At 65.5% G+C, this 55219-nt stretch carries 61 protein-coding genes, 1 other RNA gene and 1 pseudogene (2 of these 63 cut by a window edge); 32 read left to right on the forward strand and 31 right to left on the reverse strand.

Features of this window, described 5'->3' with window-relative positions; all coding sequences use genetic code 11:
• From AB1411_09840 to AB1411_09855, 4 genes are all read right to left on the reverse strand, one after another.
• Window positions 1-1638, reverse strand: partial view of an efflux RND transporter permease subunit gene (locus AB1411_09840; protein MEW6543897.1) — the 5' portion only. 1551 nt of this gene lie to the left of the window's left edge; the window shows 1638 of its 3189 coding nt (coding positions 1-1638); it begins with the start codon at window positions 1636-1638; its stop codon lies beyond the left edge, outside the window.
• A 3-nt stretch (window positions 1639-1641) separates the two neighbouring features.
• A complete protein-coding gene (locus AB1411_09845; protein MEW6543898.1) occupies window positions 1642-3075 on the reverse strand; it encodes a TolC family protein in 1434 nt (477 codons plus the stop codon).
• 3 nt (window positions 3076-3078) lie between these two features.
• Window positions 3079-3477: a helix-turn-helix transcriptional regulator gene (locus tag AB1411_09850; GenBank protein ID MEW6543899.1), complete on the reverse strand. Its 399-nt coding sequence runs from the start codon at window positions 3475-3477 to the stop codon at window positions 3079-3081.
• A 146-nt stretch (window positions 3478-3623) separates the two neighbouring features.
• On the reverse strand, window positions 3624-3965 hold the full coding sequence (locus tag AB1411_09855; protein MEW6543900.1) for a hypothetical protein: 342 nt from the start codon (window positions 3963-3965) through the stop codon (window positions 3624-3626).
• A gap of 96 nt (window positions 3966-4061) precedes the next feature.
• Between AB1411_09855 and AB1411_09860 the strand changes: the two genes are divergently transcribed.
• From AB1411_09860 to AB1411_09895, 8 genes are all read left to right on the forward strand, one after another.
• Window positions 4062-4871 (forward strand): inositol monophosphatase family protein, encoded by an 810-nt coding sequence (locus AB1411_09860; GenBank protein MEW6543901.1) that lies wholly within the window; start codon window positions 4062-4064, stop codon window positions 4869-4871.
• Window positions 4872-4951: 80 nt separating this feature from the next.
• Window positions 4952-5242 carry a hypothetical protein gene (locus tag AB1411_09865; protein ID MEW6543902.1) on the forward strand — a complete coding sequence of 97 codons (291 nt, stop codon included), beginning with the start codon at window positions 4952-4954 and terminating at the stop codon, window positions 5240-5242.
• A gap of 109 nt (window positions 5243-5351) precedes the next feature.
• A complete protein-coding gene (locus tag AB1411_09870) occupies window positions 5352-5684 on the forward strand; it encodes an arsenosugar biosynthesis-associated peroxidase-like protein (GenBank protein ID MEW6543903.1) in 333 nt (110 codons plus the stop codon).
• 670 nt (window positions 5685-6354) lie between these two features.
• The gene (locus AB1411_09875; GenBank protein MEW6543904.1) at window positions 6355-6930 is read left to right on the forward strand and encodes a hypothetical protein; all 576 of its coding nucleotides are present in this window, start codon (window positions 6355-6357) and stop codon (window positions 6928-6930) included.
• A gap of 63 nt (window positions 6931-6993) precedes the next feature.
• A complete protein-coding gene (locus AB1411_09880; protein ID MEW6543905.1) occupies window positions 6994-8025 on the forward strand; it encodes a hypothetical protein in 1032 nt (343 codons plus the stop codon).
• 65 nt (window positions 8026-8090) lie between these two features.
• Entirely contained in the window at window positions 8091-8381 is a 291-nt protein-coding gene (locus tag AB1411_09885) for a DUF4258 domain-containing protein (GenBank protein MEW6543906.1), read from the forward strand.
• Window positions 8381-8620 carry a type II toxin-antitoxin system MqsA family antitoxin gene (locus AB1411_09890; protein ID MEW6543907.1) on the forward strand — a complete coding sequence of 80 codons (240 nt, stop codon included), beginning with the start codon at window positions 8381-8383 and terminating at the stop codon, window positions 8618-8620. Before AB1411_09885 ends, AB1411_09890 begins: the two co-directional genes overlap by 1 nt.
• 73 nt (window positions 8621-8693) lie before the next feature.
• Window positions 8694-8933 (forward strand): hypothetical protein, encoded by a 240-nt coding sequence (locus tag AB1411_09895; GenBank protein ID MEW6543908.1) that lies wholly within the window; start codon window positions 8694-8696, stop codon window positions 8931-8933.
• An 89-nt stretch (window positions 8934-9022) separates the two neighbouring features.
• Here AB1411_09895 and AB1411_09900 read toward each other — a convergent pair whose 3' ends face one another.
• From AB1411_09900 to AB1411_09935, 8 genes are all read right to left on the reverse strand, one after another.
• The gene (locus tag AB1411_09900; protein MEW6543909.1) at window positions 9023-9439 is read right to left on the reverse strand and encodes a type II toxin-antitoxin system VapC family toxin; all 417 of its coding nucleotides are present in this window, start codon (window positions 9437-9439) and stop codon (window positions 9023-9025) included.
• Window positions 9436-9726, reverse strand: a complete 291-nt coding sequence (locus tag AB1411_09905) for a type II toxin-antitoxin system prevent-host-death family antitoxin (GenBank protein MEW6543910.1) — start codon at window positions 9724-9726, stop codon at window positions 9436-9438. Before AB1411_09905 ends, AB1411_09900 begins: the two co-directional genes overlap by 4 nt.
• 46 nt (window positions 9727-9772) lie before the next feature.
• On the reverse strand, window positions 9773-10759 hold the full coding sequence (locus AB1411_09910; protein MEW6543911.1) for an NAD-dependent epimerase/dehydratase family protein: 987 nt from the start codon (window positions 10757-10759) through the stop codon (window positions 9773-9775).
• A 68-nt stretch (window positions 10760-10827) separates the two neighbouring features.
• A complete protein-coding gene (locus AB1411_09915) occupies window positions 10828-10989 on the reverse strand; it encodes a four helix bundle protein (protein ID MEW6543912.1) in 162 nt (53 codons plus the stop codon).
• Window positions 10971-11201, reverse strand: coding sequence for a four helix bundle protein (locus AB1411_09920; protein MEW6543913.1), 231 nt, complete (start codon window positions 11199-11201; stop codon window positions 10971-10973). Before AB1411_09920 ends, AB1411_09915 begins: the two co-directional genes overlap by 19 nt.
• Window positions 11202-11249: 48 nt before the next feature.
• The gene (locus AB1411_09925) at window positions 11250-11597 is read right to left on the reverse strand and encodes a 4a-hydroxytetrahydrobiopterin dehydratase (protein ID MEW6543914.1); all 348 of its coding nucleotides are present in this window, start codon (window positions 11595-11597) and stop codon (window positions 11250-11252) included.
• Between the two features lie 103 nt (window positions 11598-11700).
• Window positions 11701-13527, reverse strand: coding sequence for a DUF5939 domain-containing protein (locus AB1411_09930; GenBank protein MEW6543915.1), 1827 nt, complete (start codon window positions 13525-13527; stop codon window positions 11701-11703).
• 103 nt (window positions 13528-13630) lie between these two features.
• A complete protein-coding gene (locus AB1411_09935) occupies window positions 13631-14629 on the reverse strand; it encodes a ParB N-terminal domain-containing protein (GenBank protein ID MEW6543916.1) in 999 nt (332 codons plus the stop codon).
• A gap of 126 nt (window positions 14630-14755) precedes the next feature.
• Here AB1411_09935 and AB1411_09940 point away from each other — a divergent pair, with 126 nt between their 5' ends.
• The gene (locus AB1411_09940; GenBank protein MEW6543917.1) at window positions 14756-14986 is read left to right on the forward strand and encodes a hypothetical protein; all 231 of its coding nucleotides are present in this window, start codon (window positions 14756-14758) and stop codon (window positions 14984-14986) included.
• Window positions 14983-15429, forward strand: a complete 447-nt coding sequence (locus tag AB1411_09945) for a PIN domain-containing protein (protein MEW6543918.1) — start codon at window positions 14983-14985, stop codon at window positions 15427-15429. Before AB1411_09940 ends, AB1411_09945 begins: the two co-directional genes overlap by 4 nt.
• A 19-nt stretch (window positions 15430-15448) precedes the next feature.
• On the opposite strand, the gene AB1411_09950 is transcribed toward AB1411_09945, so the two are convergent.
• Window positions 15449-15889 carry a MauE/DoxX family redox-associated membrane protein gene (locus AB1411_09950; GenBank protein ID MEW6543919.1) on the reverse strand — a complete coding sequence of 147 codons (441 nt, stop codon included), beginning with the start codon at window positions 15887-15889 and terminating at the stop codon, window positions 15449-15451.
• Window positions 15890-16072: 183 nt separating this feature from the next.
• Between AB1411_09950 and AB1411_09955 the strand changes: the two genes are divergently transcribed.
• Window positions 16073-17986: a PAS domain-containing protein gene (locus AB1411_09955; GenBank protein ID MEW6543920.1), complete on the forward strand. Its 1914-nt coding sequence runs from the start codon at window positions 16073-16075 to the stop codon at window positions 17984-17986.
• 153 nt (window positions 17987-18139) lie between these two features.
• Here the strand turns inward: AB1411_09955 and ssrA are convergent.
• From ssrA to smpB, 3 genes are all read right to left on the reverse strand, one after another.
• Window positions 18140-18490: a transfer-messenger RNA gene (gene ssrA, locus AB1411_09960) on the reverse strand.
• 63 nt (window positions 18491-18553) lie between these two features.
• The gene (locus AB1411_09965) at window positions 18554-18955 is read right to left on the reverse strand and encodes a hypothetical protein (protein MEW6543921.1); all 402 of its coding nucleotides are present in this window, start codon (window positions 18953-18955) and stop codon (window positions 18554-18556) included.
• A gap of 185 nt (window positions 18956-19140) precedes the next feature.
• Complete coding sequence (gene smpB, locus AB1411_09970) at window positions 19141-19629, reverse strand: SsrA-binding protein SmpB (GenBank protein ID MEW6543922.1); 489 nt, start codon at window positions 19627-19629, stop codon at window positions 19141-19143.
• Between the two features lie 207 nt (window positions 19630-19836).
• Here smpB and AB1411_09975 point away from each other — a divergent pair, with 207 nt between their 5' ends.
• The 4 genes from AB1411_09975 to AB1411_09990 all read left to right on the forward strand — a co-directional run bounded on the left by AB1411_09975 (window position 19837) and on the right by AB1411_09990 (window position 21934).
• Window positions 19837-20142 carry a BrnT family toxin gene (locus AB1411_09975; protein MEW6543923.1) on the forward strand — a complete coding sequence of 102 codons (306 nt, stop codon included), beginning with the start codon at window positions 19837-19839 and terminating at the stop codon, window positions 20140-20142.
• Window positions 20143-20145: 3 nt separating this feature from the next.
• Entirely contained in the window at window positions 20146-20346 is a 201-nt protein-coding gene (locus AB1411_09980) for a hypothetical protein (GenBank protein ID MEW6543924.1), read from the forward strand.
• A gap of 352 nt (window positions 20347-20698) precedes the next feature.
• Entirely contained in the window at window positions 20699-21055 is a 357-nt protein-coding gene (locus AB1411_09985) for a hypothetical protein (protein ID MEW6543925.1), read from the forward strand.
• Between the two features lie 366 nt (window positions 21056-21421).
• Window positions 21422-21934: a DUF721 domain-containing protein gene (locus AB1411_09990; GenBank protein ID MEW6543926.1), complete on the forward strand. Its 513-nt coding sequence runs from the start codon at window positions 21422-21424 to the stop codon at window positions 21932-21934.
• Here the strand turns inward: AB1411_09990 and AB1411_09995 are convergent.
• The 9 genes from AB1411_09995 to hisS all read right to left on the reverse strand — a co-directional run bounded on the left by AB1411_09995 (window position 21834) and on the right by hisS (window position 32911).
• A complete protein-coding gene (locus AB1411_09995; protein MEW6543927.1) occupies window positions 21834-22451 on the reverse strand; it encodes a hypothetical protein in 618 nt (205 codons plus the stop codon). The genes AB1411_09990 and AB1411_09995 overlap by 101 nt on opposite strands.
• A gap of 114 nt (window positions 22452-22565) precedes the next feature.
• A complete protein-coding gene (gene gyrA / locus AB1411_10000) occupies window positions 22566-25040 on the reverse strand; it encodes a DNA gyrase subunit A (GenBank protein MEW6543928.1) in 2475 nt (824 codons plus the stop codon).
• A 107-nt stretch (window positions 25041-25147) separates the two neighbouring features.
• Complete coding sequence (gene gyrB, locus AB1411_10005; protein MEW6543929.1) at window positions 25148-27634, reverse strand: DNA topoisomerase (ATP-hydrolyzing) subunit B; 2487 nt, start codon at window positions 27632-27634, stop codon at window positions 25148-25150.
• A 107-nt stretch (window positions 27635-27741) separates the two neighbouring features.
• Window positions 27742-28869, reverse strand: coding sequence for a DNA polymerase III subunit beta (dnaN, locus tag AB1411_10010; protein MEW6543930.1), 1128 nt, complete (start codon window positions 28867-28869; stop codon window positions 27742-27744).
• Window positions 28870-28897: 28 nt separating this feature from the next.
• Entirely contained in the window at window positions 28898-30223 is a 1326-nt protein-coding gene (gene dnaA, locus AB1411_10015; protein MEW6543931.1) for a chromosomal replication initiator protein DnaA, read from the reverse strand.
• Between the two features lie 355 nt (window positions 30224-30578).
• A complete protein-coding gene (locus AB1411_10020) occupies window positions 30579-30836 on the reverse strand; it encodes a hypothetical protein (GenBank protein ID MEW6543932.1) in 258 nt (85 codons plus the stop codon).
• Window positions 30837-30846: 10 nt separating this feature from the next.
• The gene (locus AB1411_10025) at window positions 30847-31191 is read right to left on the reverse strand and encodes a hypothetical protein (GenBank protein MEW6543933.1); all 345 of its coding nucleotides are present in this window, start codon (window positions 31189-31191) and stop codon (window positions 30847-30849) included.
• 21 nt (window positions 31192-31212) lie between these two features.
• Window positions 31213-31533 (reverse strand): DsrE family protein, encoded by a 321-nt coding sequence (locus tag AB1411_10030; GenBank protein ID MEW6543934.1) that lies wholly within the window; start codon window positions 31531-31533, stop codon window positions 31213-31215.
• 112 nt (window positions 31534-31645) lie between these two features.
• On the reverse strand, window positions 31646-32911 hold the full coding sequence (gene hisS / locus AB1411_10035; GenBank protein ID MEW6543935.1) for a histidine--tRNA ligase: 1266 nt from the start codon (window positions 32909-32911) through the stop codon (window positions 31646-31648).
• 443 nt (window positions 32912-33354) lie between these two features.
• Between hisS and AB1411_10040 the strand changes: the two genes are divergently transcribed.
• Both AB1411_10040 and AB1411_10045 read left to right on the forward strand, forming a co-directional pair.
• Window positions 33355-34413 (forward strand): putative sulfate exporter family transporter, encoded by a 1059-nt coding sequence (locus AB1411_10040; protein MEW6543936.1) that lies wholly within the window; start codon window positions 33355-33357, stop codon window positions 34411-34413.
• A gap of 93 nt (window positions 34414-34506) precedes the next feature.
• Window positions 34507-35991: an FAD-dependent thymidylate synthase gene (locus tag AB1411_10045; protein MEW6543937.1), complete on the forward strand. Its 1485-nt coding sequence runs from the start codon at window positions 34507-34509 to the stop codon at window positions 35989-35991.
• Between the two features lie 52 nt (window positions 35992-36043).
• Here the strand turns inward: AB1411_10045 and AB1411_10050 are convergent, their stop codons facing one another.
• Entirely contained in the window at window positions 36044-36637 is a 594-nt protein-coding gene (locus AB1411_10050) for a hypothetical protein (protein MEW6543938.1), read from the reverse strand.
• 423 nt (window positions 36638-37060) lie between these two features.
• On the opposite strand from AB1411_10050, the gene AB1411_10055 reads away from it, so the two are divergent.
• The 4 genes from AB1411_10055 (at window position 37061) to AB1411_10070 (ending at window position 40720) form a co-directional block, all read left to right on the forward strand.
• Window positions 37061-37270: a DUF2283 domain-containing protein gene (locus AB1411_10055; GenBank protein MEW6543939.1), complete on the forward strand. Its 210-nt coding sequence runs from the start codon at window positions 37061-37063 to the stop codon at window positions 37268-37270.
• A gap of 55 nt (window positions 37271-37325) precedes the next feature.
• A complete protein-coding gene (locus AB1411_10060) occupies window positions 37326-37868 on the forward strand; it encodes a DUF2231 domain-containing protein (GenBank protein ID MEW6543940.1) in 543 nt (180 codons plus the stop codon).
• Window positions 37869-37927: 59 nt separating this feature from the next.
• Complete coding sequence (locus AB1411_10065) at window positions 37928-38968, forward strand: tetratricopeptide repeat protein (protein ID MEW6543941.1); 1041 nt, start codon at window positions 37928-37930, stop codon at window positions 38966-38968.
• Between the two features lie 297 nt (window positions 38969-39265).
• Window positions 39266-40720 (forward strand): ankyrin repeat domain-containing protein, encoded by a 1455-nt coding sequence (locus tag AB1411_10070; GenBank protein MEW6543942.1) that lies wholly within the window; start codon window positions 39266-39268, stop codon window positions 40718-40720.
• Between the two features lie 77 nt (window positions 40721-40797).
• Here AB1411_10070 and AB1411_10075 read toward each other — a convergent pair whose 3' ends face one another.
• Window positions 40798-41067, reverse strand: a complete 270-nt coding sequence (locus AB1411_10075) for a hypothetical protein (GenBank protein MEW6543943.1) — start codon at window positions 41065-41067, stop codon at window positions 40798-40800.
• A gap of 189 nt (window positions 41068-41256) precedes the next feature.
• Between AB1411_10075 and hpnJ the strand changes: the two genes are divergently transcribed.
• The 8 genes and pseudogenes from hpnJ to AB1411_10115 all read left to right on the forward strand — a co-directional run bounded on the left by hpnJ (window position 41257) and on the right by AB1411_10115 (window position 49019).
• Window positions 41257-42693 (forward strand): hopanoid biosynthesis associated radical SAM protein HpnJ, encoded by a 1437-nt coding sequence (gene hpnJ, locus AB1411_10080; protein ID MEW6543944.1) that lies wholly within the window; start codon window positions 41257-41259, stop codon window positions 42691-42693.
• A gap of 183 nt (window positions 42694-42876) precedes the next feature.
• Complete coding sequence (locus AB1411_10085) at window positions 42877-43725, forward strand: hypothetical protein (GenBank protein MEW6543945.1); 849 nt, start codon at window positions 42877-42879, stop codon at window positions 43723-43725.
• Window positions 43726-43747: 22 nt separating this feature from the next.
• The gene (hpnI, locus tag AB1411_10090) at window positions 43748-44917 is read left to right on the forward strand and encodes a bacteriohopanetetrol glucosamine biosynthesis glycosyltransferase HpnI (GenBank protein MEW6543946.1); all 1170 of its coding nucleotides are present in this window, start codon (window positions 43748-43750) and stop codon (window positions 44915-44917) included.
• A gap of 50 nt (window positions 44918-44967) precedes the next feature.
• Complete coding sequence (locus tag AB1411_10095; protein MEW6543947.1) at window positions 44968-45363, forward strand: EamA family transporter; 396 nt, start codon at window positions 44968-44970, stop codon at window positions 45361-45363.
• A 7-nt stretch (window positions 45364-45370) separates the two neighbouring features.
• Complete coding sequence (locus tag AB1411_10100) at window positions 45371-46507, forward strand: DegT/DnrJ/EryC1/StrS family aminotransferase (GenBank protein MEW6543948.1); 1137 nt, start codon at window positions 45371-45373, stop codon at window positions 46505-46507.
• Window positions 46508-46515: 8 nt separating this feature from the next.
• Entirely contained in the window at window positions 46516-47808 is a 1293-nt protein-coding gene (locus tag AB1411_10105; protein MEW6543949.1) for an FAD-dependent oxidoreductase, read from the forward strand.
• 101 nt (window positions 47809-47909) lie between these two features.
• The gene (locus tag AB1411_10110) at window positions 47910-48635 is read left to right on the forward strand and encodes a DUF433 domain-containing protein (protein MEW6543950.1); all 726 of its coding nucleotides are present in this window, start codon (window positions 47910-47912) and stop codon (window positions 48633-48635) included.
• Between the two features lie 15 nt (window positions 48636-48650).
• Window positions 48651-49019: pseudogene (locus tag AB1411_10115) on the forward strand (hypothetical protein).
• 152 nt (window positions 49020-49171) lie between these two features.
• Here AB1411_10115 and AB1411_10120 read toward each other — a convergent pair.
• The 4 genes from AB1411_10120 to AB1411_10135 form a co-directional block, all read right to left on the reverse strand.
• A complete protein-coding gene (locus AB1411_10120) occupies window positions 49172-49930 on the reverse strand; it encodes a class I SAM-dependent methyltransferase (GenBank protein MEW6543951.1) in 759 nt (252 codons plus the stop codon).
• 31 nt (window positions 49931-49961) lie between these two features.
• The gene (locus AB1411_10125) at window positions 49962-50912 is read right to left on the reverse strand and encodes a hypothetical protein (GenBank protein MEW6543952.1); all 951 of its coding nucleotides are present in this window, start codon (window positions 50910-50912) and stop codon (window positions 49962-49964) included.
• A gap of 72 nt (window positions 50913-50984) precedes the next feature.
• A complete protein-coding gene (locus AB1411_10130; GenBank protein ID MEW6543953.1) occupies window positions 50985-51677 on the reverse strand; it encodes a hypothetical protein in 693 nt (230 codons plus the stop codon).
• Between the two features lie 56 nt (window positions 51678-51733).
• Window positions 51734-52240 carry a hypothetical protein gene (locus AB1411_10135; GenBank protein MEW6543954.1) on the reverse strand — a complete coding sequence of 169 codons (507 nt, stop codon included), beginning with the start codon at window positions 52238-52240 and terminating at the stop codon, window positions 51734-51736.
• A 470-nt stretch (window positions 52241-52710) separates the two neighbouring features.
• On the opposite strand from AB1411_10135, the gene AB1411_10140 reads away from it, so the two are divergent.
• From AB1411_10140 to AB1411_10150, 3 genes are all read left to right on the forward strand, one after another.
• The gene (locus AB1411_10140; GenBank protein MEW6543955.1) at window positions 52711-53157 is read left to right on the forward strand and encodes an isoprenylcysteine carboxylmethyltransferase family protein; all 447 of its coding nucleotides are present in this window, start codon (window positions 52711-52713) and stop codon (window positions 53155-53157) included.
• A gap of 47 nt (window positions 53158-53204) precedes the next feature.
• Complete coding sequence (gene murJ / locus AB1411_10145; GenBank protein ID MEW6543956.1) at window positions 53205-54836, forward strand: murein biosynthesis integral membrane protein MurJ; 1632 nt, start codon at window positions 53205-53207, stop codon at window positions 54834-54836.
• 98 nt (window positions 54837-54934) lie between these two features.
• Window positions 54935-55219, forward strand: the 5' portion of a protein-coding gene (locus AB1411_10150; protein MEW6543957.1) for a methylated-DNA--[protein]-cysteine S-methyltransferase. It continues 279 nt past the right edge of the window; 285 of the gene's 564 nt are visible here — the first part of the coding sequence; it begins with the start codon at window positions 54935-54937; its stop codon lies beyond the right edge, outside the window.

Genomic DNA, 55219 nt, shown 5'->3' on the forward strand with positions numbered 1-55219 from the left:
CATCCCCATCCGGCCCGACAGCCAGACGATGACGAGCCCCGAAGCGACCAGGTACGCGCCCACCACCGGCCAGCGCCAGACGAGCAGCGTCCGGAGCAGGCGGCCGTAGGCGGCCTGGAAGGAGGCGAACGAGAGCCGGCCCTCCGAGGGCGCGGCCCCGTGCTCGTGGCGCAACAGCCAGGTCGCGAGCACGGGCACGAACGTGCTGGCCAGCAGATACGAGGCCGCCATCGCGAACCCGACCGCGAGCGCGAGCGGCACGAAGAGGGCCTTGCCCACGCCCACCATGAAGAACGAGGGGATGAAGACGGCGAGCACGCTGAGCATGGCCACCAGCCGGGGCACGAGCACCTCGCGTCCCGCATCCAGCGCTGCCCGGGCTGGCGCCTGCCCCCGGGCCAGGTGGACGTGGATGTTCTCGATCGCGACGGTGGACTCGTCCACGAGGACGCCCACGGCCAGGGCGAGCCCGCCGAGCGTCATGACGTTGATCGTCTGGCCGACCGCCCAAAGCGCGACGACGGCGGAGAGCAGCGCGAACGGGATCGTGAGCAGCACGATCAGGGCGCTCCGCCACTCCCGCAGGAAGAGCAGGACCATGAGCCCGGTCAGCACGGCGCCGAGCGCCCCTTCGGTCACGAGCGACCGCACCGCGTTCTTGATGAAGACGGACTGGTCGAATTCGAAGCTGATCGCGATGTCCTCCGGGACCAGCGACTGGAACCGGGGAATCGCCTCCTTGACCCGGTTGACCACGGCCAGCGTGGAGGCGTCGGCCCGCTTGGTCACGGGGATGTAAACCGCCCGGTGCCCGTTGACCAGCGCGTAGGAGGTGAGGATGTCCGTGCCGTTCTCGACGTAGCCGATGTCGCGCAGGTACACGGTGGCGCCGGCGCCGGCCCGGATCGGGAGGTCGCCGAACTCGCGGACCGACGGGATCACGGCGTTGACCGACGCGATCGTCGTCAGGTCGCCGATCCGGACGTTGCCGGCCGGCGCCACCACGTTCCCCTTGTTCACCGCCTGCACGACCTCCTCCGGAGACATCCGGTAGGCGCGCATCCGCTCCGGGTCCACGTGGACGACGATCGTGCGGGCGTTTCCGCCGAAGGGCGGCGGCGCCGACACGCCGGGGAGGGTGGCGAACATGGGGCGGACTCGGAAGAGAGCCAGGTCCTGGATCTCCCCGAGGCTTCGCGTCTCGCTCCGGAAGATGAGCGAGCCCACCGGCACGCTGCCCGCGTCGAAGCGCACGATGAAGGGCGGCACCGTGCCCGGAGGCATGAAGGCCCAGGAGCGGTTGACGTAGGCCACGGTTTGGGCCAGGGCCTGGTTCATGTCCGTGCCGGGATGGAAGAACAGCTTGATCAGCGCAGCCCCCTGGACGGACTTGGACTCCACGTGCTCGATGCCGGTGATGTAAAGGAAGTGGTACTCGTAAAAGGACACGAGGTAGCCTTCCATCTGGGATGGGTCCATGCCGGAGTAGGGCTGGGCCACGTAGATTGCCGGCAGTCCCAGCTCGGGGAAAATGTCGATCGGCATCCGGGTGAGGGCCAGGGCACAGCAGAGCGCGATCGCCACCACCGCGACGAGCACCGTGATCGGGCGCCGCATGGCGCCGAGCATGAGCCACATGGGTTACTTCCCCCTCGCGGCGGCCGTCCGCACCAGGTCCAGGAACGGTCCCAGATCGCCCCGCGCGCCGGCGAACCCCAGGAGCGAGCGCCAGACCCCCAGGCGCGCCAGGGCATCGTCAATGGAGGCCTGCACGACCAGTTGCTGGGCCTCGGCCACCTCGACCACCGTCGCCAGCCCCGACTGGTAGCGGGCCCGCGCCTGCGACTCGGTGTCGCGGGCCGCGGCGAGCTGGATCGGCGTGTTCTCGGCCACCCGGCGAGCGCCCATGACCGTCGCAGCGGCTTTCTGATGCTTGCCGGTCAGGGCTTGGAGCACCTGCTCGTAGATCGCGAGCTCGGCCTGCTCGTTCTGCTGCTCGGCGAGGCGTTTCGCGCGGATCGAAGCGAAGTCCATCAGGGAGAAATTCACCTCCAGCCCCGCGGCCCAATTGGGGACGTCCGGGAACATCCCGCTGGCGCCAGGCCTCGGGGTGCCGCTCCGGTCCCAATTGCTCCCGCGGCTGAAGAAGATCCCGAGGAGGTCGAACCGCGGGACCCAGGCCCGGTCCAACGCGTCCTTCCGCTTCCCGTAGACGTCCGCCGCCGCCTTCTGGGCCGTGGCCCAGGGATGGGCCCAAGGGGCCGGGTCTGGCAGCGTGCGGGCCTCCGGCAGGCTCAGCAACGGGTCCGTCTGCACCTCGACCGGATACCCGGCCAGGCCCATGACTTCGGCGAGCGTCGCCTTGGCCACGTCCGCCGCCTGCTCGGCCTGGATCAACTGCGTGCGCGCCATGGCCAGCTCGGCCTGGGCGCGCGACGCGTCCACGCCGGGCCTCAGCCCGCTCTTGACCAGGACGCCGACGGTGTTGGCGAAGACCTGCCGCCGCTCCACGTTCGCCTTCATCGCCTCCACGGTCTGCTGCGCCATCAGGAGCCCGAAAAACGCGTCCCCGACGTTCAGCCCCACGTCGAGCTGCGTGACGGCCAGGCCCAACGCCTGCTGCCGCTCGACGGCGCGCGCCGAATCCACGTTCGCCGCCCGCAGGCCGAAGTCGAACGGCTCCCAGGCCGCCGCGGTGCCGGCCGCGCTGCCCCAGGCACCCCGATAGGAAATAGAATCACCCTGGCGGCCCCAGATGGGGGGCGTGTAGGGAGTCATGAAGAACAGACCGGACTCCTTGTTGAAGGTGGCCATGTTCTCCTGGATGCCCATTTCCACCCGCGGGAGGTAGGCCGTGCGCGCCAGGTCGATTCCGGCCCTGGCCGAAGCGATCCGTGCGACCGAGGCGCGAATGGACGGGTAGTGATCGAGCCCGTACTGGATGGCCTGATCCACCGCGAGCGGCGAGGGAGGCAGCTCAGGCGGCTGGGCGCTCGCAAGACCGGCCTCGGCCCACCGGACGAACGCGAGCAGGGCCATCACCAGCGCGACCGGCTGACTCACGATCCGCTCCATCCGTCAGGCTCCGCGCCGGGCATGGCGATCCTCCAGCACCTCCTCGACCAGCTCCTTGATCTGCTTCCGGGCCTGCCCGAGGGCCCAGCGGCCCGTCGCCGTGATCCGGTAGCACTTCCGCCGGCGGCCGGCGTGCAGCTCCGACGCGCACCGCAAGTAGCCCTCGGCCTCGAGCCCGTGGAGCATCGGGTACAGCGTGCCGGGGCTGAGCCGGTACCCGTGCCGGGCCAATTCCTCGGACAGGTCCACGCCGCAAACCGACTCGGAGGCCGCGTGATAGAGGATGTGGGTCCGCACGAACCCCAGGAAGAGCTGCCGCATCAGACGTTCGGCCAGACGGGACCGGGCCTGGCCGTCAGCTTCAACCGAAGAACGCGCCGACGGGTTCGCCGCACGTGCCATGGGCCGCCTCCTTGATTACGATCACCGATATCGAATTGCGATACTAAAGGCCGATATTTCAAATGTCAACCTTTTTGAGCCGGCCTCCTGAAGGATCGAGACCCGAGTCTGCCGAGCTCGGGGCGAAGGACGGAGAGGGAACTGTCTCAGGAGAGAAAGGCCTCGAGGAGAGAGCGGTAGTCGGCGGGCAGGTCGGCCCGGCCGGATCGGGCGAGGCCGGCGATGATGCCGCGATGTTTCTGGTGCAGGCCGGACTCGACGAAGGCGTCGCGGAAGCGACTCCACTTGAGCGCCGGGTCGGCGGCCAAGCGGGCGCGCTCCGTCGGCGGCAGCCCGTTCAAGGTGGCGGACAGCCGGGCCACCGCCTTCTCGACGCTGTGATAGGGCGGGGCCAGCTTCAAGCGGGCGTAGAAGACCTCCAGATGCCGACGGAACTCGGCGCACAGCCGCAGCACGTCGTCCGAGCCCGGTTTTTCAATTGTGGCCATCCACGCCTCCGGGAGCCGCGCTCTGGACGATAGCGCAGCCGGGCTCGTTCCGGCAAGGGCGCCCTGGGTATGCAAAGAACATGGTATGATGCGCCCATGCCGATTGCCGCGCTGCCTCCTCCTGCTCTGCGGGACCAGTTGAAGGCGACCCTGCTCGAAGCGGCCAGGACCGCCGGAGCCGTCCTGACGGACTGTGCGCGAGCCGGGTTTCGCGTCGAGTACAAGGACACGGTGAACCTGGTCACCGACGCGGACCGGCGCGCCGAGCAGGCCGTCGTGGACGCGATCCGCAAGGCCTGGCCGGATCACCAGATCCTGGCCGAGGAGCGGGGCATGGAGCGGGGCGCGGACGCAGCCTACCGGTGGGTGATTGATCCGCTGGACGGGACGACCAACTTCGCGCACGGGTTTCCGGCCTACTGCGTGTCCATCGGCCTGGAGTATCGGGGCGAGGTGATCCTCGGCGCGGTCCTCGACCCGACGCGCGACGAGCTGTTCGTGGGGGAGGCGGGCCGCGGGGCCTTCCTGAACGGGAAGCCGCTGCGGGTGTCCGCGACGCCGACCGTGAACGCCGCCTTGCTCGTGACGGGCTTCGCCTACGACATCCGCGAAAGCCCGGAGAACAACCTGGACCACTTTTCCCGCTTCGCCCTGCGGGCCCAGGGCGTGCGCCGGACCGGCGCGGCCGCGCTGGACCTGTGCTATGTGGCGGCCGGCCGCTTCGACGGTTTCTGGGAGCTGAAGCTGCAGCCGTGGGACACGGCCGCCGGGCTCGTCATCCTGCGGGAAGCGGGAGGCCGCGCGACCGACTTCAAGGGCGAGCCCTACTCGATCTACGAACCTTCGATCGTCGCCACCAACGGCCTGATCCACGAGGCCATGCTGAAGATCCTCGCCAAGGCCTGACCGGCCACGCTCCTCGTTCCCTTGGGCTCCGCCGATGCGGTATGATGGGAGCCCGATTCGAGAACCGGAGGAAACAAGACATGGCACGCCAGGCCCCCCCGTCAGGTCCGCCGCCCGAAGGCCAGCCCGGCAACGGCGGGCCGGCTCCCGAAGGCCGCGCGCGGGAAATCGAGCTGCTCAAGGTCGTGGTGACGCGGAACGGCCAGCAGGTGAGCGCCCAGTGGGCGATCCATCCCCTGATGAAGCGGGACCTGCTGCCGCAGGAATGGCAGGAGCTCTCGGAGCTGATGGCCAAGGCCACCGGCCTCGTGGGAAGCCGCTTCGCGCAAGTGCTCGCCGAGGCCGAGCCGGACCGTCCGGGTACCGCCTAACGGTGATGGGTGAAGGGTGATTCGTGACGGGTGACCGGAGACCGTCCACCTCGACCATCATCGCTTACTCATCACCCATCATGCGTCACTCATCACGTAGGAGTTCTATATGGAGACCTATTACCATCCGGCCGATCTCGGCAAGTTCGCCGACATGGGGAAGGGCAACAAGGACCTGTGGGACAAGTTCCAGAGCTATTATTCCGCCGTCTTCGCCGAGGGGGCGCTGACCGAGCGGGAGAAGGCCCTGATCGCGCTGGGCGTCGCCCACGCGGTGCAGTGTCCCTACTGCATCGACGCCTACACGCAGGCCTGTCTGGAAAAGGGGTCCAACGTCGAGGAGATGACCGAGGCGGTCCACGTGGCCTGCGCGCTCCGCGGCGGCGCCTCGCTCGTCCACGGCGTCCAGATGCGCAACGTGGCCGAGAGGCTGTCGATGTAGAAGCGGGGAACGCGCGGCTGACAAACGGCGGATAGCTCCGGCGTCGGCATGAATCTGAACAGAACGTCGAGCGGGTCCTGTCGCGGCGAGCACCCCCGCCGTCCTCGCTCCACCCATCCCCCCGTGGGAGTCGCTTCGCAGTGTGGCATTTCGCGGGTGCTTTGTGACCGTGCGAGATGACAACCATTTGGCTGTTCGCCCCTTCCGCTGCGGGCGGCGGGGGCCCTGCTCGCCGCGCCACCCGCTCTGCCAGCCGCCAAAAAAGGAAGTGAGAACGGGCAACAGGCCGCTCACAAGCCTGTTGCCCGTTCTCACCACAGATGGTATCCCACCACTCTGCCGAGTCTTCGCTGAATTGCAGACACATCCTGCAAGTTGACACACAGCTTCACACAGAGTAGCGGTCCCTGTGTTTCCCTTCTGACCGCCTCCGACCAGCCCATGGGCTAATATCTGGATACACCGCTCGGCTTTGCCGTCTATCCCAGCCCGCGCCATCTTGACAAAGCCACACAAGGGGCGGATATTGCGGACGTTTCCAGGATGGACGCTTGGGATATGGAACGAGATAAACCGCGCGTGTATCGCAGGACCTAAGCGGTTCACTTATTAGTTAGCAAGACAAGGCAAAACGCCGATGCCGCGATGGCTGCCCTGGTGGGTGTAGACGATGGCGAGTTCGAATCCGCTTAGAGTCCTGACCGCGAACCACGAGATCAGGTTCAATGCGGTTCTCGACCACTGGACCGGAGTCGGCGACTTTCACGCGGCCGGGTATCGACAGGCGGCGGAGACACTGCTCCACCGATTCCTCACCGATCCCGATGGAACCGCGGGCGAACGGGACAGTGTCGTACTTCCAATACTCTTCCTCTTTCGGCACTATCTTGAACTCCGCTTCAAGGATATCATCGTCTACGGTCAGGTGCTGTCGGATGAACGAGCCCAATGGCGACGCGGACACGATCTTGACCGCCTCTGGGCGGAAGTCCAGCGGCTGTGCAGCGCCATCTACGGGTCTCCGGCCCCAGCGGAATTCGCCACCATCGCAGAGTGCGTCAGCGACCTGCACCAGATCGATCCAAACTCGGAAAGCTTTCGCTATGGCCGTGATTGCAACGACCGTCCGATCTTCGAACACCTGGTTATCGGTCTCAAGGCGCTCAGCGCAACGATCACGTCGATTGGCGATTGTCTCGACGGAATCAGTATGGACCTGTGGGGGAGAGTCCAGAACCGAGCGTGACAGTGCGTACGAAGACGCGGGGCATGCTAACTACAGGATTCACCCGACGGCCTCCCGCCGCGGGTGATCCTGCGCGTTGGACGCCACGAGGCTGTCGCATACATGTCAGTGCTTGAGTTCGTCACGTCTGGTGGAATGGCCAGTATCGGTGGTGATCTTCCCGAAGGCGAACAGAAGGTCGTCAACGCCGTTTTGAAGTCGTTCGCGGAAAAGCTGCGAAAGTACGCCATAGCCCTCCAGGTACCCGCTTCCCGTCTGAAGGTTCGGCAGGCCACCTACCTGTTCGTCGGGAAGGATGCTGGTCGCTACCACGTCATCTTCGCCGACGCCCCCGGTGGCAACCAGCTCAACTACCGGGATTTGACCTCGCACGGAAGGCTCGAACTTGGTGGACTGGCACATCAGGTCCGAATCGAGATTGGCGAGGTAACGTGGGCGTTCCCCTTCCCGGTCGGCTTGCCGGCGGCGGAGTTGGAGTCGCACCTCGACACGATCGTTCAGCAGTATGTGAATTCCATCCTACAGGTCGAACGGAAGCCGGAGAAGACGATCAGCCCTCAATCCGTAGCGCCCCCAGAGATCGCATCAGGCATTGAGAAGTTCCGCGTCGACTATCCAAATCGGCGAGTAGCATTCATTATGATGCAGTTCGCGAACACAAAGGCGCACGAGGAGATTATTCGCGTCCTGAGGGAAGGTCTTGATGCACACGGAATCACGGGCCTGCGGGCCGACGATAAGCAGTACATGGATGATCTCTTTCCGAACGTGAAGGCCTACATGCATGAGTCCGAGTTCGGCGTGGCAGTCTTCGAGCGGATCACCGCCGATGATTTCAACCCGAATGTGTCGCTCGAAGTCGGCTACATGTTGGGGATGGGGAAGGACGTCCTTCTCCTGAAGGACCGTACTCTAAAGACGCTGCCGACCGACCTCACTGGCCGCCTGTATCGCGAATTCGACACTCTCGACGTCACCTCAACCTCCCCAAGGAGCTGGACAAGTGGTTGTCGGACAAGGGCCTCTCCAGGAAGCGCGGTGGCGTCTAACAACAGCATGCAGCAGACGGCGCTGCGCGCCGCGCCTCAGCCGTGACGTTAGCCTGCACAAGCGATGCATCCCTTGAACTGACGAGTTGGTCAGCGTAGCATGGCCTCCGAATGTTCGAGCGTGAGCTGAAACGATTCTGTTCGCTTGTTCGGAAGCGGCAGTATGTTCTTACCGTTCATGCACTTGAGGAAATGGGCGAGGATGAGGTCCTCGCCGAGGATATCGAACATGTGATACTCACAGGCCAAATCGTTGAGCGGCAAGTCGATCGCGCGACCAGGGAGCGAAAGTACGTGCTCACCGGAATGGACCTTGCCGGCGAGCTCGTGGGAGTCGTCTTGAAGATGGGTTCGATGGGCAAGGTAGTCATCATCACCGTCTATCGCGAGGAGAAGAAATGATGAAGTGCGAAATCTGCGGCGCCAAGGCCGCCGCCATCAAAAAGACAACGAAGAGTTTTGGCCGCGGCCATAATCTCGTCGTTATCGAAAACATTCCCATCGTCCATTGCACACGTTGTCATGAGTCCTACCTCACCGCTGACACAGCCCGCGAGATCGACCGCATTCGCAAAAATCGGCGCAACCTGGGGAAGGCAAAGCGCGTGCTCGTCGCCTCGTTCAAGAAAAGTGCGGCCTAACCATCGGATACACCCGATCGCTTGATGACGGGTGATCCTTGTGCGTTAGCCACATCCTGTTGCGTCGGTTTCTATGTTCCTCTTGTCCGGCGCCACAGCCCTTTTCGTTGTCGTCACTGCCGCGTGGCTCTTTGTTTCGTGCCGCCAGTCGCTTCCTTGTCCGGTCTGGTTACGCTGGTGCGTTGAGCTCGACAATCCCTTCACGAAAACCAACCGCGCCGCGGTCATCGTTGACCATCTCGGGCTTCAGCCAGGCATGACCGTGCTGGATCTTGGCTGCGGTTCTTTGGCAATCGCGTGGCATTTCCCGTGAATTTGGAGAAGCCATCCAGTAGCCAGCAAGCCACTTAGCCCCCTCGCTTCGCTCGCAGCGAAAAAGCGCTTGATATAGACTCCCGATCTTCAAATCCCAACCACCCGCAACCCACTGGCCTTGGCCGCAGTCGCCAGCGTGCCGTCATGGGTCGCCATCACAAGATCGGTGCCCGCCCGCTCTTGCCATAGTAGCGCTGTTGCTAAATGAATCGCGTCAAGGGTACCAAGCGCGGTCGGAAGCGGTTGAGCGGCCCGTGACAGGACCGGACGGGTGAACTCCACGATCTCCATTGCCTCGACCAGCCGGAACACGGCCTCACGTCGCAAGGCGATCTCGTCGTCGCTGAGTCCCTCGGCGAGACGCAAGCGATCCAGCGTCCGCAGACATTCCACCTCCACGAGCGCGGAACCGATTCCCTGCTCGATGGTAGGCCACTGCTTGAGGGCATTGGGTTGACGGAGGACGACGCGCAGGAGAACCGACGAATCGAGGTAAGCGATCACCGCTCGCCCTGTCTCTCTTCGAGCAGAAGCGTCACGATGTCTTTGCGCACGGACAACGGCGGTGGCAGCCCCACGCGGCTGACCTTCGGGGTACCCGGTAGCGGTGACCGGACTTTCAACGAGGCGCCTTTGACCTCATACGGTTGGATGCGCGCGATGGGCGTATCACGATCCAGCACCGTGATACTCCGGCCTCGGCGCACTTTCCGGAGGTATTCACTCAGGCGACTCTTCAGGTCGGCGATCCGAACACCGTTCATGGTCACATCATAGCCAACAGTGGTCATCTGTGCAAGGATTCTGGTACGGCTCGGCCCGACCAGGACTCGCTTTTTACAGATACCCGTTGGTGCGGAACCAGGTAAGCGCGTCGCGGATGGCGTCTTCGACCGGGTTCCTGGGATAGTCCAGCTCGCGGATCGCTTTGGAACAGTCGTACTGCTGCATGTGCCGGAGCATCTCGACGAAGAAGCCGGGCACCGGCGCCGGCCGCCGCAAAAGGGTCCGGAAGGCCCAGTCCCCCAGCTTCGAGCCGATGCGCGCCAATTCGTAGGGGACCGGGAAGAGGGGAGCCGGCACGCCCGCCACTTTCGCGATCAACTCGTTCAACTCCTTCTGCGTCGTGTTCCAGTTACCCAGGATGTAGCGCTCCCCGACCCGCCCCCGTTCCGCCGCGCGGATCATCCCGGCCGCCACATCCCGCACGTCAATCACGTTGATCGGACCCTGGACGTAGCCGGGCATCAGCCGCTTCGCGATCATCAGAATCTGGGTGCCGCTCGTCGGCTTGCGGTCGTGGGGGCCGAAGAAGGCGGTGGGGTTCACGACGACGGCCGGCACGCCGTCCCGGGCCGCCGCCAGCACTTCGCGCTCCATCGCGATCTTGGCCATCAAGTAGGGGTTGTCCGGGAAGAGCGGCGTGAAGGGACAGTCCTCGTTCGCCAGCTTGGACGGATCGGCAGGAAAGCCGATGGTCGTAAGCGTGCTGGTGAAAACCAGCCGCTCGACCGAAGCGCGCCGGACCGTCGCCAGAAGGTTCCGGGTCTCGGCCAGCGCCTGCGTGACCGCGGCGGAGGCGGGAATCGTCTGCGCCGGGTAATAGCTCGCGGTCTGATAGACGACCTGGACGCCGTCACAGGCCCGGGCCAGCGACGGCTCGTCGTTGAGATCCCCCTCCACCCGTTCGATGGCCAGGCCGTCGAGCGAGGGCGCCCCCTTCTCTGGCCGAATAAGGGCGCGGACCCGATCGCCATGGGCCAACAGGGCGCGGACCAGGTTCGATCCCAGAAACCCGGCCGCACCCAGCACGAGGACCTTCATCAGAAACCAACGCTAAATTCTAAGTGCGAAGTGGCGGATGGACGAAAACCGCATCTTGACCTCCGCGCTTATGGTTTGGCTGTCTTTGCCGTTTTTGCCGAGGAAATCAGCATTGCTACCATCTGCCGTGCATGAGCCTGCAATTCTACGAGCTGCCTCTCCGGTGCTAGTTTGCATTCGGCAAATAATTCGAGCCAATGGATCGTCTCCTCTAATTCCTGATAAGCCACCTTCTATCTTGCTGGCGAATTCGGCTCGTGATCTGGGCTCTTATTGCCTCCCGGTAATGCGCTCCGACCGACGTTCCGCTCCGTAACAGCTGTTTCCCGATCACCTGGGCTACGCCGTCTCTTGGGAGGGCCGAATACAGATGAATAACTTTCAGCGCAAACGCCTTGGGCGGAGCAAACAGCTCTGGCTTCTCACCGTCCTTTTCAGACACTCACACCTCGAACGGTTTTTCCGCCACTTATCACATAGCGCCTAGCATTCAGGATACGGCCCTGAAGGCTTCGAAGGCCCGGTCGGCCTTGGCCGCCAGGTAGAAATCGCTCTCGGTCAGCCCGCTGATCTTGTGGGTCCAGATCTCGACCTTGCACTTGCCCCAGGCCAGGTACAGGTCCGGATGGTGCCCCTCCGCCTCGGCCACGGCGCCGACCCTGTTCACGAAGTCCAGCGCCTGCGCGAAGTCCTTGAAGGTGTAGAGGCGCTCCAGATGGCCGTCCTCGTTCAGGGCCCATCCGCGCTCGAGCTGCTTGAGCAGCTCCTGCGCCTTGGCCGGTTCCATGGGCGGCACGCCGCCGCGGCAGGGCACGCACTTATTGTCCGCCAATCCCATAGGCTTCCCTCCATCAATCTCCAGGCCCGTCAGGGCCTCACTCCACTCGGGAGATCTATTCGCCGCCGTCTATCCTAGGCTATCGGCTGACGGCTGTCAGCTTCTATTGTGCCGGAGCGATTCGGCACAATGTCAACGGCCGGGTCAGCCCGCGCAGGGTCGGCGTCCATTCCTCCCCCACCGAGGCCTTCTCCTCGGTCAGGACCCGGTCCACGGTCGGGTCCTGCACCGTCTCCCTGGTCGCCACCACGTCTCCCCCCCGGCTCTCGCGCAGGAGGCGCGAGGCGACGTTCACGGTCCGGCCGAAATAGTCCAGCCGCCCGTTCGCGTTGATCGCGATCGCCGGCCCCTGGTGCAGCCCCAGCTTGATCGTGAGCGGGCGCTGGTCGGGCGAGGCCCGGTTGAACGGCCCGAGGTCCCGCTGGATCTCCAGGCAGCAGCGCATCCCGTCCGCAGGCCGGTAGAACACGGCCATGACCGCGTCCCCGATCGTCTTGACGACGGCCCCGCCGTTCCGGGCGACCCGCTCCTTCAGAAAGTCGAAGTGCCGGCGCACGTGCCCGTAGGCCGGTGCGTCGCCGGCCTCCTCGTACAGGCGGGTGGACTCCCGGAGGTCGCTGAAGAGGATCGTCACCGACTCCACCCCGATGTCCTGGCCCGGCGCCAGCACCTCCGAGCCGAACAGGTCCCGGAACTCCTGCATCGCCGCCACGCGCGCCGCGGTCACCGCATGCTCGTCCCAGCGGACCCGCTCGAGCACCACCCCGATGAGCTGCGACGACTGGTTGCGCCAGCGGAACGTCAGCGGGCCAGGCTTGAAGGTCGCATCCCGCGGCGTCCAGTTCCCGTCCCGATAGGTGAACTCGGGCTCCGAGTTCCGGTGATCCCCGCCGGGCATCAGCAGGGCGGAGTGGTTCACCCTGAGGGTCCTGATCCGATAGGCCTCGTCCTGGAGAGTCGCGGAGAGGTCCCGCGTCTCGCCCGGCCGGAGCAGGTGCTGGACGAGGACGTGAGGCGCGCTATAGGGCCCGCCGAAGCAGAAAACCGCATCCTGCGCCGGCCGGATCCCCGGATGGACCCGGAACCGCAGCTCCACATGGCGATCCAGGCTGGCGTCGTAGTCGATCCCACAGGTGTCGCAGTGGAAGCGCCGGGCCACGAGCGCCAGGCTCTCGGCCTCGGCCTTGGGCACCCGGCAGTTGGGGCACATGAGGTCCCAGACCAGGCTCAGGAGTCCGGCTCGGGTCGCCTGCAGGAACAGGCGGAGCGTCTCGTCCCGGCCCGTCCCCCAGCGGGCCGCGAGCGCATAGGGCTGCATCCGCACCACCTCGTCGTCGCCGGCTTCGACCAGGTGGCGCAACAACCGGTCGAGCATCGCCAGATCGAGCCAGGCCGCTCTATCCAGCCGGCTGGCCCGCTGCCGGAGCAGGGCCTGGTCCACCGGTGTCGCACGGACAGGCAATGGGACAGTCGCAGAGGCGGGAGCGGCGAGCTGTGCGACGGCCCGGCTGCAGTAGTCGCGTGCCTTGCGGAAGGTCTCGCGCGCGACGAGCGGAATGGCCAGCCGCCCAAGCCAGTTGCGCGGGGTCAGCTCCGCGAACATCCGCACGCGGCAGCCGCGTCCGGCCGGCTCCAATTCGACGCCCCCGCGAAACCGCGCCAGCGGGCCGCTCGTGTAGTCCCGCTGGACGCAGTAATTCTTCCCCCGCACCCACTCGAACGGATACTCGATCCAACTCAACGGGAGGAGCCCGTAGAGCCTGGCCCGGACGGGCCGGCCGATGGCCTCTTCCTCGAACGAGCTGACCTGGACGGAGGGCAGGCCGGATGCGCGGTTCAGCCGGTCGGTGTGGCCCAGCACCTCCCAGACGCGGGAGACCGGCGCGTCAATCTCCCACTCCTGGCTGATGCGGCGTGGAGAGAAGGGCATGGCCTACCAATGAGACGTGCTAAGTGATGAATGATGAGTTAAAGAAGTCTCCCTGACATTCCGCATTCATCACTCAGCGCTCATCATTCAGCATTCGCGAAGCCTACTCGCCTTCGTCGGGGGCGCCGCCGGAACGGGCCAGGTCCTGCACCTGGATCTTGTCGGGGTTGAACTTGGCCGCAGCCTTGGCCATACGGTCGAGCGTCTCGTCGAAGCCCAGCGGCGCCGCCTCCTTCGGCCGGAACCGCAGCGGGTTCACGCGGGCCACGACGAAGCTCTTGAGGTAGGGGCTCGTCAAGCCCCTGGCCTTCAGCGCCTCGACCTGTTTGATCACCAGATCGTCCAGCTCCATGACCGTCCTGGCCCGAGCGCGGCGGAGATCCAGCGCGGCGCGCATGGGCTTCTTGAGGAACTCGTCCACCCGCTTGAGCACCGGGTGGTAGGCCCCGCCGCTGAAGCGCGGCCGCTCTTCGTAGCAGAGGCCCAGGGTGATGAAGGCCGGCTCCTCGAACTCCAGCGCGTAGGTCTCCTCCGTCGCTTCGTCCAGGCGGGCCAGCTCCCGGTACATGCGGACGACCTCCAGGGACTTCTCCCGCAGGTTGTGGGCCTTCTCCGTGTTCAACGCCAGGATCTGATAGGCCGCCGCCGCTTCGGGCACGACGATCGCCGTGATGCTCTTCGCTCCTAGCGTGCGCATGGCCGAGAGCCGGTGATGTCCGTTCGGCGTCCAGTACCTGGTTCCCTGGGAGGGATGGACGGCCCGCACCGCGATGATCGGATCGAGGAAGCGCCCGAGCTTGCCGATCACCCCCTCCAGCTTACGGACGTGGGTGTCCGACAGATTCCGCTGATAGGGAGTGGGCTCGACCTGCTCGATCGGGAGCGCGGCCAGGACCAGCCAGCGCCCGCCGTAGGGCTCGCGATAGACGGCCAGCGCCTTGCCGCCGTCCTCCTCGATGGCCCGGTGCAGGGCCGCAACCTCGCCGGGCGGCGCGGCCGCCTGCAGCTCCGCGGCCGCCAGCCCGGCCGAGACCCCGGCCGGTTTCCGCCGCCGCCTCGCGGCGCCCGGCGCCTTCTCCTTCTTGGGCTTTTTCTCTGCCATGCGAGGCTATGGTAGGGGAGCGGAAGGGAAAAGGGAAGTCCGCCTGGGTCACAGCCCGGTTGGACGGGCGTTGCCCGCCGCCGTGGCTCGTGCTACACTGATCCCGTGTAACGCGGAGGTGGTCGCATGGCCAATTTAACCATCGCGATTGATGACGAGATTTTGAAACAGGCCAGAATTCGAGCCATTGAACAGGGCACGTCGGTCAATGCGGTCCTGCGGGAGTACCTGGCGAGCTATGCGGGAACGAAAGCCGCGCAGGAGAAGGCCGCCAAGCGTCTGTTGCGGCTGTCGCAACGAGCGAAGGCCAGGAGCGGAGGACGGCGGTGGACGCGGGATGAGTTGCACGAGCGATGACGGACCGCGTCTTCCTGGACACCAATGTTCTCGTCTACCTGTTCGACGCCGATGCCTCGGCCAAACAGCGCCGGGTCCGGGAGATCCTCTCCGACCCCGCCCTGCGAGGGCGACTCATCCTCAGCACGCAGGTCCTCCAAGAGTTTTACGTCTGCGTGACCAGGAAACTGGCCGTGCCGCTCGATCCGGAGGCGGCAGCCCAAGCGGTCCGAGACCTGGCGGCTTGGCCCGTCGTCCAGATTGATCCTGCCCTGATCCTCTCAGCCATTGCGCGCAGCCGGACAACGCAACTCTCCTTCTGGGATGCGCTGATCGTGGAAGCCGCGCTTGCAGGCGGCGCCGCGTCTCTGTACTCCGAGGACCTTCAGGCCGGGCGCGTGATCGAAGGGCTCAGGATCAGCAATCCGTTCCAGGAAGGCTCACCGGCCTCCCGGACCCGCTGATCCTCGCAACCTTCATCCATCACCGGCAAGTGGCGTCCGGGCCGGCCAGGCGGCTGAGCGTCCAGCACATGCCCACCAGGACGAGGTCCTCCAGCGGCGAGTACCAGCGGAGCGGCTGGGGGAAGAAGACGCCGAAGCAGCCGCAGTTCGCGAGCTCCAGGCCGCGCAAGAGGGAGACCGTCATCCAGACCGCGTAGCCGGCGTTCACGCCCAGGCCCGCCAGGGCCGCGTCTCGCAAGCGCCAGCCGGAGAGCAGCCACAGCCCCAGGAGCAGCTCGACGCCGGCCACCGTGAGCGCGAGAGGCCAGAGCGTCTCTTCCGGAAAGGCCCGATAGGTCTTCACCACCTCCACGAAGCCGGGCAGATCGAGCCCCTTGCCGACTGCGGAGGCGAGAAAGATTCCGCCGATGAACAGTCGAAGCGCCCACGGCAGCACGATTCGACGGCCGGGCCAGGTCATGCCGGCATCGTAAGGTGAGCGAGCGGAAAAGGAAAGGCCGATCTGCAGCGCGCGGGAATTCCGCGCCCCACCACCTTGCAAGCTCCTCGGCTGGCGCCTATACTGCCCCCTACGCATGTCTCTTGAGCGACCCGTCCCGCCTCCTTCGGCCGCCGCGTGCACCCGCGTCATGAGGCCCCGCACATGAGAAGCCGTCGCGAGCTGAACCTCCTCTACACGTCCCTGCCGACGCTCGTCCTGGTCATCACGGCGACCGCGCTGGTGCTCGCCGCGATCGCCTTCCGCAGCGTGCGGACCCACCTGATCGAGTTCGCCGGCGAGAGCCTGGCCCTGGCCGCCTCGGACATCGCGGACAAGCTGGACCTCGTCTTATACGAGCGGTACAGCGACGTGCAGGTGTTCGCCAAGACTCTGGCGACGCATCACCATCAGACGGACGAGCTGTCCCAGACCCTGATCGAATGGCAGCAGGTTCATTCCCTGTACCTCTGGATCGGCGTGACCGACGCCGCCGGCCGGGTGATGGCCGCGACCGAGCAGCAGAGCCTGGGGCATGATTACAGCCAGGACGCCTGGTTCCAGGCGGTGCGCGACCGGGGTGAGCCCTACGCGGAGGACGCCCACGTGTCGGAGAAGGCCGGCGGCCGTCTGGCCGTCTCCTTCGCCGCTCCGATCCACGGCGCCGACAAGCAGTTCCTGGGCGCCGTCACGGCACGGGTGGGGCTGCCCTCCCTGGAGACGATCCTGGCCCGGACCGTGCGGCTGTTCCTGACGGAGCGTCGCATCTCCGGTGAAGTCGAGTGGCTGTTGACGGCCAGCGACGGGCGGGTCCTTGCCGACTCGACCTTGGGTCCGCAAAGCCAGATCCATCACGTGGAGCCGGTCCTGCTTCCCTCGGCCTTCCTGCTGACCGCCGCCATCCAGCCGGGCTACGTCGAGGAGGTGCACGCCAAACGCCGCGTGCCGGTCCTGACCGGCTATGCGAGGACCGAGGGCTACGGCCGCTTCCGCGGATTCCAGTGGGGCGTGCTCGTGCGCCTGCCGCGCGCCGACGTGGTGGCGCCGATCCGGAAGCTCCTCTGGCAGCTCGGCTCGGCCGCCGTGCTGGTCGGGGGGCCGATGTTCGCCTTTCTGCTCTGGACCTCGATGCAATTGCGGAAGGAATGGAAGGGCGCGCAAGACCGGGAGAACCGGCTCGCGACGACCCTGGCCAGCATCACCGACGCGGTCTTCGTGACCGACCGAGAGGGCCGCATCTCCTCGCTCAACAGGGCGGCCGAAGCCCTGACCGAATGGCCCGAGCAGGAGGCGATCGGGAAGCCGCTGGCCGAGGTCGTCGCCCTGACCCAGCAGGCTCCGTCACGCCGCCCCGTGGACAATCCCGTCCTCCGCGCCCTGCGGGAGGGTGTCTCCGTCGCGCTGCCGGCTGAAGTTTCGCTGCTGACGAGGAACAAAAAGGCCCGGGCCGTGGAGGGGAACAGCGCGCCGATCCGGGACCTCGACGGCGACTTCATCGGCGGCCTGCTGGTCCTGCGCGACGTCACCGCTCGGGGGCTCGTGGAGCGCCGGCGCGCCGCCCAGTATGAAGTGACGCGGGCCCTGGCCGAGTCCTCCTCCCTGGCGGACGCGGCGCCCCGCATCCTCCAGGCCGTCTGCGAGAGTCTCGACTGGGACGAGGGCGCCCTCTGGCGCGTGGACGCGGCCGCAAACCGGTTGCGGTGCGTGGCGCTCTGGCACAAACCCTCGCGGAGCTACCCGGAGTTCGACAAGGTCACCCGCGAGACGACCTTCGCGCCAGGGATCGGGCTGCCGGGCCGGGTCTGGTCGAGCGGCAATCCCGCCTGGATCCCCGACGTCTGCCAGGACGACAACTTCCCGCGGGCGCCGATCGCCAAGCGGGAGGGGCTGCACGCCGCCTTCGGATTCCCCATCGTGACCGGCGGCACCGTCTTCGGCGTGCTGGAATTCTTCAGCCACGAGATCCGCCAGCCCGACCCCGATCTCTTCGAGCTGCTGCGGGCCACCGGAGCGCAGATCGGACAGTTCTGCCAGCGCAAGGAGCTGGAAGCCAAAGTCCGCGACCGGCCCCAGACCTAGATCGCACGGTCCCGCCGCGCGATTACCGAGGCCAGAAAGCGGGACGGCCCCTGGATCCTCCGATCCAGGGGCCGTCATGCCTGTTTACCTTGCCGGGGCTTATCCGGCCGCCAGGAATAATCTCATGGCGGCCGGTACACGCCAAGCGAGGGATGGTGGAGGTGGCGAGAGTTGAACTCGCGTCCGAAGACCTTCAGCGCAACGGCTCTACATGCGTAGCTGATCGTTTTGGTTTCGCCGCCGCCCACGCCCATCAGCCGGCTTAGAACGGCCGCTAGCCCAGTGCGTTCTCGTCCTCAGCCGCTGAGCACCAGCCTCGGACCAGCCTGCTGCATCGCGCCCCTTCCGCCCCCGCAGGCCTCAGGCGGAGGGACGTCGCGGTCAATTAAGCCGCGAGTGCCAGCTCTTGGTTGGCAGTTGCTATTTTCCCGGAGGTTTTACGAGTCCCCGAGAGCTCGGCATGCACCGCTGACCTCTTGATCCCCGTCGAAACCGGTCACCCCCGTATCCGACGAGTCCTGGTTCACTATACCCCAGACCGCGTCCGTTTTCCAGAAAGCCACGGGATCACGGGGCGGCGGGGGACGACGCAAAGGCGCGGCTGGTCCGGGTTCGGAACGGGGAGCAGGGCTGGCGGGTCCAATAGGTCAGGATCTTCTTCCTGTCGAACGTCAGGACATACTCGACGCAGGGGAGGCCGCCGATCATGTCGCCGCGCCGGAAGATGGGCGAGCTCCTGACCTCGTACCGGTAGGTCCAGAGGGAACTCCGATCCTCGAAGTCCTCGGTCTGAAACGGCGCTCCGAAGCGCTCTCTGATCTCCTCCTGGGTCGCCCGGCCGTTGGCCTCCACCAGGTAATCCCACTGCCACGGGAGGCACGAGGTGAGGACAAGCGCCAGCACCGGGGTCATGACCAAGCCGAGGATCGCGCGCCGCTTCTTCACATCCCTGTCGGATTGAATGGCCATCCGTCGTCTTCTTCAATCCTTCCACTCACCCAAATAGCATAGACCGCCGAGACATTCCACCTTCTCCTGCTTCTTGCTAAGTACGCCTCCCTCTCCGGCGCAAGGACCACAATCGGAAGCGGGGTAGGCGAGGAGGGGACGTGCGGATTTCTTATGACAAACGCGAGTGGAAGGGCGTGTCTTCGTCACTCGCGTTCTCTTCTCCCTTTCATTGCCCGCTCGACTTCGCGCCCTGCCTCCCGTTCCTTGATCGCCTCGCGCCGATCGTACTGTTTCTTGCCGCGCGCCAGCGCGATCTCCACCTTGGCCTGGCCCCGCGGGCTGAAATAGATCCGGAGCGGGATCAGCGTCAGGCCCTTCTGCTGCGTCTGACCGAGCAGCTTGCTGATCTCCTTCCGGTGCAGGAGCAGCTTGCGGGGCCGCAGGGGATCGTGGTTCATGACGTTCCCGTGACTGTAGGGGCTGATGTGGCAGTTGTGGAGGAACACCTCCCCCCGGTCCACCGAGGCATAACTGTCCCGCAGGTTGACCTGCCCCGCGCGCAGCGACTTCACCTCCGTGCCCCGCAGGACGATCCCGGCCTCCAGCCTCTCCTCGACGTGATAGTCGTGGAAGGCCTTTCGGTTCGTGGCCACGACCTTCTCGCCGCTGTCCCTTTCCTTATCCTTCGCCATGACGCGCCACTATACCACCCGCAGAAGCCGTCAGCCATCGGCTTTCAGCCTTCAGCTCACATGCGGCGAAGTGAGCGACTGACGTCGCAGTGCGGGGTTACTTATAGCGGCGCGCTTGACAGGGCTTTCACAAGGGCGGATAGTTACGCGGCGTTCGGCCTGCCACGCCATCATTGGCGGGCCGGTAGCTTTGTAAAATAATGCGCCATGTCTCGATCATTCCGGAATCGCTTCGAATGGGATCCCGAAAAAGCCAGACAGAATGTCAAGAAGCACGGGATAGCCTTCGAGCGTGCTGCGACCATCTTTCTTGACCCAAATGCCCTCTCGGAGTTCGATGAGGAACACAGCAGGAACGAAGACAGGTGGGTGACGCTGGGGCTCGACGTGGCAGGCACCTTGCTCGTGGTATGTCATACCTACCACGCGGAGACTGAAAGCAGCGCCAGAATACGGATCATCTCGGCGCGCAAGGCGAGTGCGAAGGAGACGACCCAGTATAGGGGGAACTGACCCATGAAGCGCGAATACGATTTTTCCAAAGGTGTCAGAGGAAAGTTTTATAAGAAGGGGGCTGTCTTGCGCTTGCCCATCTATCTCGACGCAAAAACCCAACAAAAGCTTGAACGCATTGCGCGGAAGAAAGGGAAACCCGTCGGTGAGATAGTCAACCAACTCCTGAAGAAAGAAGCCGAGTTGTTTGAAGCATTAACCTGAGGGGTATGGCAACATCGTGAGCGGTTGGGTCGTCCTGGACCCCGATGTTGCCTCGGGGGTTCGCTCATCCGAATCGGTCAACGCGATCCTGCGGTCCATTATCTCTCTTTTCTGCCTTTCCGAAGCAGATGCAAACACAGGCCAAGTGGGGCTAGAACCTATCTCAAAATTGAAAAAGCTCCATTCCGATGAAAATCGATTGGGCAAGCTAAGAGCTTTGAGAGACGTTTTTCCAGGAAAACAGCAACTCGTTCATGACTCAGGACCCTAACGGAACACGTGACCTAGCCCGGCAACCGATTTTGAGATAGGCTCTAATAATTCGAGGTCTTTAGGGTATGACCTCATTTGCATGCACCCCGATCCCCAAAAGGCTAACAATGTCCTGCGCATTCAGGTGAAGAGTCGCTACCAAACAGACTGCGACCGTGCGTTCCCCGTAGAAGACAAGACCTTCGATTCATTTGACTACTTGGTGGTGGTGTTTTTGAACATCGGTTATTTCTATGGTGGCAAGCCAGGGATCGCCGGCAGGCAGCCTGCGGAGTTTTATACCCTCCCCAGCAGATTTGTCCGGAAACACCACGAGAAAGTACCTTCCGGGTTTGACCGCGTCAACACGGCGGGCCTTAATATGCTTCGATACAAAGACGAAGCGGGTTTTGAGATAATCGCACAGGACTTAGGCGTACCGTATCCATCAAGGTAGCGCCAACGCGCCTTTCTTCACTTCGTCTCAAGACCGTCGCCGGCCTTTTTCATACCTTTCCCACTTCTCCGCGCGGGGTGGAAGGGATGGACGTGAAGGGGCGGCGCCTCTGTGGGGAATAAGGGCAAGGAATGGATCGCTGGCTGGAGCAGCGCCGTTCGTGTAATCCGATGAGGTGCTGCGAGCCCGGCACAGAGCAAGGGAAGCCGCCGGTCTCCCGTCGCATCGAGGCGAACCCCCTGAAGGTCCGCCCTTCGTCTCCCCGCTTCCGACAATCCGCCACCCTCACCCCAACCCTCTCCCCGAGAGGGCGAGGGAGCAAATAGCTCGCTTGACCCCATCGGAGCGGCGGCATAGGATGCCGCCATGCGGAAGCCCTCGGCTCTCACCTCCGTCTCGGCCGTGCTCGACGGCCTGGCCAAGCGCCTGGGGCTCGAATCCAAGCTCCTGGAATTCCACCTGCGGCGCCGCTGGCCCGAGATCGTCGGCGAGCAGATCGCCGCGCACACGAGGCCGGACTCCATCCGGTTCAAGAAGCTCTACCTGCTCGTGGAAAACTCGGTCTGGCTCCAGCAGCTCACCTTCTTGAAGCCAACGCTGCTGGAGAAGATCAACGAGGCCGGCGGCGCGAAGCTGGTCGCGGATCTCGTGCTGCGGGTGGGCGAGGTAGGAGCGTCAGCCGGTCAGATGGCGGAAGGCGGAAGGCAGCATGAGGAACTCGCTTCCCCGGAGCCGAACGAGGAAGTCCTCGCGGAGGCGGAGGCCCATGCGGCGTCGGTTACAGACCCCGAGCTGCGGGCCCGGCTGACGGAGGTGATGGCGAAGGCCCTGTCGCCATCTCGGACTCAGGGCGCGTCCCGGCCTCAATCTTCCCCTTGAAAAGCTGCCGCGAGTAGGCGGCCGTGCCCGCCGTGTCCTTCCCGCTCAGGATCGGCCCGATCCGCCCTTCCTCCTCCGACCCGTCCAGCCGGTAGAAGCCCCGGACCGCCTTCTCGAAGGCCTCCTTGATCTCCGGTTCCCCCGTCAGGTACCGGTGCAGCAGCTCCGGCTCGGCCCAGGCGTCGTGGGTGAAGACATACACGGTGATCCGGCGATAGCGGCCGGCGGGATCGCCGGGCGTCGTCGGCTGGATCTTCATCCGGCCAAAGTCGTGCGTCTCCCGCCCGACCTTGCGGAACCGCTCGATCAGGGTTTCGATGGCCGAGTCGCTCGTCCAGGAGGGCACGTGGACCGCCACGGCGGTCCCTTCCTGCGAGCCGATGCTGTAGGGTGGAATCGAGCGGTCCGGCCTCGTCAGGTACATCCCACCCCAGATCAGGACGAAGGAGCCGACGAAGACCCCCAGCCCCATCTTGACGACGGTGTCGAGCTTCTTCTTCGGCTGTGGCTGCGGCATGTCGGGAGGTATGGTGTTGCGCGATCTCTGGCAGGCCCTTGCAGATGGCCGGGAAGCTGTCAGCTTTCACCAGTCACCGCCTCTTGATTCTCCCCGTCGCCAGGAGAAAAGCTGTTACTCGCCGCTGTCGTCCGCCGCGCCCTCGCCGGACTCCTCGGCGGCCTCGGCCAGCCTCGCCACGCCGACCACCCGGTCTTGCGGCCCTTCCAGCTCGAGGACCCGGACGCCCTGGGTGTTGCGGCCGATCTCGCTGATGTCGTTCACCCGGCAGCGCAGGATCTTCCCCTGGGCAGCCATGATCATGATCTCGTCCCCGTCGCGCACCTGGAGGAAGCCCACCGCGAGCCCGTTCTTCTCGGTGGTCTTGACGCTGATGATGCCCTTGCCGGCCCGGCCCTGGATCCGGTACTCGGTGACCGGCGTGCGCTTCCCGTAGCCGCCCTCGGTGATCGTGAGGATCGCGGTCGTGGAATCGGGCGTGATCGTTTCCATCCCGATCACCTCGTTGCCCTCCTCGAGCGTGATCCCCCGCACCCCGTGGGCGGTGCGGCCCATGGGCCGGACCTCGTCCTCCTTGAAGCGGATCACGATGCCCTGCCTGGTGCCCAGGAGGATCTCCCTCTGCCCGTCGGTGATCTCCGCGGCGATCAGCTTGTCGCCCTCGTCCAGCGTCAGCGCGATGATCCCGCCCGCCCGCGGGTTCCCGTAGGCCGAGAGCTGGGTCTTCTTGATGACGCCCTGGCGGGTCGCCATGACCACGTAGCGGTCCTCGCGGAACTCCTTGACGGGCAGGGTGGCCGTGACCTTCTCGTCATTCGCCAGCGCCAGCAGGTTCACCAGGGCCTTGCCCTTGGCGGCCCGGCCCGCCTCGGGAATCTCGTGGACCTTGAGCCAGTAGACCTTGCCCGCGTCGGTGAAGAACAGCAGGTAGTCGTGCGTCGAGGCGGTGAAGAGGGTCTCGACGAAGTCCTCCTCCTTGATCCCCATCCCGATCTTGCCCTTGCCGCCCCGCCGCTGGGCCCGATAGAGGGAGACCGGGTTCCGCTTGATGTAGCCGGCGTGGGAGATCGTGACCGCGACCTCCTCCACGGCGATCAGGTCCTCGATGTTGATCTCGGCCTCCTCGGGCACGATCTTCGTGCGGCGCTCGTCCTTGTACTCCTCCCTGAGGGCCACGAGCTCGTCCTTGATGATCTTCCGGACCAGAGCCTCACTGGCCAGGATGGAGCGCAGGTACTCCATCTTCTTGAGCGTCTCCTGGTACTCCTCGACGAGCTTGTTCCGCTCGAGCTGGGTGAGCCGCTGGAGCTTCATGTCCAGGATCGCGTTGGCCTGGATCTCGGTCAGGCGGAATTGGCGCATGAGGCCGCCGCGGGCCTCCTCGGGCGAGGCGGAGCGCCGGATCAGCGCGATCACCGCGTCCAGGTGGTCGATCGCGATCTTGAGGCCCTCCAGGATGTGCGCCCGCTCCTCGGCCTTGCGCAGGTCGAAGGCCGTCCGGCGGACGACCACCTCCCGCCGGTGCTCGATGAAGGCCTGCAGGATCTGCTTGAGGTTGAGCACCTCGGGCCGGTTGTGGACGAGCGCGAGCATGATGACGCCGAACGTGCTCTGGAGTTGCGTGTGCTTGTAGAGGTTGTTGAGCACGATCTGGGGGATCTCGCCCTTCTTGAGCTCGATGACGATCCGGAAGCCGTCCCGGTCGGACTCGTCCCGCAGGTCCGAGATGCCCTCGATCTTCTTGTCCTGGATCAGCTCCGCGATCTTTTCGATGAGCCGCGCCTTGTTGACCTGGTAGGGGATCTCGGTGACGATCAACCGGTCCCGGTCGGTCCGCTCGTCGGTCTCGACGTTCACCTTGGCCCGCAGCGTGAGCAGGCCGCGGCCGGTCTCGTAGGCCTCCTTGATGCCCTGCGTGCCGTAGATGAACCCGGCGGTCGGGAAGTCCGGCCCCGGAATCTTCTTCATGAGCTGGGCGATCGTGGCGTCGGGGTTCTCGATCAGCAGGGTGAGGCCGTCCACGACCTCGGCCAGGTTGTGGGTGGGGATGTTCGTCGCGTAGCCCACGGCGATCCCGCCGGCGCCGTTGATGAGGAGGTTCGGCGCCTTGGCCGGCAGGACCAGCGGCTCCGTGCGCGACTCGTCGTAGTTGGGCCCGAAGTCGACCGTCTCCTTGTCGATGTCGGCCAGCATCTCCTCGGCGAGCTTGGTGAGCCGCGCCTCGGTGTACCGCATGGCCGCCGGCGGATCGCCGTCCACCGACCCGTAGTTGCCCTGGCCGTCCACCAGCGGATAGCGCATGTTGAAGTCCTGCGCCATCCGGACCAGCGTGTCGTAGATCGCCGCGTCGCCGTGGGGATGGTAGTTCCCCATGATCTCGCCGACGATCTTGGCCGACTTGCGGAAGGCCCGGTTGTGGACCAGGCCCATCTCGTTCATGCCGTAGAGGATGCGCCGGTGGACCGGCTTGAGCCCGTCGCGCACGTCCGGCAGCGCGCGGCCCACGATCACGCTCATCGCGTAATCCAGGTAGGACGAGCGCATCTCGTCTTCGATCGCGATCTGGCTCAATCTCTCATCAACAGGCATCTCTTCTCTCCAAAGAGTGGTCAGGGGTCTGTGGTCTGTGAACTTTCATTGACTGGCCGGTACTTCCGTCACCGACCCCCGTCCACTGACCACCAACCACTTGTTGCTTACACATCCAGATTGCGCACTTCCAGCGCGTGCTGCTGGATGAACTCGCGCCGCGGCTCCACCTCGTCGCCCATGAGGATCGAGAAGATGTCGTCCACGCCCGCCACGTCCTCCAGTTTGACCTGCATGAGCGTGCGGGTCTCCGGGTTCATGGTCGTCTCCCAGAGCTGCGTCGGGTTCATCTCGCCCAGGCCCTTGTAACGCTGGAGGCCCAGGCCCTGCTTCCCGATCTCCAGGATGGCCCGCACGAGCTCCGCGGTGCCGGTGTGCTCCGTCTGTTTCTCCTTGGCCTTCAGCTTGTACGGCGGCCGCCCGATCCCGATGGCCGAGGGGGCCAGCTTCTGCAGCTCGCGGAAGTCGGCGGAGCCCACCAGCTCGTGGTTGACCTCCAGCACGTGGGTCATCCCGTTCGTCTGGACGCGGCAGAGGACCTTGTTGGACTGGTGCTCCTCGTCGTCCTCGATGTCGAGCGCGATGGAGGCCTTGGGGTAGGCCAGCGCCAGGCTCTTCTTCGCGCTCGCGACGACCTTCCTCAGGGCCGCCTCGTTCTTCAGCAGGTCCCGGTCCAGGCCCGGCTCGTCCACGAAGGCGCGCAGAAGGCCGCCTTCCCGTTGCTTCTTCCCGAAGCGGGCGAGGAGCCCCTCGAAGGCGATCAGCTTCTTCAGGATGGGCAGCAACCGCCGGCCGGTCACGAAGCTCTGCGCACTCTCGACGTAGACTTCGACGTCCTCGACGGCCAGGTCGGAGAGGTACTCGTTGAGCGCGTGCTCGTCCTTCAGGTACCGTTCGGCCTTGCCCTTCTTGACCTTGAAGAGCGGCGGCTGCGCGATGTAGACGTAGCCGCGCTCGATCAGCTCCGGCATCTGGCGGAAGAGGAACGTGAGCAGCAGGGTCCGGATGTGGCTCCCGTCCACGTCCGCGTCCGTCATCAGGATGATCTTGTGGTAGCGGGCCTTGGCGATGTCGAAGGCTTCCTTGTCCTTCTCGCCGTCGCCCTCCTCCCGCTTGCGCCCGATGCCGGTCCCGAGCGCCATGATCAGCGTGCGGATCTCGTCGCTGGAGAGCATCTTGTCGAACCGGGCCTTCTCGACGTTGAGGATTTTGCCCTTGAGCGGGAGGATGGCCTGGAACTTCCGGTCGCGGCCCTGCTTGGCCGAACCGCCGGCCGAGTCGCCCTCCACGATGAAGAGCTCGCTGTGGGCCGGGTCCTTCTCGGAGCAGTCCGCGAGCTTGCCGGGGAGCGAGCCCCCGTCCAGCGCGCTCTTCCGCCGGATCAGCTCCTTGGCCTTCCGCGCCGCCTCGCGCGCCCGCGCCGCCTCGAGGGCCTTGCCGATGATCCGGCGGGCGATCGTCGGGTTCTCCTCGAAGTAGGTGCCGAGGGCCTCGTTGACCGCCGCCTCGACGATGCCCTTGACCTCGCTGTTCCCCAGCTTGGCCTTGGTCTGCCCCTCGAACTGCGGGTTCCGCAGCTTGACGCTCACGACGGCGGTGAGCCCTTCGCGCACGTCGTCGCCGGTGAGGGACTCCGTCTCCTTCTTGAGCAGGTCGTTGGCGTTCGCGTAGTTGTTGATCGTCCGGGTCAGCGCCGCCTTGAACCCGACGAGGTGCGTGCCGCCCTCGCGCGTGTTGATGTTGTTCGCGAACGAGAAGATGTTCTCCGCGTAGCCGTCGTTGTACTGGAGCGCGACCTCCAGGATCATCTCCGGCTTCTCGACCTGGACGTAGATCGGCTTGTGGAGCGGCGTCTTGGCCTCGTTCAGGTGCTCCACGAACGAGACGATCCCGCCCTTGTACCGGAAGACCTGCTCCTTTTCCTTCCGCTCGTCCGTGAGCGTGATGGCCAGGCCTTTGTTCAGGAAGGCCAGCTCGCGCAGCCGCTGGGCCAGGACGTCGAAGCTGAACTCGGTCGTTTCGAACACCTGCCCGTCGGGCTTGAACGTGATCTTCGTGCCGCGGCGCTTGGTCTTGCCGGTGACTTTGAGCGGCGCGGTCGGCTTGCCCCGCTCGTACCGCTGCTCGAAGACCTGGCCGTCCTGCCAGATCTCCAGTTCGAGCCATTCCGAGAGGGCGTTGACGACCGAAATGCCCACCCCGTGGAGGCCGCCCGAGACCGTGTAGGCGCCCTGCTCGAACTTGCCGCCGGCGTGCAGGACGGTCAGCGCCACCTCGGCCGCCGACTTCTTCTGGGTCGGGTGCATCCCGGTCGGGATGCCGCGCCCGTTGTCCACGACGATGACGCTCCCGTCGATCTGCAGCGTCACCTCGATGGCCTCGCCGAACCCGGCCATGTGCTCGTCCACGCTGTTGTCCACGACTTCGTAGACGAGGTGGTGCAGGCCGTCCGGGCCGGTGCTCCCGATGTACATGGCGGGGCGCTTGCGGACTGCGTCCAGCCCCTCCAGCACCTTGATCTGGTCGGCGCTGTAGCTGTCGGGCTTGGCCGGGCTCGTCGCCTGGGTCTTGCCATTGTCGTCCTTGGCTGCCATCTGCCTCCTTCTCACGACGGGCGCGGGGCGTGAGGCGCGGGGCTAGGGGTTGAGGAAGATTCCCTTTTCAGTCCTCGAACCTCGTGCCTCGCGCCTCGCGCCCGGTTTCACACTTTGATCGGCATCACCACGCAGGTGAAGCCCGCGTTGCCCGGCTCCCGGATCAGACAGGGGCTCAGGGGCGTTTCCATCTGCATCGAGACCGACTCGCCGTCCATCACGCCCAGCACGTCGAGCAGGTAGCGGGCGTTGAACCCGGTCGTCACCGCATCGCCCGTGTAGCGGGCCGTCAGCTCCTCGGTCGCCTCGCCGAAATCCGGGTTGCTGGAGAACAGCGTCAGGCGGCCGGTCGCGAAGGTCAGCTTCACCGCGTTCGTCTTGTCCCGGGAGAGCACCGCGACGCGGCGCAGGGCCCCCTCCAGCGCCACCCGCTCCACCGTCGCGCGCTTGTCCTGGTCCTTCTCCTTCGGGATCACCTGCTGGTAGTTCGGGTAGTTTCCCTCCATGAGCCGGGAGGTCAGCAGCAGGCCGCTCCGGCGGAAGATCAGGAGGTTCTTCGTGAAGCCGATCTGGGGCTCGCCGTCGCCCTCCTCCAGGAGGCGCCGCATCTCCTGGGCCGCCTTCTTGGGCACGATCGCCTTGATCTCCTTCGGCGCCTCCTTGCCGGCTCCGGGCAGCTCCTGTTCGGCCAGGGCCAGGCGGTGCCCGTCGGTGCCGACCAGCCGGAGGGTCGTCTTCTTCTCCGCGGTCACGAGCGTCACCAGCAGCCCGTTGAGGATGTAGCGGGCGTCGTTGTCCCCGACCGCGAAGAGGGTCTTGCGGATGAGTTCCAGCAGGCCGGCCCCGGCGAGCGGCGTGAGCCCCTCCCGCTCGATGGCCGGCAGGGCCGGGTAATCGCTGCTCGGGAGCCCGACGATCTTGAACTGGCTCTTGCCGGCGCACAGCGTCGCCCAGTTGTTGTCTCCGACCGCCAGCTCGACCTCGCCCTCGGGCAGCTCCTTCAGGATCTCGAACAACTTGCGCGCGGACAGGGTGATCGAGCCCGGCTCCTCCACCGAGGCCTTGTACAGCCCGCGCATGCCGATCTCCAGGTCCGTGGCCGTGATGTCCACGCCCTCCGCCTTCGCCTCGAGCAGGATGTTGGAGAGCTGGGGCATCGTGTTGCGCTTCTCGACGACGCCCTGGACCCTCTGGAGGGCTGTCAACAGTTCGTCCCGCGCGATCCGTAGCTTCATCAGGTCCTCTCCCGGGTTGGTGGCCTGGTCAGCCCTTGGTGATCTGCTCCTTCAGACTGTCGAGCGTCGCCTGGAGCGTGGCGTCCGCCTCCTTGGCTTTCCCGATCTGCTTGCACGCGTGGATGATGGTCGTGTGGTCCTTCCCGCCGAAATGCCGGCCGATCTCGGGGAACGAGGCGTTCGTGAGCTCCCGGCAGAGGAACATGGCGATCTGCCGGGGATGGACCAGGGTCTTGCTCCGGCGCCGGCTCTTCAGCTCCGAGATCTTCACGTGGAACCGCGCCGCCACGGCCTCCTCGATGTCGTCCATCGTGACGATTTTCTTCTTCTCGCCGATGATGTCCCGCAGGACGCTCTTGGCCATGTCCATCGTGATCGGCTGGCCCGTGAGGGAGGAGTAGGCGCCGAGCCGCACCAGCGAACCCTCCAGCTCCCGGATGTTGCTCTTCATGTTGGCCGCGAGGAACTGGATGACCTCTTCGGGGAGCCCGACCCCCTCGTCCTCCGATTTCTTGCGGAGAATGGCGATGCGGGTCTCCACGTCGGGCGGCTGGAGGTCCGCGATCAGCCCCCACTCGAACCGGGAACGGAGGCGCTCCTCCATGTCGGGCATTTCCTTCGGGAACCGGTCGCTCGAGAGCACGATCTGCTTGTGGGCCTCGTAGAGGGTGTTGAACGTGTGGAAGAACTCCTCCTGGGTCCGCTCCTTCCCGGCCAAGAACTGCACGTCGTCCACCAGCAGCATGTCGATGTTCCGATAGCGCTTCCGTAGGTCCACCATTTTGTCGTACCGGATCGAGTTGATGACCTCGTTCGTGAACTGCTCGGTCGTGACGTAGGCGATCCGCAGGTCGGTGTGCTGCGCGACCTGGTTTCCGATCGCGTTGAGCAGGTGCGTCTTGCCGAGCCCTACCCCCCCGTAGATGAACAGCGGGTTGTAGGCCTCGGCCGGTCGCTCCGCCACGGCCATGCTGGCCGCATGGGCGAACTGGTTGCTGGCCCCCACGACGAAGCTCTTGAACGTATATTTGGGGTTCAGGGGGTTGCTTCGCCGCGGGCGAGGCGATTGGCCGCCCCGGGCCGTATGAGCCGCCCTGCCGTCCCCTTTCTCGGTCGGCACGTAGGCCACGTCGACGCCCCCGCCCCCGCGGATGGAGGCAAGGGCTTCCGAGAGGAGGCCTGGGTGGTGCTTGTCCAGCCACTCACCGAAGAACCGGTTGGGAACTTCGACCTGGGCCGACGAATCGCTCAGCCCTTGCAAGCGTAGGGGGAGGAACCAGGTATCAAACACCTGCTTGGGAACCTTCGCCTCGATGTAGGAGAGGGCGCCTTCCCATACCGCGTCGGTATCCATCTTCAGAAACCCCCGATTAATCAGGCTATTCACAGCCTTATAAACACCTGTGGATAACAGCCCGGTGATCCTCTGGCTTGCTGGCCCCGCTTCGGGTCAGTGCAGGGACTCAGTCACCTTAATAAAGGAATTCCGCTCTTTGACGCTCCCAATACCCACACCCCACACCCGACCATTCCAACCGTTACCAGACGACAGCCCACAGGCCATCACCAGAGGAACACCGGGAGAAGCCTGTGGCCTTTCGCCGACTTCTGCTCCCTCCAGTGATTTCACAGGCCCTACTCCGAGTCCTACGTCTGCTCCGACAGATTTCTTTCCGGTGCAATCAAGGGGAGTCGGAGGGCATCTCTTCTCACAGAGCCACGACCGTGTCGGCATCGAAGATCATCTCGACCAAGTCGGAATAGGAGATGCTCGGAAAAGGAGAAGCCACCTTGCGTGAGGCCACGTCTTCGGACAGGGCAAAAACCCGCGAAGCCGGTACATGGGAGAGCCTGACGGCATCTTGCAGGAGAACCACGGAAACCGTGCAGTCGGGTCTCTCCTTGGCCAGCAACTCCGCCGAGAATCGCTCGGTCTCTCTGTTCAGCAGGTACAACACCTTCCTCACCGGAGGTTCCTCAGAAGGCCAAAGTCCGGTCGGATAAGGCTATTAACTCGGCGATTTCTACGGAAGAAGCCTCCCTGACTTCGAAAGCAGGGTCGATCTCAAACTTTCTTCGTCCCCCCTCGGGAATCAGAAACGGGATCTTCAACTGCTGGAAGGACGGGAGGTACTTCTCGAGAATGTCCTGATCGACGATGTCGTCCGGATCGTCGGTTAAGAGCAGGGGAGCCTGCCCGACCAGCACGACCGTCAGGGGATTCTCGCCCGCGCCCAGGCCGAGGGCGATACGGAGAGCCTCAACCGCACGGTGCGTCTTCAGAGGGTTCTCACGGATGACCACGACGACGCTGGGCGGCATGAAGCTCCCGCGAGCGGGCACCTAGTTGAACGCGACGAAGCGATCGCACCCGTTGATCATGTTCGACAAGACGACAAGCCCGCAGAGCGTGACTTCCTTCGGGAGTCCGTCCGTCGGAACACCGTGCTGCTGGCAGCCGTACGCACAGACGAAAAACTTGGCCCCGGACGTCGAGAGGTGCAGCAGCCGCCGATCCTTCAGGTTCAGCACGCCTTCGTCAATCAGGTACAGATAAACGTCATACCCGGCCGTGAGGGCCGCCTCACAGAGCCCGGAAACAGTCTCGACGTTCGGATGGGACGGAGGAGTTGAGAGCAGGACTCCAAGCTTCTTCTTCTCCATGGAAATCCACAGGCTCTCAAGGAGAGAAAACCTATAACAATCAAAAAGTTACGAGATCGAGTGAACTGTGAATGACTCTACTGTGACTGGAGGAAAAAGTCAATAGCAAAAATCAGGTGGAAGGGGCCGGAGACAGACGCGCCGCCAGCGCCGAAGCCGCGCCTTCGAGAGGCAGTTCCTCCTGCTCCTTGGAGGCCATGTTTCTGACGATGACCCGCCCGTGTTTGACCTCGTCGTCGCCGACGATGACGGCGAATGAGGCATTGAGACGGTCCGCCTGGCGGAGCAGCGCTTTGAGGGACGAGGCGCGGTAGTCCGTGTCCGCGGGAATACCTCGGGCCCGCAACCCGTCGAGGATCTTCAGCCCGGCCGGCTGACCGTGGGCGCCGAAGGCGGCCACGAAGACCGGCCTCGCGGGCGCGGGGACGGCTGAGTCGGGCAGCATCAGCGAGACCCGCTCCAAGCCCACGGCGAATCCGATGGCGGGAGTCTTGGGCCCTCCGAGAGCCTCTACCAGACCATCGTACCGCCCGCCGGCACCCACGGCGTTCTGTGCGCCCAGGTGCGCGGAAGTCACCTCGAAGGTCGTCAGCGTATAGTAATCGAGCCCGCGGACGAGCCGGGAGTTCACCGTGTAGGGAATCCCGAGTCCGTCCAGTCCGGACAGCACGGCCTGGAAATGCTGGCGGGAGGCGGTCGAAAGGTGATCGGTCAGCTTCGGCGCCCCCGCCGTCACCTCCCGGCAGGAGGGAACCTTGCAGTCGAGCACGCGGAGCGGGTTGGTGCCCATCCGGCGGCGGCAATTCTGGCACAGTTGCGCCTCGCGCGGCTTCAGGAACTCCAGGAGGGCCGTCTTGTAGGCCGCCCGATCCGCCTGATCCCCCAGGCTGTTGATCTCCAGCGTGAGGTCGGGGAGCTCCAGCCCGGAGAGAAAGTGCCACAGGAGCGAGATCACCTCGACATCGGCCAGCGGGCTGGCGCTCCCGAACGACTCCACTCCGTACTGGTGAAACTGGCGAAGGCGACCGGCCTGGGGGCGCTCGTGACGAAACATCGGGCCCACGTAATAGAACTTCTGGGGGGCTCCGGAGGCCGCGAGGTTGTGCTCGATGTAGGCGCGCACGACGCCGGCCGTCGCTTCCGGCCTGAGCGTCAAGGAGGAGCCGTCCCGGTCCTCGAACGTGTACATCTCCTTCTCGACGATGTCGGTCGTCGCCCCGATGCTGCGTGCGAACAGCTCCGTCACCTCGAAGATCGGAACGCGGATTTCCCGGTAGCCGAAGAGGTGCGAGAGCCGCCGCGCCCGCTGCTCGATCAGATGCCACCGGTCCATGTCGGCCGGAAGCAGGTCCTTGACGCCTTTGATGCCGCGAATCATATCTATTAAGCCCCGTGACGAGTGACAGGTGACGAGCGGCCACACAAGAAATGTCTATGCATCCGCGCGTCACGCGCATTGAAGCGCACTATAGCCCTGGGGTAGGGGCAAGTCAACGCGCCTGAGGAGGTCATTGGTCAGCCGTCACGGGTCAATAACAAAGGGTTGTCGGATCGGGTCTCACCCGAAACCATTGACGAGTGACCATTGACCAATGATACCCAACTAAGCTGCTTGCGAAGCCTCGCCCGCGGCGCTATAGTGCGGCGCACTACCCGCAACGCAGAACGCAAAGTGCTGAACGATGATTGGAAGGGCCGACGTTCGTTCATCGTTCTGCGTTCATCATTCATCGTGGTTATGAACGAAGACTGGCTGGCAGTCGTCGTAGGGCTGAGCCTGGTGGGCTCCGTCGCGGCGGGGTTCCTCGGATTGGTGCCGTGGTGAGCGACGCAGGCGCGCGTGATGCCGAGGAGGCGACCGGCCGGCTCATGGCCGCCCTCTCGTTCCTGCTCGTCGTCCTCCTGGCCGTGGCGGCCAACCGGTTGACGCAGGCCGGGAAGGCCTGGCTCGGCCGGGACCTCCTGGAGTATCCGCTCTGGGCGGTGGGGGTGGGCCTGGCGGCGAATCTGGCGATCAGCTTGGCCGGCCTGCGCGAGCGGCTGAGCGCCGCGTTCCGCACCGAGTTTTTCCTGAAGACCGGCTTGGTCCTCATGGGCGCCACGATCAACTTCGCGGACGTCCTCCGGATTGGGGCCAAGGGCATGGTGCAGGCCGTGCTCGTCGTCACCGCGGTTTTCTTCTTCACCTGGTATCTGGCCGGCTGGTTCGGCCTGGAGGCCAAGCTGCGGGCGCTCATGGCCGCCTCCGTGTCCATCTGCGGCGTGTCGGCCGCGATCGCGGCGGCCGGCGCGGTCCTGGCCAAGAAGGAGCACCTGACCTACGTCGCGACGCTCGTCATCGTCTTCGCGCTCCCCCTGATGCTGCTCCAGCCCTATGCGGCCAAGGCCCTGGGCCTCTCGTCCGACGTGGCCGGGGCCTGGATCGGCGGGAACATCGACACGACGTCCGCCGTGGTGGGCGCCGGCGCGATCCACAGCGAGGCGGCCATGCGGGTCGCCTCCGTCGTCAAAATGTCCCAGAACGCGCTGATCGGTTTCGCCGCCTTTTTGCTCGCCTTCTACTGGGTGGTCGTGATTGAACGGCGGCCGGACCGGAAGCCGGATCCCAAGGACATCTGGACGCGGTTCCCCAAGTTCGTGCTGGGCTTCCTGGTCGCCTCCCTCGTCACGACCCTGGGGTTCCTGACTCCGGACCAGGTCAAGGGCGCGATCGTCCCGCTCCGCAACTGGTTCCTGACCGTCGCGTTCGTCTGCATCGGGCTCGAGCTGGCCTTCGGGGAATTCACCAGGGTCGGGTGGAAGCCGGTGTTCGTCTACTTTCTGGCGACGGTCGCCAACACGGTGCTCGCGCTCGGCGCCGCCTATCTCCTCTTTGCGTGACGCGTGACAGGGGACACGTGACAAGGAATAGGCGAATATCCACAGGCTTCAGTTCTCGTCACGCATCACGCGTCACCCGTCACGAGGATGTTCATGACTGACGGCCCAGCCCGCCGCGTGCTCGCGGTCGCCCCGATGCCGCCGGAGAAGTCGGCCTACGCGCTGGCCCGCTACAGCCGCTCGCCGGACTCGATCGAGGACAGCCTCCGCTGGGTCCACGCCCATTCGTCCGAGAAATTCTGGGAGCAGTTCTACTTCGCCTACGGCCACGCCTCGATCGCGGACCTGGGCCACGTCATCGTCTGCTTCGAGCACATCTCCGAGCTGGCCGCGATCCGTCTGGAGGATGAGCCGCTCTGGGACGGGCAGGCCAAGTCAAGCCGGTACCAGAACTTCGGGCCGAGCGGCTGCTACGTGCCCGATGCGATCCGCGACACGGAGACGGAGGGCGTCTACCGCGGCATCCTGCGAAGCCTCTTCAACTGCTACCGGCTCCTCCACGACCCGTTGAAGCGCTTCCTGTCCGAACGCTCGCCCCGCCCGGAGAGCATGAAGCCGGCCGACTACGACCGGACCATCGCGGCCCGCGCCTTCGACGTCACCCGCTACCTGCTCCCGCTCGCGGCCAAGACGAACGTCGGGCAGGTGGTCAGCATCCGGACGTTGGAGAAGCAGATCACGCGGCTGCTGTCCTCGCAGTTGCCGGAGCTGCGGGCGATCGGAGAGGAGTTGAAGGAGGCCTGTCTTCGGCCGCCGGTGAACGTCTGGGGCGAGCTCTCCGGCCAGACGGCGGGCATGGCCGAGCCTCTGGCCCCCACGCTGGCCCGGCACGCCCGGCCCAGCGCCTATCAGGCCGAGGTCTATACGGACCTGGCCCGGCATGCGAAGGAGACGCTCAAGGCCGCAGGCCTGGACCAGCCCGCTGCCTGGGGCTCCGTCCCGGCCGTGGACCTGATCGAGCCGCACCATCCGCTGGACGAGATCGCGGCGACGCTGCTCTACCGGGTCAGCCAGGCGCCCTACCGGCGGATTCTGTCGGCGGTGAAGGACTGGACCGAGAAGCAAAAGCAGGAAACCGTCGAGGTCGCCCTGCGGAAGCGGGGGCCGAACGACGAGCTGATCAAGGAGTTCCGCAGCGGCTACGCCTTCCTGTTCGACGTGCTGATGGACATCGGCGGCTGGCGCGACCTGCACCGGCACCGCCGCTGCCAGCAGGTCCAGCAGCCCTTCACCACCGCCCACGGCTACGACGTCCCGCAGGCCCTGACCGACGCGGGGCTGGAAGCCGACTACCGGGCGGCGATGGAGGCGGTGAAGCAGGACGTCGAGGGACTGCGCAAGACCCACCAGGAGGCGGCTCTCTACGCCACTCCCTTCGGCTTCAAGGTCCGATGTCTGTTCAAAATGGATTTTGCCGAGGCGGAATACGTCTCCCGGCTCCGGTCCGGCGTGAAGGGCCACTGGTCCTACCGGACCGTGGCCTGGCTGATGAAGCAGAAGATCGCCGAACGCTATCCCTACCTGGGCGAGCAGATCAAGGCCACGCCGCCGGACGTCGAAGATAGTCTCACGAGATAGCTTTCAGCCATCGGCGCTCAGCCCTCGGCACCAGCGGGAATCCTTTGGCGACCTACATCCGCGGCTTCTGGTCCGTCTGGAGCCGTTCCCGGTCGAACTCTTCCAGCGGCAGGTAGTTCATCGGCAGTTCGAACAGGTAGTTCGGCAGCGTGTGCAGCTTCACGCGCCGGTACTCGACCTGCCACCGGCCGTCCTTGCGGGCCAGCTTCAACGGGAATCCGATGTCGGTGGCGAGCCACTGGTAGTAGCCCACCTCGCGCGAGCCTTGCTGGACGGTGACTTCGTAGAGCGTGACCGGGTGGCCGTCCAGGATTTCCGTGCCGATTTCCTCACGGGCGACCTCTCCTTCAAGCTGGGCGGAGACTTTGGGCGTCTGTTCCGGATCGAAGGGGACACTCTTGAAGTGTTTCAGGCGGGACAGGAGCAACCACATGACGTCTTTGTCCTTGCGGACGATCGTCACGCTGACCGGTCCCGGGTCGTTCAGCTCGAGACGCCACATGTCGTCACGGTAGTAGATGTTCGCGTGGCGACTGTGCCCGTTGATCCGGGTGATCTGGTCGGCGACGAACTCCAGGGCATGAGAGACGGGGATGGATGAGAACCACACCGCGCATGCGAGCGCGACCGTCGGGAATGGACGCATGGCCGTACCCTCCTCTCTCGGAGCGGCGAGGCCGAAGACTGTAGGCTCATCAAGAGGGAGAGCAAGTCTCGTACCCTGTGAATGCCAGCTCAACAGGGCCGCCTGGCACAGGCTGGGTCGGCTGGATTCAGGGCCGAGCCGGGCAATTCTTGCCGGACGCCGGGCCTTTTCCTGCCGTGAAGCGCGCCTCTCCCTCTTTCTTGAATTTCTCTGCCAGGGGGACTAGCATTTCATAGCGCAGGTACCCTTTGGCTCTGTTGGCTTCCGCTGCGCGATGGACGCGCCGAAGTAGTCAGAAGGCGATGAGACACTCGTGACGTTTCGGTACTCCACGCACCTCCGCCAGCGGATGGGGCTGCGACAGATTGCTCCTGAACTTATGGTGTCGGCGTTCCGGGAAGCAGAGGAGCGGTAGGTGCCGCTATGAGCTTGCAGGTCTCCTATGACGAGAAGGCCGATGTCCTGTATCTCGCTCGACCGGGCGAGGAAGCCGAGGCCGTTGAAGCCGCGCCGGGCGTCACGCTGGAATATGACGCATCAGGCGGGCTCCTGGGAGTGGAGATTCTGCATGCATCCCGTGTGCTTCGGGATGTGCTTCGGCCCCTCTTGGCGCAGGCAGAACCTCACTCCTGAGACGGAGTGGAGAAACCGCCTTGACACGCTCGTCACCACCACAAAAGGTGCTCCGATGAAGAGTCGCCTCCAGTTCGCCGGGCATCCGATCCACACGATGGTCGTGGGGTTCCCGATCGGGCTCTACTCGACCGCGCTCCTGTGCGATATCCTGTACCTGCTGCTGGCCGACGCCTTCTGGTTCCGCATGGCCTTCTGGGCGATCCTGTTCGGGCTCGTGACGCACCTGGGCGCGGCCGCGACCGGCCTCCCGGATTTCCTGGCGGTGATGAAGGAACGGCAGGAAGGGCAAGATCTCCAGGATCTCAAGGGGGCGCAGCGGGCGGCCACGTCCCACCTGGTCTTCGGGATCGGGCTGTTGGTGGTGCAGGGGCTGAACCTGGCGGTGCGGCACGGGGGCGAGGTCCCGCCCGGCGGGTCCATCGCCATGCCCCTGATCGTGAACGTGATCGGCGCGGCGCTGACCGGGCTGCAGGGCTGGTACGGAGGGGAGTTGGTCTTCCGGCACCATGTCGGGGTCGAGCTGCCGGAGGCGCCCCTTCCCGGTCACCAGGGGAAGCCCAAGGAGAGGGAGAAGGGGCCGAAGTTTCATTATTGACCGGATGCCCGCGACTCGCCGTCCGGAGGAGTCGAGGGCCGGGGAGTTGATCTCGAACGATGCCAGACCACGCGGCACGCACCCGCGACGCCATTATTGGAGGGGACTGGAACGCGGTTCAGGCCGAGGCCGAGGCCTGGGTCTCAGGCCTGTCGGCAGCCGGCCGGCAAGACCCTCGGCCGCACTTTGCCCTGAACGTGACCCATCTTCTAAAGGGGGCATTCAAGGAAGCCTGGCGGCTCCACTCGGTCTGCTTGCAGGAAGCGGCCGACATCGAAACGGTCCGGGGCTGGGTGGAGGCCCTGCTCAAAGAGCAGCCGGAGCAGGCCAACCTGCAGCTCGTGGCCGGGCTGTTCCTGTCCCAGTCGGGCCAGTCCGAACAGTCCGTTGACCGCTACAAGGAAGCCATCCGGCTGGATCCCCGCTCGGCCTACCCCCACTATTTTCTCGGCCAGATCCACGAGCGGGCCGGCCGGCCCGAGCAGGCGATCAAAGAGTATCGGGAAGCGGTGAAGCTGGCGCCCGCCTTCGCCCCGGCCCGGATGAACCTCGGCGTGGTCTACCAGCATCAGGGGCAGTTGGAGATGGCCATTCCCCAGTATCGGGAGGTCATCAAGCTGCACCCCGACGACGCGATGGCGCATGCGAACCTGGCCTGCGCACTGGCGGAGCAGGGGAAGATGGAGCCGGCGGTCCTGGAGTACAAGGAAGCCCTGCGGCTGAATCCCGGCGACGCGGAGGTGCACTTCGCGCTCGGCGGCCTCTACGAGGGCCGCGGGCGCCTGGACCTGGCGCAGAGAGAGTATGAAGCGGCCTTGAAGGCCGACCCCAGCTTCGGGGCGGCGGAGACCGCGATCGGATGGATCCGCTTGGGCAAGGGCTGGCGGGAAGAGGCCTTCGAGTCCTTCAACCGCGCGCTCCGGGCGAATCCGGAGGACGCGCGGGCCTACCTCGGCATCGCCAAGGTGTACCTCCTCCGGGGCAAGCAGCAGTCGGCGATGGAGAACTACGCCCAGGCGCTGCGGCTGGAGAAGGACCCGGAGAAGAAGAACCAGATCATGAACGACCTGTTCCGCGAGGGAAACACCTGGGACGTGTGAACGGGGAGGGCCGGGTGACGAGCGGCACGGAGCAGGAAGGGTGACGAACGGTGGCCGGATTCAGGCTGCTCGACGATGCAATGGAGTCCGGGTGGCTGCTGCGAGTCTCACCGTTGGCCAGCCGCCTCATCGGACTAGGCGGAACGGCGGCCGGCACCCAATCTGGCCATTGAAGCTACGCTCCCGCCGTCAGCAGCCTTCACCGGCCATCCGTTCCACCCTGACAACGGAGAGGGAGCGACGGGAATAGGTCGTGACGGACCTATCCCCGTTTCTGCTAGTGCTGTGGGAAGAACTATGAAACCGGAAAGCCGATTCGTGGCGGGGCTGCTGGTGCTCGGCGCGGCGCTGGTCGCAAGCGCCTGCGCGAGTCCTTTGCATACCGCTGCTGAGCGCGGCGATGTCCAGGCCGTACGCACGCTGCTTGACCAGGGAGCCCAGGTGAACGAAGAAGGGGATCCTGGCGACAAATGGCTTCATGCGACGGCCCTGCACTGGGCCGCGGCGAGGGGGCACCTGCAGGTCATGGAGCTGCTACTCGATCGCGGGGCCGATGTCAACTTCAGGATAGCCCATGACCAGACTCCTCTCCACTGGGCGAGTGGAGCCGGCCAGCTCAAGGCTGTACAGCTCCTGCTCGATCGCGGCGCGGACGTAAACGCGAAGAATGCGTATGGTGATACCGCGCTGCACGATGCGGCCAAGCACGGGCACGCGCAGGTTGTCCGGCTCTTGCTGGAACGAGGCGCCATGGCCGGCGACACGAACAGGTATGGGGAGACACCCGCCGCTGTCGCGAAAGGAGAGGGCCACCCGGCCGTGGCCCAGATGCTGGAGCAAGCAGAGGCGCGTCAGCTTGGAACCGCACCGTTTGTGGCGTCCTCTCCCGAATCGGCCTCGTCCGTCCCTCCAGTTTCAGCCAGGGTTCAGGACAGCGATGTGGACCAGCCGCCGGTTGCGGGACGAACCAAGCAGAATCGTTATGCGGTCGTGGTCGGGATCGAGCAGTACCGCACCAAGCTGCCGAAGGCCGACTTCGCCGCTCAGGACGCCAGGGTCATGGGGGCCTATTTGACGAAGAGCATGGGCTTCTCGGAGGAGAACGTCGCGATCCTGGTGAACGAGAACGCCACGCGCACGGACATGGAAAAGTATCTGGAACACTGGCTGCCCAACCGCGTCGAGAAAGACGGCACCGTGTTCGTCTACTATTCCGGGCATGGGGCGCCGAATCCCAAGACCGGCGACGCCTATCTCGTACCCTATGACGGGGACCCAAGCTTCGTGGAGGCAACCGGCTATCCCTTGAAGCGGCTCTATGAGCAGCTTGGCAAACTGCCGGCCAAGGAGGTCGTCGTCCTGCTCGATTCCTGCTTTTCCGGCGCCGGCGGCCGGTCCGTGATCGCCAAGGGCATGAGGCCGATGGTGCTTTCGGTCGAGAACCCGGTGCTGGCCGGCGGGAAAACCGTGGTCCTCGCAGCCAGCAAGGGCGATCAAGTCTCCAGCACCTATGATCAGAAGGGCCACGGGCTGCTCACCTATTTCTTCCTCAAGGGACTGCGGGGCGAGGCGGACGCGAACAAGGACGGATCGGTGGACCTGGCCGAGGTCTACGAATATCTGAAGCCGCAGGTGGAGCGCACCGCCAGGCGGGAGTTCAACAACGATCAGACGCCGCAATTGCTCGGCAGCCCCGGCCTGCTGTCCAAGGGCGTCCGCCTAGTCGAGCGCGCCGGTACATCGAAACCGTAAGGCAAGGGGTCAGTGGTCCGTGGTCAGTGAAGGAAGAAGGACAGTAGGTCCACTGACCACTGCCCCCTGACCACCGCTCAGAGGTCGCGGATGGCGCCTTGCAGGACGGTGATCTGGGTGAGGGGATCACCGGCGCTTTTCAATTCGGCCCGGATCTGATCCTTCAGGTAGGACGAATAGCCGACCCGGTCCAGCAGGATTTCGAGAAATCGCTCGGCCGGCAGCAGGCTGTGGCTCTTCAGCTCCACGAGGGTCTCGTCGCTCACGGGCACGTAGATGCTGCCGATATGCAGCACGACCTTGTAGTAATGGCCGTTGCCCAGCCGTTCGAACCGCAAGCCTTTCACGGTCGGTCTCCCTCCCGGAGCGTTGACGGGCGTCATTGTAGTCAAACGGGTACGGGAAGACAAGAGCGGGCGGACCGGCCCCGCGCCACATTTTTTACTTCCCAAATGGCCGGGGGATGGGGTATAGTGCAGGACTTCGTGCATAACCTCTCGTTCCTGCTTGAGAATTCGAGAAGGAGGCGATAGACGATGAAGACCCTGCTCCTGAACCCGCCCTCGTTCGAGCAATTCGACGGGGGGGCCAGCGCACGCTACCAGGCGACGCGGGAAGTGCGTTCCTTCTGGTATCCCGTCTGGCTCGCGTACCCGGCCGGCTTGATCAAGGACAGCCGCCTCGTGGACGGGCCGGCACAGGGGATCACACCCGAGGACACCGTCGCCATCGCGCGCGACTACGAGTTCGTCGTGATCTTCACCAGCACGGCGGGGTTCCGGAGCGACACCCGCTTGGCCGAAGCGATGAAGGCGGCCAAACCGGACCTGAAAATTGCGTTTGTGGGCCCGCACGTCACGGTCAAGCCGGAGGAGAGCCTAACGGCCTGCCCTGCGGTGGATTTCGTGGCCCGGCGGGAGTTCGACTATTCGGTCGCCGAGTTCGCCTGGGGCCAGCCGCTGGAGACAATCGCCGGCATCAGCTACCGGAAGGACGGGAAGATCGTGCACAACCCGGACCGGCCCGCGATCGAGGATCTGGACGCGCTGCCCTTCGCCGTGGACATCTACAAACGCGACCTGGACCACCGAAAGTACAACATCCCGTACCTGCTCCACCCCTACGTGTCCTTCTATTCCTCGCGCGGCTGTCCTGCCCTCTGCACCTTCTGCCTGTGGCCGCAGACCATCAGCGGGCACCCCTGGCGGACCCGCAGCGTGGACAACGTCGTGGCCGAGGTAAAGAAGGCCCTGGCATACTTCCCGGACATCAAGGAGATCTTCTTCGACGACGACACGTTCCCCTGGGCCAAGTCCCGGGCGCTGGAGGTCTGCGAGGCCTTCAAGCCGCTGAAGTTCACCTGGTCGTGCAATTCGCGCGTGCACACCGACTACGAGACCCTCAAGGCGATGAAGGACGCCGGCTGCCGGCTGCTGGTCGTGGGCTTCGAGTCGGGCGACGACACGATCCTGAACAACATCAAGAAGGGGGCGACGACGGCTCAGGCCATCGAGTTCATGAAGAACTGCAAGAGGGCCGGGCTCGTCGTGCACGGAGACTTCCAGATCGGGCTGCCGGGGGAAACCCCCGAGACCATCGAGAAGACGATCGAGTTCGCCAAACGGCTGGACCCGGAGACGATCCAGGTCTCGATTTCGCACCCCTACCCGGGCACCGAGTTCGACAGCTACGTGCGGAAGCACGGGTACATGACCGACGACGAGATGACCGACGAGTGCGGCCACCAGCTGCCCAACATCCACTATCCGGGCCTCGATCGCCGCTACATGGTGGAGATGGTGGAGCGGTTCTACGAGCGCTATTACTTCCGCCCGAAGGTGATTTTCCGGTTCCTGCGCCGCATGGCCGCCGATTCGTACGAGCGCCGCCGGCTGCTCTCCGAAGCGCGGGAGTATTTTTCGACGCGAGCCAAGCGGCATCGCTTCGCGCGGACCGAAGAAGTCACCGCCTAAGAACACAGGCACGAGGCACGAGCGAGAGGAATTCCTCCCCTGCAAAGTCCCTTGCCCCGTTGCCTCTCGCCCCTAGCCGGTAGGCGGCGTGCAGGATTCACCGCGACCGTCCAGGGCCGCTTCGGCCTCCTCATACAAGGTTCACCAGACCGTTCGGCCTCGTTTCTCGTTTGAGGGAGAGTCATGACGAACAGACGGTCCTTGTCCATCCGATCGAAAGGTCTTTGGGTTGCCGTGGCCGTTTCCTGGCTGGGGCTGGCTTGGCTGCTCCTGGGGCCCGCGCCGGCCTTCGCCGACGCCGGGCCGCACGAGGCGCACGACGCCCATGACGCCGCCGGCCACGGGAGCCAGGCGGACCAGGCGCCGCCAGCCGCCCACGACCACCATGCGGCCGGGGCTCACGAGGAGCCCGTGGACCCCTCCAAGATCATCGTCCGCGGGGGCATCACGCGGGAGGAGGAGCGGGCCTATTCGCTCTTCATGCACCGCTCCTGCGGCCTGGCCGTGCTCGCGCTCGGATTGCTCGTGCTCGCGGACCGGCTGACGCAGCGCCGCTATCCGTTGCTCCGCAAGGGGATGGGGGTGATCTGGTTCCTCATGGGCCTCCACATCTTGTTCAACGCGGACCCGACCGATTGGCCGCTGGACGCCACGTTCATGGAGAGCTATAACCGTCCTGGGTCGGGCGAGTGGCTGCAACACAAGCTCCTGTCGCTGGTCCCGATGGCGGTCGGTCTCTACACGATGCTGGTCGCGCCCAAGCTCAAGGCGAGCCCCTACGCGGGCTATGCCATGGGCGCCGTGCTGGCCGTCGCCGGCGTGGCGCTCCTGTTCCACGAGCATCAGCACAGCCCCGGCATGGACATGGCGTTGATCGTGAAGCAGCACAACGTCATGGCGCTGACCGCGCTCCTCATCGCCGCCGGCTGGCTGGCCGACGCCATGGAGCGGCTCGCCTGGAAGCCCAAGCTCTACGTCGTTCCCGTCGGCTTGATCCTGCTCGGCCTGGAGCTGGCCGTGTACACCGAGTGATGCGCTGCGCGTAGGAGAACCCGTGTCTTCTCTCATGGCCCTGCTGCAGTGGCTTTGCCTGGTCCCCGTGGTCGGGGGGGCCGTCTACGGGCTCCTGACCGTCCCGACGGCTCTGCGCTTCCGCCGGAAGGCCATGGCTTCCGCCGCGCCTCCTGCCCGGACTTGGCCGCCGGCGACCGTGCTCAAGCCGGTCTACGGGCTGGAAAAGAACCTCAGGACCAACCTGCGCAGCTTCTGCCTGCAGGACTACCCGGACTATCAGGTCGTCTTTTCCGCCCAGAGGGACCGCGATCCGGCCATCCCGCTCCTCTACGAGCTGCAGCGGGAGTTCGGAGCCGGCAGGGTCTCGGTCGTCGTGAAGAGCGTCCAGGCCGGCATGAACGGGAAGGTCAACAATCTGCTGGGCGGCCTGACCGAAGCCCGCCACGACGTTCTCGTCATCAGCGACAGCGACATCCGGGTCGGGCCCGACTATCTGAAGGCTGTCGTGGCGCCGCTGGCCGACCCGGCGGTCGGGTGCGTCTGCGCGCCGTTCAAGGCGGTCTGCGCGGACCGCTGGTACGAGAAGCTGGAGCTCCTCAGCATGAACGCGGACTTCCTGCCGAGCGTGGTCTTTGCGCTCGCGACCGGAGCCTCGGGCTACAGCAACGGGCAGTCCATCACGATCCGGCGCGAGACCCTCGAGGCGATCGGCGGGCTGGAAAGCCTCGGCGACTATCTGGTGGAGGACTACGAGATCGGCCGGCGGATCTGGGAGTCCGGCAAAAAAATGGCCGTGATCCCCTACCTGCTCGAAGCGACGGTGGATTTGCAGTCCGCCGGCCAGTGGTGGAGCCATCAGGTGTACTGGGATCAGAACACGCGCTTCGCGAGGCCGGGCGGGTTCTTCGCGACCGTGTTCACCCGATCCGTGCCCTTCGCCCTGCTCTATGCGCTGCTGCGCCTCCTGGACCCGGTCGGCCTCGCGGTTCTGGCCGCCGCCCTGACGGTGCGGCTCGCGACGGGGGCCCTGGCCCTGGCGGCGTTCGGCGACCGGGAGGGACTGCGCAGCCTGTGGCTGCTGCCCGTGCGCGACGTGCTGGGGCTCGCGTCCTGGGCGCTGGCGTTCACGCAGCGCACCGTGATCTGGCGCGGGGCGGAGTTCGTGCTGACCCGCAACGGGCGGCTGGTGCCCCGGGAGGCGCGGTCGTGAAGACTTTCCTGGAGCTGTTCTGCGGACCAAACGGAACGAGGAGGAAGCTGATGTTTCGCGTCGTTGTGGCTATGATTGTTGCGTCCGCCGCGACCGCAGCCGGCCAGGTGCTGATCCGCCGCGGGATGCAGGACGTGGGGGCCCTGGAGGCGTACGCGCCCGCGGCTCTGATGTCGTACTTCGGGCAGGCTCTCGCCAACCCCTACGTGATCCTGGGCACGGTCTTGAACGGGATCTTCTACTTCCTGCTGATCGCCTCGCTCTCCTGGGCGGACGTGACCGTCGCCGTGCCGTTCACGGCCATGGAGTACGGGTTCGCCGCGGTGCTGGCGATCACGATCCTGCAGGAGGTCGTTCCGCCGATCCGCTGGGTGGGCATCGTGCTCGTGATCGTCGGCGTGCTGCTGATCACGATCAGCGGGGAGCCGACCTCCGCGCAGTCGTAGGGCCGCCATGCTGCCGATCAAACCGTTCTACTTCGACGTCACGGAAGCCGAGATCGCCGAGTTCCAGCAGGAGGCGGCCAAGATCCTGCGTTCCGGCACCCTGATCCTCGGCGATTACACGGCCCGGTTCGAGCGGGCCTTCGCCGAGTACGTCGGCACGAAGCACGCGATCGGGGTCAACACGGGCTCGACGGCGCTGGAGATCCTGCTGCGCCTGAAGAAGGTCGAGCAGAAGACGGTGCTGGTCCCGACCAACACGAACTTCGCCACCGTGGCCGCCGTCATCCGGGCCGGCGGGGAGGTCCGGTACCTCGACATGGAGAAGCAGACCTTCACCCCCAGCCTGGCCATGGTCCGTGAGGCGGTCGAGGGCCGGCGCGCGCGGAAGGGGCCGCCCGTCGCAGGGGTCATGTGGGTGCACATCGGCGGGGTGATCGCGCCGGACTTTCCGGAGGTCGTGACCTACTGCCGCCGCAAGGGACTCTTCGTCATGGAGGACGCGGCACACGCGCACGGGAGCCGGCTCAAGGGCGTCATGTCCGGCAACCTGGCGGACGCGGCCGCCTTCTCGTTCTTCCCCACCAAGGTCATGACGACCTTCGAGGGGGGCATGATCACGACGAACAGCGACGAGGAGGACTACCTGGCCCGGTCGTTCCGGAACCAGGGGAAGCGGGGGATGAACTACGGCGGCCTGCACCATGATTTCGGGAACTCGAGCCGGATCCTGGAGACGAGCGCGGTGCTGGGCCTGATCCAGCTCCGGAAGCTGCCGGAGATGATCCGGAAGCGCCAACGGGCCTACGACCTCATCACGAAGGAGCTGGACCGGGCCGGGCTCAGCTACGTCTCCACGAGGCACATGGACGCGGCGAGCCAGTACAAGCTGATCGTCCACGTCCCCGAGGGCCAGCAGACCGAGGCGCTGAAGAAGGCGCTGGCGGGGGACGGCGTGACGTGCGGCGGCGGGGTCTATGACCTCCCGTGCCACAAGCAGCCGGTGTTCGAAGGCATCTGCGCGGGCGAGGCCTATCCGGGCGCGGACCGCTGGTGCCCGAACCATCTCTGCCCGCCGCTGACCTCCGGCATGGCGGACGACGAGGCCCGGTACGTCGGCGAAATGCTGGTGAAGCACCTGTCCTGAGGAGGCCCATGGCCGACGGGGAGCGCATACGGGACTTCGCGGTCGTCGGGGGCGGGATCGCCGGGCTGGCGATCGCGGAAATGCTCCAGCGGTCGGGGGCCTCGGTCATCCTGCTCGAGAAGAACCGGACCCTCTGCTCCGAGGCCTCGGCCGAGCAGCAGGGCTGGTTCCACACCGGCGCCCTTTACACGGCGCTTCCGAGCAACTTTTTCTGCCGCACGATGGTCGGGAACCTGGACGACCTCATGGACTACTACAGCGGGTTCCCCGGCATGAACCTGCGGGTGGACAAGCACATCTACACGACCGACCGGGACGGCTGGTTCTCCAACCGCACCAACTTCTACGTCTACACGAGCACCGACGGCGTGAGCTGGAAGTGGAAGCTGCCCTGGGCCGTGGCCCTGTACCGGGCCAAGCGCCGTATGTCCTGGTTCGAGACCCTGGACACGTCGCGGAGCCTGAGCCACCAGATGGGCTTCGGAGCCAAGCCCCTCAAGTACGTCGTGCACGGCTCGACCCTGGGGGTCAACCTGGAGCACGTGGCCTTCGCGCTCAAGTCCCGCGACCGGGCGATGAACACGCAAAGGATCGCCGAGGACCTCCTGCGGTCCTTCCTGGCCTGCGGGGGGACGGTCAGGACCCAGGCCAAGGTGCTCAGCCTGGACAGGGGGGCGGTGCTCGCCAAGCTGGAGTCGGGCGAGATGCGCATCCCGGCCCGCCATACGATCCTCGCGACCGGCAAGGACACGACGGCCTTCGACGGCACCACGAAGGTCTTCATCAGCCCGCTCTTGGTCGTCTATCCCGCGCTCACCGACCTCAACTTCGTGCGGATGTCTCCCCACATGGACCAGACGATCAACCATCTCTGCCACCGGAACGACGGGCTGGAATACTCGCTGATCGGGAACGCGGTCTATCACGATTCGCGGCAGGTGGGCCCCGAGGTCCTCGATCGGGTGCGGGCCGGCATGGTGCGCATGGCCCGCAGGGTGTTCGGCGACTTCGACGAGAAGGGCGCCGACCTCTTCTTCGGCTACAAAACCGAAGTCTCGTCATCGTCCTTCATCCGGAACTACCTCTACCACATCATCGACCGGGGGCATTACACGCTCGCGCTCCCGGGCAAGTTCTCCCTCTGCTTCAGCCTGGCCGCGAACGTCTGCCGGCACTTCGGGATCGAACCGGTGAAGGCAATCAGGCTGGCCGAGCCGCAAGCCGTCGAAGGGCTGATCGAGGAGCCCCTGCACTCCAGGCTCGCGAAGCGCCTCGCCGAAAAGAGCCGGAACCCGTCCTGATCCATCTTTTCCCCTCGCTTCAGTCTCGGGGTCAAGGGATAAGGTGAGAGGGCTTCCTGGCTTGACCATGGCGCAGCCTCGGTCTATAAAGAGTCTGGCATATGGCAAAGAGGAGTGCAGCCTTCCGCAACGACGATGTGAGAGAAATGCCCTCCTACGGGATCATGGAGGCTGCCCATTACCTGATTATTCCGCCTACCACCATCCGCTGCTGGGTCTCCGGTCGGTATTACCCCAGCAAGGCGGGCGGACAATTCTCCAGCCCGGTCATTCGCCTGCCTGATCCGGGAACGAACCTGCTGTCCTTCATGAACCTGGTCGAAGTCCACGTCCTCGACGCGATTCGTCGGAAGCACAACATCCCTCTCGAAAAGGTCAGGATCGCGGTCCGCTATCTGTCAAAGGAATTTCCTTCCAGACATCCTCTGGCCGATCAGGAGTTCGAAACTGATGGGCTGGATCTCTTTGTCAAGAAATTCAGCCAGTTGATCAACGTCTCGCAAGCCGGACAGCTCGCGGTGCGCGAGGTGCTCCAGGCCCATTTGCAGCGGATCGAAAGAGACCAGGCCGGTATCCCGGTGAAACTCTATCCATTCACCAGGAAGCGAGATCCCCAGGAGTTGAAGGAAGAGCCCAAGGCCGTCGTAATCGATCCACGTGTTTCCTTCGGCCGACCCGTGCTCGCGGGCACGGGCATCCCGACCGCCGTGATCGCAGAACGCTACAAGGCGGGCGAATCCGTGGACGATTTAGTGGACGATTATGGACGCCGGCGGCTCGAAATCGAAGAAGCCATCAGGTGCGAACTCCACCTCGAAGCCGCCTGATCCCCCGTCTTTTTCCTCGATCGGTCACTTGGAAAAAAGCGGATCGCCACCGCCCTCCGCCAAGCCGGCGCCACCGTCCAGGTCCATGACGACCACTTCTCTCCCGATGCGAAGGACGAGGACTGGTTGTCACAGGTTGGACAAAAGGGATGGAGCGTTCTTACCAAAGACCAGCGCATCAGGTATCGTCATCTGGAGCGCACGGCCTTGATGAAAGCGAAGGTAGCGGCTTTTATCTTGACCTCCGGTGATCTTCAGGGTGAGGAAATGGCCCAAATCTTCGTGAAGGCGCTTCCGGCCATCACACGATTCCTGAAGAAACACGAGAGACCCTTCATCGCCGGAATCACCAGGAGCGGCTCGGTGCGGATGCTTTTTCGGTAGGACCGGGCCTGGTCGGTCCGCCTAAGCCTCAAGGTTTCAATTCCCCTCGAAATGCCCGAGGAGGAGGCGCCGGAAGAGGTCATTGAGACTTCGGCGACTGGCGGTCGTTGCCTTGCGGGCTCGCGAATTTGCCGAGGAAAGCCAATGCTCGGCTATCGGCGCGGGCGGATCTGGAGGAAGTCCTGGTGATTCGAGAAGCGGTAGCGGCCGTCGCCGGTGGCGAAGCGGGTCCGCACGTAGGCCTCCACGTCGGCGCGCAGGGGCGGGTGAGCGAGCGGAGCCAGGTTCAGCATGAACTCGGCGATCCAGTAGGCCGCATCGAGATCCCGCGTCTCGACGTGAGCCTCGTCCAGGTCGAGCCGGACGTCGTATCGGCTTCCGTGCTTCCGGCGGAAGGCCTCGCCCAGCCCGGCTAGGTCGTACCGTTGTCCGCCGAACCGCTCCAGCATCGCCATGCAGTCCGTGTCCCGGTTCTGAAGGACCAGGACGACCGTCCCGTCGGGAGAGAGCCAGGAGGCCAGCCGCTCCAGGCTCGCAAGCCACTGGCTCCGGTCGACGTAATAGAAGGTGTGCGAGCAGAGAACCAGGTCGCCCGGCTCAAGCGGCGTCGCGGTCTGGATGGGCTGGTTGAGGACCACGGCCTCGGGCAGCCGCTGCCGAAGCTGCTCGCAGAAGAGGGGATTGGGCTCGACCGCGATGGTCCGCCGGAAGGAGCCGGCGAGCCAGGCGGTCACCTCGCCGCTGCCGGCCCCGGCGTCGACGAAAACGTTCCGGGACGGGAGTCGGTCCAGGAGTCCCTGGAGCCACCGCCGCGCGTTCCTCTTCTGGTCGGTGTGGTCGAGAAAGACCTGGAAGGCGCGCCGGTACTCGTCACCCTGAGAGTCGAAAATCCGGATCGGCTCGCCGCTCACCGTGTGCCAGGCCTCCCGCCCCCTCGTCCCCTCAGAACCGGTACTCCGCTCCCACCCAGAGGTTGCTGTCGTTCACGCCGCGGGAGCCGACGCTGGAGGTCCTCATGGAGCGCTGGAATCCGGCCGTCAGGGTGACGGATTCGGTCAGCGCCTGCTTGAGTTCCGCCTCCCCCTGATAGATGTTTTCCGCGGTCCCGCGCCGGTCGTCGCCGGCCAGGGCGCTCGTGAAGTCGTTCCGCTCGTAGTCGAATCCGAGGAACAGGGAGGCTCGGCTCGTCAGGCGGAACCCCAGGCCGACGGCGACGTAATGGTTGACGTAGGAGACGTCGTCGCTGAATTGAGGCTGGTTGCGTCCGTCGGCCAGCCCCCGCTCGTAGTGGTAGCCGAGCGTCAGATCGATGCGCGGCGTGATCGCCCATTCCACGTGCGGCCCGATCGTCCAGAAGCGGGTGTTCCGCTGGGCGAAGGCCTCGTTGTAGAGCCGCAAGCCGTAGCGGCTGAGGAGCCTGATGGTCACGGCCTGGGATGGCCGTTGCTCCAGGTGGGCGCTCCAGATGTGGCTGGTGACCTGCTCGTCGGTCGGCTGCCTCGTCCCGCTGCGCCGCTCCGCGTTCCGGGCCAGGAAAAGGTGGGGCGCGTAGTAATAATCCAGGCGCAGCAGGCTGCTCCAGGGAAGGTCCTGCTCGAGCTCGACGCGGAGCGTGCCGTGGTTGAAGACGGGATTCTGCGCGAAGACGAACCCCTGACCCTTCGCGGACAGCTCGGTCTTTCCCCCGCCGGACGTAAACGCGCGCTTGAGCTCGGCCGCCGGCTCGAAGACCATGTCCGACCCCTGGCCGGTCACGTCCACCACGGGCTGCGTGGGGTCTTCCATCAAAGCCAGGCGGCGCGAGGCGGAGAAGAGGGAGACGTCGCTCGCATAGAACAGGTTGCTCTCGGCCTCGAGGGCCCACTGGGCCGGCGCCGGGACCGCCGTCGCCAAGACGCACGCGGCGGCGAGAAGCGCTCGGCGCGCAAGATCCATCCCCGATATGACGTGAGCGGGCCGGGCCGGTCAGAAGAACCAGTGCCAGATGGACATGAGCCAGCGCTTGATCATGGCCAGGAAGCCCGTTTCCTCCTGGGCCGGCGCCGGCTCCGGCGCCGCGGGGCCCTTCGGCGCGGCCTGCGCCTCCTGGGGCTTGGATTGCACAGCCCCCTCCTTCGCGGGAGGCGCGGCGCCGGCGACCTGGGGCGGGCCAGACGGGCCGGGGCTTGGCGCGCCGGCTTTCGACGGGGGGGCAGCCGGGCGGGGGGCCAGCGGCGCCGCCGGCGGGCCGGCCGGCCGCTGCTGCGCCTTCAGCTCCTTCTGGAGGCGGACCACCGTGGCCTCGAGCGAAGCGTTGCGGCGCTTCACGTCGTCGTACTCTTTGCGCAGGCCCCGCTGCTGGGCCGTCAATTCCTTGACCCGTTGGTCCAGATCGCGGGCGCGCGCGTCGGCGCTGTCCTGCTCCTTCCCCATGCTGTCCTTGAGCCGCTGGACCTCGGACTTGGCGAGCTCCGCGTCGGAGGAGAGCTTGCTCGTCTGAGCCTGGAGGGTTTTGAGTTCCTGGTCGAGCGCCTTGGTCTGGGCCTGCTCCCGCTCGAGATCCGACCTGGCGGCCTCCGAATTCGCGACCGCAGCCTGATACTTGGATTGGGACACCATGCATCCGCCGAACGCCATCACCGCCACGGCGGTCGCGGACAGAGCCAACGCTTTCCTCATCGTTCTCCTCCCTCGCTTTCGTCCCTGCTGCCGGCTTCTCCGTAGCCGCCGGCTGCTTAGAAACAGCCCGCCAGAGGACCGAGCTGGTCGCACGCGTAGCCGTGGGGTGGGGACGCACGGGAAGCGGCCGGCTTCCGGAACCGGAGGGTGGCCAGGGTCTGCCAGCCGATTCCCGTCAGGACCCCATCGGTGAAGATGTACGGGGTGAAGTCGTCGTTGGGCGGCAGGCCGTTGGAATCGGGGGCCTCGTCCAAGTGGCGGGCCGAGCGGAAATAATGGATCTCGACCAGGCTCTCCCGCCCCGAATCCGTGACCGTCGTGAAGGCCACGGGCGGCTTGATCTCGTTGCTTTCCAGCTCGAACTGGGTCGGCTGTAGGAGATCGAGCACCTGGTCCCGCGCGTCGCCGAGCGCGACCTTGGCCGACGCCGCCTTGTAGCGTGCGATCGCCTCGTCAATGCGGGCAGTGGTGTATTCTTGCGACCACCGCTCCATCACGCAGCCGGTGAGCGCGCATCCCGCGATCGCCGGGATGAGCCACGCGATTCGGCCAGCGAGGCTCATCGCCGGCCCTCTGTTCGGTCATCCAGGTCCATCGCACCGATCCATTACGCAGAACACTGGTGCGAAGGCTAGCCCTTCCCTTGCATGAGTGTCAAGGAGGATGGCGATTTCGTGACACCGGCCCGCAGCCGTCGGTCAGGGTTGGACAACCTTGGTCCGCTCCGGCTCCTGCCCCACCACCGGCGCTCCCATGAAGGCCAGGGCGGACAACGCCCCACCGAAAAGCCCTCCGGCCAGGCTGATCCCGACCATGATCCAGTCAACTCGTCGTGCCGTGCGTCGTGCCTCCGTTCAGTGCGGGGCGTGACGAAGGAGCCTCCGGAGCGGCCCTGGGAAAGGCTCCGGGGGCTCCAGCGTCTACCAGGCGAAAGGAGCGGAGCCGCCCGATGGACGGTTCAGGACCTTTCGGCTAGAATCCTCACGCTGCGGTGGATAGCGGGCGCCTCGCGGTGCCGAATGTGCCGGAGATGATGTCCGGGTCGAGTCGCTTCGTCTCCTTCCTGCTGGTCGCGGTCCAGTTCCTCTGCGTCGCCGCCATCCTCCTGACCGGGCCGCTCGTGCCCGCGAGCCTGCCCGGGCTCGGTCTGGCGGGGCTCGGCCTGGCCCTCGGCCTGTGGGCGATCCTCACGATGCCGCGCCGGTCCCTCCACGTGCTCCCCGACGTCCGCGACGGGGCGACGCTCGTCACGCAGGGGCCCTACCGGTACGTCCGCCATCCCATGTATACGGCGCTCTTGGGAGTGACCCTGGTCCTGGTCCTCGAGCAGGCGACGGGCCTCAGGCTGACGTTCTGGCTGGTCCTGCTCGCCGACCTGATCGCGAAGCTCCTCCGCGAGGAACGTTTCCTCATCGAACGCTTCGGCGAGTACCGGGAGTATCGGGCCCGAACGTTCCGCCTCGTGCCGTTCGTATTCTGACCCTCTTCCGATGGACTGGCGGGGCCGCTTGAGCTAGAATCGCCGCGATGTCCGATCCCGCCAGCCTTGCCGCATCGCCGGCCCCCGCGCAGGACGAGAACCACCGGGTCGTCAAGGCCGCCGGGCTGATCGGCGCCGCCACCTTCTCCAGCCGGATCCTCGGCTTCGTCCGGGACATGGTCCTGGCCCGCCTGTTCGGCGCCACGCCGGCCGCCGACGCCTTCTTCGTGGCCTACCGCATCCCGAACCTGCTGCGCGAGCTGTTCGCCGAGGGCTCGATGTCCTCGGCCTTCGTGCCGGTCTTCACCGAGTACCAGACGTTGCGGGCCAAGCGGGACGCCTGGGAGCTGGCGAGCGCGGTCTTCACCACCCTGCTCTCGATCCTCACGGCGGTCACGCTGCTCGGCATCCTGGCGGCGCCGGCCATCGTCTGGCTGCTGGCGCCCGGCTTCCACGAGGACCCGGTCCGGCTGGCCACGACCACGCTGCTGACCAGGATCATGTTCCCTTATCTCTTGTTCATCAGCCTGGCCGCGCTCGCGATGGGGATCCTGAACTCGGTCCGGGCCTTCGCGGCGCCGGCCTTCTCGCCGGTCCTCTTCAACGTCTGCATCATCGCGTTCGCCCTGTTCGCGTCGCCGGCGCTGGCCGAGCCGATCCTGGGCGTCGCCGTCGGCGTGGTGGTCGGCGGGGCGGCGCAGTTCGCCATGCAGGTGCCGGGGCTCCGGCGCCGCGGGCTCCTGTTCGGCTGGCGCTTCCAGCCGGGGCACCCCGGCGTCAAGCGGATCGGCGCCCTCCTGGTCCCGTCGCTCGCCGGCATGTCGGTGACGCAGGTCAACATCACGGTCAGCACGATCCTGGCCTCCTTCTTCGCGGGCGCGCCCACCTACCTGTTCTACGGGATGCGGCTGATCCAGTTTCCCCTGGGCATCTTCGGGGTGGCCCTGGGCACGGCCATCCTGCCGACCCTCTCGGCGCAGGCGGCCCGGGGCGCGGTGGATGAGTTGCGCGGCACGCTCGCCTTCGGACTCCGGATGATCCTGTTCATCATCCTGCCGGCGATGGCCGGGCTGATCCTGCTGCGCACGCCGATCGTGCACCTGTTCTTCGAGCACGGGACCTTCGCCGCCGCCGACACCGCGGCGACCGCCGCGGCCCTGCTCTGCTACGCGGTCGGGCTCTGGGCCTTCGCCGGCGTGCGGATCATCGTCGCGGCCTTCTACTCGATGCAGGACACGAGGACGCCCGCCCTGGCGGCGGCGGCGGCGGTCCTGGCGAACCTCGCCCTGTCGTTGCTGTTGATGGGCTGGCTGCGCCACGCCGGGCTCGCGTTGGCCACCGCGCTGGCGGCGATGGTGAATGGCGCGATCCTGGTGGCGGTGCTGAACCGCCGGCTCGGCGGCCTCGACTGGCGCTCCGTCCGGCGGTCGGCGGGCCGGGACTTGGTTGCGCTCCTGCCGCTCGTGCTCGCCTGCGTTTGGGTGGGCGGCGCGGCCGTCTGGACCCGCCAGGGGGAGTGGCTGGCCAAGACGGTCATGCTGGGCGTGGGCGTCGGGCTGAGCGTGACCGGCTACTTGGGCGTCCATGCCCTGCTCCGGTCGGAGGAACTGGATGTGTTGTGGGGGATCATCAAACGGAGGATCGGGCGCGAGGCGCGAGGCACGGGGCGAGGGGCATGATTCGGAGAAGCATCATGAAGACAGGTGGCAAGAAGAAAGCGGTGACTGCATCAGCAACGGGAGGCTTCCGCGCGGATCTCCCACTTGCCTCGCGCCCCATGCCACGAGCCTGGGCGGTCTTCAAGACCGCCTGGGGCTGGATGGGGCTGGCCGCCTCGCCGCGTGGGATCGCGGCGATCGTCCTCCCCCACCCCACGAAGTGCGCCGCGCTGACGGTGCTGAGCCGGTTGGAGGCGAGGCGCAAGGGGGCGAGTGAGAACCCCTCACGTCTGACGTCTCACGTCTCACGAGTGACCGAGTCCCGGTTGCGCCGGGCCAGGGCCCAGATGGTCAGCTTCCTGGCCGGCCGCCGACAGACGTTGGCCTTCCCGGTGGACTTCACG

This window comes from Nitrospirota bacterium (assembly GCA_040757595.1).
Classification (GTDB): Bacteria; Nitrospirota; Nitrospiria; order Nitrospirales; family Nitrospiraceae; genus JBFLWP01.

Bases quoted from the DNA above. Each gene is read 5' to 3' on its own strand.
- AB1411_10085 (MEW6543945.1), top strand. From the start codon at position 42,877: ATGACGAACAGACGGTCCTTGTCCATCCGATCGAAAGGTCTTTGGGTT.
- AB1411_09955 (MEW6543920.1), top strand. From the start codon at position 16,073: ATGAGAAGCCGTCGCGAGCTGAACCTCCTCTACACGTCCCTGCCGACG.
- AB1411_09895 (MEW6543908.1), top strand. From the start codon at position 8,694: ATGTTCCTCTTGTCCGGCGCCACAGCCCTTTTCGTTGTCGTCACTGCC.
- AB1411_10045 (MEW6543937.1), top strand. From the start codon at position 34,507: ATGACTGACGGCCCAGCCCGCCGCGTGCTCGCGGTCGCCCCGATGCCG.
- AB1411_09995 (MEW6543927.1), bottom strand. From the start codon at position 22,451: ATGCCGCAGCCACAGCCGAAGAAGAAGCTCGACACCGTCGTCAAGATG.
- AB1411_09980 (MEW6543924.1), top strand. From the start codon at position 20,146: ATGAAGCGCGAATACGATTTTTCCAAAGGTGTCAGAGGAAAGTTTTAT.
- AB1411_10100 (MEW6543948.1), top strand. From the start codon at position 45,371: ATGCTGCCGATCAAACCGTTCTACTTCGACGTCACGGAAGCCGAGATC.
- smpB (MEW6543922.1), bottom strand. From the start codon at position 19,629: ATGGCGAAGGATAAGGAAAGGGACAGCGGCGAGAAGGTCGTGGCCACG.
- AB1411_09930 (MEW6543915.1), bottom strand. From the start codon at position 13,527: ATGCCCTTCTCTCCACGCCGCATCAGCCAGGAGTGGGAGATTGACGCG.
- AB1411_09855 (MEW6543900.1), bottom strand. From the start codon at position 3,965: ATGGCCACAATTGAAAAACCGGGCTCGGACGACGTGCTGCGGCTGTGC.
- AB1411_09990 (MEW6543926.1), top strand. From the start codon at position 21,422: ATGCGGAAGCCCTCGGCTCTCACCTCCGTCTCGGCCGTGCTCGACGGC.
- AB1411_10055 (MEW6543939.1), top strand. From the start codon at position 37,061: ATGAGCTTGCAGGTCTCCTATGACGAGAAGGCCGATGTCCTGTATCTC.
- AB1411_09860 (MEW6543901.1), top strand. From the start codon at position 4,062: ATGCCGATTGCCGCGCTGCCTCCTCCTGCTCTGCGGGACCAGTTGAAG.
- AB1411_09905 (MEW6543910.1), bottom strand. From the start codon at position 9,726: ATGACCACTGTTGGCTATGATGTGACCATGAACGGTGTTCGGATCGCC.
- AB1411_10140 (MEW6543955.1), top strand. From the start codon at position 52,711: ATGTCCGGGTCGAGTCGCTTCGTCTCCTTCCTGCTGGTCGCGGTCCAG.
- hpnJ (MEW6543944.1), top strand. From the start codon at position 41,257: ATGAAGACCCTGCTCCTGAACCCGCCCTCGTTCGAGCAATTCGACGGG.
- dnaA (MEW6543931.1), bottom strand. From the start codon at position 30,223: ATGGATACCGACGCGGTATGGGAAGGCGCCCTCTCCTACATCGAGGCG.
- AB1411_09985 (MEW6543925.1), top strand. From the start codon at position 20,699: ATGCACCCCGATCCCCAAAAGGCTAACAATGTCCTGCGCATTCAGGTG.
- AB1411_09975 (MEW6543923.1), top strand. From the start codon at position 19,837: ATGTCTCGATCATTCCGGAATCGCTTCGAATGGGATCCCGAAAAAGCC.
- AB1411_09870 (MEW6543903.1), top strand. From the start codon at position 5,352: ATGGAGACCTATTACCATCCGGCCGATCTCGGCAAGTTCGCCGACATG.
- gyrB (MEW6543929.1), bottom strand. From the start codon at position 27,634: ATGGCAGCCAAGGACGACAATGGCAAGACCCAGGCGACGAGCCCGGCC.
- AB1411_09965 (MEW6543921.1), bottom strand. From the start codon at position 18,955: ATGGCCATTCAATCCGACAGGGATGTGAAGAAGCGGCGCGCGATCCTC.
- AB1411_09935 (MEW6543916.1), bottom strand. From the start codon at position 14,629: ATGGCAGAGAAAAAGCCCAAGAAGGAGAAGGCGCCGGGCGCCGCGAGG.
- AB1411_10025 (MEW6543933.1), bottom strand. From the start codon at position 31,191: ATGCCGCCCAGCGTCGTCGTGGTCATCCGTGAGAACCCTCTGAAGACG.
- AB1411_09890 (MEW6543907.1), top strand. From the start codon at position 8,381: ATGAAGTGCGAAATCTGCGGCGCCAAGGCCGCCGCCATCAAAAAGACA.
- gyrA (MEW6543928.1), bottom strand. From the start codon at position 25,040: ATGCCTGTTGATGAGAGATTGAGCCAGATCGCGATCGAAGACGAGATG.
- AB1411_10135 (MEW6543954.1), bottom strand. From the start codon at position 52,240: ATGAGCCTCGCTGGCCGAATCGCGTGGCTCATCCCGGCGATCGCGGGA.
- AB1411_10065 (MEW6543941.1), top strand. From the start codon at position 37,928: ATGCCAGACCACGCGGCACGCACCCGCGACGCCATTATTGGAGGGGAC.
- AB1411_09850 (MEW6543899.1), bottom strand. From the start codon at position 3,477: ATGGCACGTGCGGCGAACCCGTCGGCGCGTTCTTCGGTTGAAGCTGAC.
- AB1411_09875 (MEW6543904.1), top strand. From the start codon at position 6,355: ATGGCGAGTTCGAATCCGCTTAGAGTCCTGACCGCGAACCACGAGATC.
- AB1411_10110 (MEW6543950.1), top strand. From the start codon at position 47,910: ATGGCAAAGAGGAGTGCAGCCTTCCGCAACGACGATGTGAGAGAAATG.
- AB1411_09910 (MEW6543911.1), bottom strand. From the start codon at position 10,759: ATGAAGGTCCTCGTGCTGGGTGCGGCCGGGTTTCTGGGATCGAACCTG.
- AB1411_09925 (MEW6543914.1), bottom strand. From the start codon at position 11,597: ATGGGATTGGCGGACAATAAGTGCGTGCCCTGCCGCGGCGGCGTGCCG.
- AB1411_09885 (MEW6543906.1), top strand. From the start codon at position 8,091: ATGTTCGAGCGTGAGCTGAAACGATTCTGTTCGCTTGTTCGGAAGCGG.
- AB1411_09945 (MEW6543918.1), top strand. From the start codon at position 14,983: ATGACGGACCGCGTCTTCCTGGACACCAATGTTCTCGTCTACCTGTTC.
- AB1411_10105 (MEW6543949.1), top strand. From the start codon at position 46,516: ATGGCCGACGGGGAGCGCATACGGGACTTCGCGGTCGTCGGGGGCGGG.
- AB1411_09950 (MEW6543919.1), bottom strand. From the start codon at position 15,889: ATGACCTGGCCCGGCCGTCGAATCGTGCTGCCGTGGGCGCTTCGACTG.
- AB1411_10070 (MEW6543942.1), top strand. From the start codon at position 39,266: ATGAAACCGGAAAGCCGATTCGTGGCGGGGCTGCTGGTGCTCGGCGCG.
- AB1411_10030 (MEW6543934.1), bottom strand. From the start codon at position 31,533: ATGGAGAAGAAGAAGCTTGGAGTCCTGCTCTCAACTCCTCCGTCCCAT.
- murJ (MEW6543956.1), top strand. From the start codon at position 53,205: ATGTCCGATCCCGCCAGCCTTGCCGCATCGCCGGCCCCCGCGCAGGAC.
- AB1411_09845 (MEW6543898.1), bottom strand. From the start codon at position 3,075: ATGGAGCGGATCGTGAGTCAGCCGGTCGCGCTGGTGATGGCCCTGCTC.
- dnaN (MEW6543930.1), bottom strand. From the start codon at position 28,869: ATGAAGCTACGGATCGCGCGGGACGAACTGTTGACAGCCCTCCAGAGG.
- AB1411_10095 (MEW6543947.1), top strand. From the start codon at position 44,968: ATGTTTCGCGTCGTTGTGGCTATGATTGTTGCGTCCGCCGCGACCGCA.
- AB1411_09940 (MEW6543917.1), top strand. From the start codon at position 14,756: ATGGCCAATTTAACCATCGCGATTGATGACGAGATTTTGAAACAGGCC.
- AB1411_10050 (MEW6543938.1), bottom strand. From the start codon at position 36,637: ATGCGTCCATTCCCGACGGTCGCGCTCGCATGCGCGGTGTGGTTCTCA.
- AB1411_10060 (MEW6543940.1), top strand. From the start codon at position 37,326: ATGAAGAGTCGCCTCCAGTTCGCCGGGCATCCGATCCACACGATGGTC.
- AB1411_09865 (MEW6543902.1), top strand. From the start codon at position 4,952: ATGGCACGCCAGGCCCCCCCGTCAGGTCCGCCGCCCGAAGGCCAGCCC.
- AB1411_10130 (MEW6543953.1), bottom strand. From the start codon at position 51,677: ATGAGGAAAGCGTTGGCTCTGTCCGCGACCGCCGTGGCGGTGATGGCG.
- hisS (MEW6543935.1), bottom strand. From the start codon at position 32,911: ATGATTCGCGGCATCAAAGGCGTCAAGGACCTGCTTCCGGCCGACATG.